Origin of the sequence: Pseudomonas sp. IT-P176, from assembly GCF_949767245.1 — a bacterium.
Lineage (GTDB): Bacteria > Pseudomonadota > Gammaproteobacteria > Pseudomonadales > Pseudomonadaceae > Aquipseudomonas.
In genome coordinates this window covers 1-46,877 of sequence record NZ_CATKPN010000054.1, presented here as the reverse complement: position 1 = coordinate 46,877, position 46,877 = coordinate 1, and the positions used below count along the sequence as shown (strand labels likewise).

The following is a 46,877-nucleotide window of genomic DNA, read 5'->3' as shown; positions in this document are numbered from 1 at the left end:
TGGCCGTTACCACAGAAATGGATATGTACTGGGCCCAATCCAACACCCCAGCGGCCGCCACGCAAGCAAGCTCCCTCGCCACAGGCCGCAACAACGTTGTGTCGATACCTATGCCAATCGCGGGCAAGCCTTGCTCCCGCAGAAGGAGGGGAGGCAAGGTGCGGATGGGCTATAGTGCCGCGGGGTTTTGCAACGGAGACGTCCCTTTGCGTATCGCTTTACTGTTTGGCGCCTGGCTGTTCAGTGCGGGCGTGCTTGCCGCGCCCAACGAACCGGCCACCCTCGATCGCAGCACCTGGCCAGAGCAACTGACCAGCCCGACCCTGTTCGATGTCGCCTCACGGGCGGAGATCCTCGCGTTCTCTCGGGCTCTGCTCGACAGTGAAGGGCTCGACGAGCCGGCCCTGAAGCAGCGCCTGGGCTTGCGCATGATCAATCTCGAGGCGATCAATGCCCTGCGCGAGCGGATGTGGGTGCGCTTGCTGGCCAACTACGGGTTCGCCGAGCAAAGCTGCGACCAGGATGCCTCCTTCTGTTTCCTGGTCGAGGACCGCGAGACATTGCGCCAGCAGGCCGCCAAGTTCGAACTTGGGCCGGACTCCTTTTATACCCGTTGGGCCGAGCCGAGCCGGGAGTTTCACCAGCGCTACCTGGACGAACAATTGCGCAAGGCCGCGTTGCTGCCCCAGACGAGCAGTGAAGTCGAGCTGTTTGGCGACTACGAGCGTAATGGCGAGCCCCTGCATGACCGGCTGTTTGTCCTGAGTTTCGACAGCGGCGCCAATCGGGTGCCGGATCACACTGCCTGGCTGACCGAGTACCTGCGCAAGGCCAATCTGTCCGGGCTGTTCTTTGTCTTGGGCAGTGATATCCAGGGCCGCCTGGCGCAACAGTCGGTCGCCCAGTTGCAAAGGCTTTACGCGGGCCAGTGCGTCGGGGTCCAGGGGTGGCAGTTCCGTTCCCACAGCCACTGGCAGGACTGGCAGTACTCGGTGACACGCAGCATCGAATTGGTGAAGAAGCGGCTGCCGGATAACTTCGTGCCGCTGTTCCGCCCACCCAATGGACAACGGCGCGCCGATGGCGCGGGGTTTTTCCAGGCCCAGGGGCTGCAGGTGGCGCTGTGGGACATCGATCCGGCCGACAGCACCCGGCAACTGACGGGGGAGCAGAGTGCACAGCGGGTCTTGACCCTGATGCTGCTATGGCGCCATGGGGTGATCAATTTCAACACCCGGCAGGATGGGGTGAAAACGGCGCTGCCTTGGCTGTTGGCGCGAACGGCGCAAAGCGGGATTGGCTGGGAGGAGTGTCGGCAGGCATTTCGTTGAAAAGGTAAAAGCCCGGAATCATTGGCTTTCGGCCGATTTTCAGGGGCAATTCGATGCAGGCGGACTTCCGACTTTAACGGTGCCGGTGCCATGCGCCAAGCGGTATTTATCGGGTAAAAAAATAAACTTCAAAAAAGCATCAAAGTGCTTTTTTCTGTCATGGGTTTTGGAGTATTACGAAGACAGACCGCCGAAACCTGCAACACAGGTGGCGTCTTCCAAGACCCCTTGTGTGCAGTTCACTTGAGTCGTGCCGTAGGCGCACGTCAAGTGGACTCGGTGGCCACTTCGAGGCGCAGAACTGTCACGGTATTGCGTCGACTGGCTCCCACAAAGGTGACCGAGTATGGATGATCACGGACGTAGTTCTTCTTCCAACCAGCCAATCCTTTATGTACTCGATACCAACGTATTGATTCACGATCCCAACGCGTTGCTGAACTTTGAAGAGCACCACGTTGCCATCCCGATGACCGTCCTTGAAGAGCTGGACAAGCTCAAGAGTGGCCATCACAGCGTTGCCGCCGAATGCCGCCAGGCCATTCGCCTGATCGACAAGACCCTGGGCGACGCATCCCCTGAAGACGTTGAACTGGGTGTGCCGATCCAGCGTGGAAAAAGCGGGCCCAAGGGGCTGCTGTCGATTCTGATGAGCAAGCGTACCGAACCGAACATCGTTCTGCCCGAGCACCTGAACGACAACATCATCATCAACCAGTTGATCGACCTGCACGCGCGCGAACCGGAGTTGCCGGTGGTGCTGGTCACCAAAGACATCAACATGCGCCTCAAGGCCCGGGCCTGCGGGATCGCGGCAGAGGACTACAGCACCGACCAACTGGTTGATGACGTGTCGTTGCTGCCCAACGGTTATCACAACATGACCGGCTCCTTCTGGGACCGCGTGAGCAAGGTCGAAACCCGTCAGGACCACGGCCGCACCTGGCACCAGGTGCAGTTGATCGACAACCTGCCGGCGGTGCACATCAACGAATTCATCATCGACGAGCAGGGATTTGTCGGCTGGATCAAGGAAATCCAGGTCGACAAGCTGCTGATCCTCGACCTGCATCAGGAACCCCTGTTGCACCAGGAAGCCTGGGGCCTGAAACCTCGCGACATCTACCAGAGCCTGGCGCTGTACGCCTTGCTGGACCCGGACATCCACCTGGTCAACCTGTCGGGCGCTGCCGGTTCCGGTAAAACCATCCTGGCCCTGGCCGCGGCTATCGAGCAGACCATGGTCAGCAAGCGCTACCGGCGCATTATCGCCACCCGCAGCGTGCAGGGGCTGGACCAGGAGATCGGCTTCCTGCCGGGTACCGAAGCGGAAAAAATGGAACCTTGGCTTGGCGCCATCACCGATAACCTCGAAGCCTTGCACATGGATGACGAAAGCACCCATGGCAGCGTCGACTACATCCTCAGCAAAGTGCCTTTGCAGTTCAAATCCCTCAACTACATCCGCGGTCGCAGCTTCCAGCAGAGCCTGATCCTGATCGACGAATGCCAGAACCTCACGCCGCACCAGATGAAAACCATCATCACCCGTGCCGGTGCCGGTTCCAAAGTGGTGTGCCTGGGTAACCTGGCGCAGATCGATACCCCTTACCTGTCCGCGACCAGCTCCGGGCTGACGTACCTGACCGAACGCTTCAAGGACTTCCCCAACGGTGTGCACATCACCCTGCAAGGGGTGCCACGTTCGATTCTGGCCGAATACGCCGAATCCCATCTGTAACATCCTCGGCAAACACGGGCGGCCCAACAGCCGCCCGTTTTTTATGGCCCGCCGCGTCCCTGATATTCAAGCGTGCGGAAAATTGACCCGCGGGTTTACAATCGGCGCTCCTGATCAGGAGTAACCCCGTGCTGACTCATCTCGATTCCCAAGGTCGCGCCAATATGGTCGACGTCACCGAAAAAGCCGTGACGTCCCGTGAGGCCACGGCCGAAGCGCTGGTGCGCATGCTTCCCGAAACCCTGCAAATGATTGTCAGCGGTGGCCATCCCAAGGGCGATGTGTTCGCCGTGGCCCGTATTGCCGGAATCCAGGCAGCGAAAAAAACCTCCGACCTGATCCCGCTGTGCCATCCGCTGATGCTGACCGGGGTCAAGGTCGAGCTCAGTGCCGAAGGGGTCGATGCTGTGCGCATCACCGCGCGTTGCAAGCTGGCCGGGCAGACCGGGGTGGAAATGGAAGCCCTGACCGCCGCCAGCATCGCGGCGCTGACCATCTATGACATGTGCAAGGCCGTGGACCGGGGCATGGTCATCGAGAGTGTGCGCCTGCTGGAGAAGCTGGGTGGCAAGAGCGGGCACTATCAGGTGGCCGGGCAATGAATCTCACCGTGAAGTTTTTTGCCCGTTACCGCGAAGCCCTGGGCGTGGATTCGGTGCAGGTAGAGGGCGATTTCGCCACGGTCGACGATGTCCGGGCGCTGCTGGCGCAACGTGACGGCGCCGAGGTGCTGAGCGAGCAGAACCTGATGTGTGCGCGTAACGAAGAGCTATGCCAACTGGATGAACCGGTCGGCGATGGCGATGAGCTGGCATTTTTTCCCACTGTGACCGGAGGCTGAGTCATGGCGATTCGCGTGCAGGCTTCGCCCTTCGATCCGGGCGCTGAAGTCAACGCGATGCATGCCGCCAATGTCGGCGTGGGCGCGGTGGTGAGTTTTGTCGGCTACGTGCGTGACTTCAACGACGGCCTCGATGTGGCCGGGATGTTCCTGGAACACTACCCGGGCATGACGCAGAAGGCGCTGGGCAAGATTGCCGAGGAGGCCGAGCAGCGTTGGCCGTTGCTCAAGCTAGAAGTGCTGCACCGCATCGGAGCATTGCAGCCGGGCGAGCCGATCGTGTTTGTCGGCGCCGCCAGCGCCCACCGCCAGGCGGCGTTCGACGCCTGCGCCTTTGTCATGGACTACCTGAAGACCCGCGCGCCGTTCTGGAAAAAAGAACTGACCAGTGACGGCCCGCGCTGGGTGGACGGGCGTGACAGCGATCACGCGGCGGCGGATCGCTGGAAACCGTAACCTCCAACGCTTGATATCCCCCACTCGACCAATGGCCGAGATACCTCTGTACGCCTGATTGACGACTAATACATAAAAGTCCAGTATGGAATTATAAGTATAAAAAACCGCTTGAGGCTTCAAGCCTTGAGCGTGCAATTGCTTCTCTTCCTCTTGCCAAACCAACAACAACTCGCGAGAAAATCAACATGAAGAAGCTTCCCCTCATCAGTGGTCTGGCCCTCAGTCTGTTGGCGTGCAGCCCGTTGTTCGCGGCTGAGAAAACCCTGCGCCTGGGCATTGAAGCGGCATACCCGCCGTTCGCCTCGAAAACCTCCGAAGGCACGATCACCGGTTTTGACTATGAAATTGGCAATGCGCTGTGCGCGCAGATGCAGGTCAAGTGCGAGTGGGTCGAGGGTGAATTCGATGGGCTGATTCCTTCCCTCAAGGTGAAGAAAATCGACGCGGCCCTGTCGTCCATGACCATCAACGAAGACCGCAAGAAGTCGGTGGATTTCAGCCACAAGTACTACTTCACCTCGTCGCGGTTTGTGATGAAGGACGGTGCCGTGGTGGATGACCAGTACGCCAGCCTCAAGGGCAAGACCCTGGGGGTTCAGCGCGCCACCACCACTGATCGTTTTGCCACTGAAGTGCTGGAGCCCAAGGGTGTGCTGGTCAAGCGCTACAGCAACAACGAAGAAATCTACATGGACCTGGCCGCCGGTCGTCTGGACGGTATTTTCGCCGACACCATTCCGTTGAGCGATTTCCTGTCGATGCCGCGTGGCAAGGGTTATGCGTTCGTCGGGCCAGAACTCAAGGATCCGAAATACGTCGGTGAGGGCGCCGGGATTGCGGTGCGCAAGGGCAACAGCGAACTGGTCGCCGAGTTGAACAAGGCCATCGACGGCATTCGCGCCAATGGCGAATACCAGCAGATTTCCCAGAAGTACTTCAAGTCGGACATCTACGGCGATTGATTAACTGCTATCGCGAGCAAGCGGAGCGCCGCCCGGCTCGCTCCCACAGGTTTGATCGGTGCATGCGGGGGTGTTTGTAGGAGCGAGCTTGCTCGCGATGGTCGTCAACGATGACGCGCCAAGCCTGATTCAACACGGCATCCTCGCGTGCTTCGCTGGCAAGCCGCCAGTGCCTGTCCGCGGTTCAGCCGTGCACGGCCTTCAATTCCTTCAGGTGCTTGTACACCGTCGCCCGTCCCATGTTCAGCACATTGGCCACATAGTTGGAGGCGCTTTTGCCCTTGAAGGCGCCTTCGGCATGCAGGGCCAGCACCAGTTCGCGCTTGTGCTCGCGGGTCAACACGCTCAGGCCCAGTTGTCGTTCCCGCAGCCAGTTGTGCAGGAAGGTGTTGATGCGCTCCTGCCAGTCATCGCGAAACAGTGAATCCGGCTGTGGGATCAGTTTGCTCGGTGACAGGAACAGGTCCAGTGCTGCCTTGGCGTTCTCGAACAGCGAAATGTTCAGATTGATGCACAGCACGGCCATCGGATGGCCGTTGCTGTCGCGCAGGACACTGCTCAGGCTGCGGATTTTCTGGCCATCCCAATTGAGCTTCTCGTAGGGGCCGATGTTGCGCTCGCTGATGTCCTCGCTGAGCATGTCTTCGAGCGCCGCATCGCCGCCGATTTCACGCTTGGACAGGTTGTTGGCGATGTAGTCGATTTTCTGTGTGCGCAGGTCGTGCAGCACCACCTCGGCGTGGGGGAAAAACAGCGTGGCAATGGCGTCGGCGATTGCCCGGAAGTTATCCAGTGCAGGGTCTTGTAGAGGTGGGGTCATCGGTGCTGCTCCAGGCAATCGGCGCCCCGTGAGCCGGGGCGCTGGAAGTTTGCCGCAATCGGGTTCGAACGTCACCCCGGCGCCGGCTCAACCCAGGCGCGAAGGGGAGAGCATGCTGGCGCTGAGGCCAAAGTGTTGCAGTGCCGGCGGCAGCGCCTCTCCGCGGACCAGCGCCGCGCTGGCCTGGCCCATGGCGGGCGAAGTCTGGATGCCGTAACCGCCCTGGGCGGCAACCCAGAACAGCCCGGGTACTTGCGGGTCGAAGCCGCTGACCAGGTCGCCATCGCTGACAAAGCTGCGCAGGCCGGCCCAAGTACGGGTCGGGCGGCGGATGGTCAGGGTGGTGGCCTCTTCGATCTGGTAGATGCCCATGGCGATGTCCAGTTCTTCCGGCTGCACGTCGTGGGGCTCTACCGGGTCGGCGTTGGCCGGCGAGCCGAGGAACATCCCGGCATCGGGTTTCATGTAGAAGGACTCGTCGAGGCTCACCAGCATCGGCCAGGCGTGGCAATCAAGGTCCTTGGGGCCTTCGAAAATAAACGCCGCGCGCCGTTTGGGAATCAGCCCCAGCGGCCGGGCGCCGGCCATTGCACCGAGATGGTCGGCCCAGGCGCCGGCGGCATTGATGATGATCGGCGCGCTGAACGTCTGGCCGGCGGTCTGCACGTGCCACAGCCCTTGGGGATCACGGTTCAGGCCCAGCACTTCGCAATCGGTGTGCACTTGTCCCTGGTTGCGGCGGATGCCCCGCAGGTAACCCTGGTGCAGGGCATCGGTGTCGATGTCGGTGGCGGTCGGGTCGTAGATTGCGCCAAAGACCTTGTCCCGGCGCAGGATCGGCAGGCGCGCCAGGGCCTCGTCGGCGCTGAGCAACTGCATCTGCGGCACGGTGGCCTTGGCACTGAGGTATTGGTTGCGCAGCTCATCCGGGTCGCCGGTGAAGTCCACGGTCATCTCGCCTCGAGGGGTGAGCAGCGGGTGTTCGCAGAAGCCTGCTGGCGGGGCATCGAAGAATTCCCGGCTGGCCTGGGTCAGCGCGCGTACTTGCGGGGTGCCATACGCGGCGGTGTACAGCGCCGCGGAACGCCCGGTGGAATGGTAGGCCGGGTGGGATTCGCGCTCGAGCACGATGACCCGGCCGTGGGGCGACAGCCAGAAACCGGTGGAAGCCCCGGCAATACCGCCGCCGATGATGATGAAGTCTGCCTGGGTCATGAACGTGTCCTTAAAGGCGTAAACACCTGTCCCTTGTAGGAGCGAGCAAGCTCGCTCCTACAGGGATTTGGGTCAGTTGAGCAGGTGGTAGATGGCATTGGCCAACGCGATGTCTTCCAGGCCCAGGCCGATGGAGCGGAAGAACACGTGGCGCTCGTACGTCGGGCGTGGTGTCTGGCCGCTGAGCAGTTGCGCCAGGTCGCCGACGATCGCCGCCGGGTTCCAGTCGTGTTGTTCGCGGGCGATCAACATTTCCCCGGCAGCGTCTGGAGTGGTCCGACGGTAGTCGCAATACACCTGCATCTGGCCGAGGCTGTGCGGCGGGACTTCGTGGGCGCGCACCGCGTTGGTACTGATGGAGGTGATCAAGGCGGGCTTGCGCAAGCTCAGTGGGTCGATCACCGGGCCGGCGGAGGAGGTGCAGAGCATGATCACATCGGCCTCCTCGAGCGCCGCCGCCAGGCTGTCCTGGATCTGCAGGCGCGAGTCCATGGCCATCCATTGCGCCAGAGCTGCTGGATCACGCGTCGCCAGGCTTGGCGAATAGAGACTGATGCTGTGCCATTCACGCAGTTGCCGGGCGTAGTGCAGGTGCGCTTGGGCTACTGGGCCGCTGCCGATGATCACCAGGCGAGTGGCATCCGGCCGGGCCAGGGCGTCCACTGCTACGGCCGTGGTGGCGGCGGTGCGCGCGGTGGTCAGTTCGCCGGCATCGCACAGCAGCAGAGGCTGGCCGGTGCGCATCGACATCAGCAGGGTCCAGGCGGTCACCAGCGCGCCGCCTTGCGCACGCACGATGTAGGGCGAGGTTTTCACCCCATAGACAGCATCTTCGGCCAACACCCCGAGGTAATTGATGAAGTCCCCGGCACCCTGGGGGAACTCCACCAGTTGCTGGGCCGGTTGCACGGCCTGGCCGGCTGCCAGGTCACGGAACAATTTGCGCAGGATCTGCGGCACGTCAACCTGCGCCAGCAGTTCGCGAGCCTGGGCTTGGTCGATCACAAAAGGGGAAGGGGGCATGCGCAGGCTCCGTGGATTTGCGTGTGAACTAATTTGTCCATTGTGGACTTATTGTTCTTGTTGGCAATATCCAGGCGTAAAAAAAGCGCAGTCCGTGATCGGCTGCGCTTGGGGTGTGGCGACCCGAACTTACGGGCGCTTACGCTCTACCGGGCGCAGCAGATGGGTCGACGGGGTTTCGCAACTGATCTTGCGGCCCAGCAGCGCCTCGATGGACGGTAGCTGGTAGGAGTCATCTTCACCGGCAAAGCTGATGGAGACGCCCTCGGCGCCTGCACGACCGGTCCGGCCAATGCGGTGCACGTAATCGTCCGGCACTTCCGGCAGGGTGAAGTTGATCACGTGGCTGATGCCGTCGATGTGAATCCCGCGGCCGGCGACATCGGTGGCCACCAGGACGCGGATCTTGCCCTCGCGAAAACCTTCCAGGGTCTTGATGCGCTTGTGCTGCGGCACGTCGCCCGACAGTTGGGCAGCGTTGACGCCGTCGCGGACCAGGCGTTCTTCGATGCGCCGCACTTCGTCCTTGCGGTTGGCGAAGACCATCACCCGCTCCCAGCCGTTGTCGGTCACCAGGTTGTAGAGCAGCTTGTACTTATCGGCACCGGCAACGGCGTAGATGTGCTGTTCGACGTTTTCGCTGGCAACGTTCTCGGCTTCGATCTCGACGATGGACGGGTCGGTGGTCCATTGCTTGGCCAGGTTCATCACGTCTTCGGTGAAGGTGGCCGAGAACAGCAGGGTTTGGCGTTCGCTTTTCGGTGGGGTCTGGCGAATGATCTGGCGCACTTGTGGGATGAAACCCATGTCGAGCATCCGGTCCGCTTCGTCCAGCACCATTACTTCGACCATGTCCAGGTGCACGTCGCCGCGCTGGTTGAAGTCCAGCAGGCGGCCTGGGGTGGCGACCAGGATGTCGCAGTGCCGGGCTTCGAGGTGCTTGAGCTGCTTGTCGAAGTCCATGCCGCCGACAAAGGTCATGACGTTGAGGCCGGTGTACTTGGTCAGGTCGGCGGCGTCCTTGGCGATCTGCACCACCAGTTCACGGGTCGGCGCGATGATCAGTGCCCGTGGCTCACCCATGTAGCGCTCTTTGGGCGGTGGGGTCTGCAGCAACTGGGTGATGATCGAGACCAGGAACGCGGCGGTCTTGCCGGTGCCGGTTTGTGCGCGGCCGATGGCGTCTTTGCCGGCCAGGGTGAAGCCCAATACCTGCGCCTGGATCGGCGTGCAGTACGGGAAGCCCAGGTCCTGGATGGCGTGCATCAGCTCCGGGGCTAGCTTGAAGTCGTGGAAACGGGTCTTGCCTTCCTGGGGTTCGACGACGAAGTCTTCGAGTTTCCAGGCCACGACCGGTGGTTTTGGCGCGCGTTCGCGACGCGGCTTCGGGGTTTCGCTGCGCGCTTTTGGCGGGGCAACGTCGGTGGCCGGTGTGTTCACTGGCTCGTTCTGCGGTGCCGCGACAGCTGCGGTCCGACCAGGCTGATGACCGTCGGTGCGGTGGCTGGTGGTTGGGGAGGGTGCGCTGGAGCTGGGCGCGAGCTGCTCAGCCTCGCTTTTACCGAACATTTTCTTGAGTGCTTTGAGCACGGTCATCTCATCAATTGGTTAAGGAATGTACGCCGGCCAGTGTAATGCAAGAATCGGGCGCGGCGTAGTGCGTTGGTCACACTGCTACATAGATGTGGGTGGATTAGCGCAAACGCTCGGCGAGCCAGGCGCCAATATCACGAATTTCTTCGGGTAACACTTCATGCCCCATTGGGTATTCCTGCCATGTCACGGTGACACCACGGGTCTTCAAGTACTCGTAGGCGCTGCGGCCCATGGCGTTTTGCACCACCTCATCGTACTGGCCGTGCAGGCACAGCACCGGAATACGTTGCTGGCTGGCGGATAGCTCGAGTTCGTCAGTGAAGGTGGGCGCATAAGTGGAGAGGGCAAGTACGCCACCCAGTGGACCCTGCCACTTGAGGAAGGTGCTGTGCAGGACCACCGCGCCACCCTGGGAAAAACCCGCGAGAAAAATCCGCGAAGGGTCTATTCCGCCCGCGCGCTGCTCTTCGATCAAATCGATGATGCGTTGCGCCGACGCTTCCAGTTGCTCGCGGTCGATTGCCCGGGCCGGACTCATGGCCAGAATGTCGTACCAGCTGGGCATCTCGTAACCACCGTTGATGGTCACTGCGCGGGTCGGCGCCTGGGGCAGGACGAAGCGCGTGGTCTGCAGGGTTTCCTGCAGGGCTTCGGCCACGGGCAGGAAGTCGTAGCGGTCGGCGCCCAGGCCGTGGAGCCAGATGACACAAGCATCTGCGGTCTTGACGGGTTCAAGAATCAAGGGATGGTTCATGGCTGCTCCATTGTTGTGCGTTCGCCCGCTTTGAGTGCGAGCTCAAAGTGCACGGCGGGTCGATCAGTTAAGAAGTTGTCGCAAGGTTGCAAGTTTTGCTCTTGACCTGCGGCTGAATCGCTTTAGCGCCCGGTGTGGTACGGGCCTTGCTATGGGAAAACCTGTACGTGCGATCCTACGCTTGGCGGTAACACTATCAGGCAACCGCCCGCCGCGGGAGAGCAAAAAATCCGGTGATGGACGTTCGCCAATGGCCGCTACGGGCTTGGCAGACAAGAAAGGGCTACAGCCCGTTCGGCCGATTGGTGAGCAGTGAGTTTTCCATGATGTGGATTTTCTCCTACTAGACTCATAGCTAAGGTCTTACGCCGCTTGACCCTAAAACAAGCCAACACGGGTCAACAGCGCCTCATAAGGGTGCGGCAGGACTCAAGCTCCGACACAACAAGAGCAAAACTGGAGGTTTGAATGAAGATGTTGAAATCCACCCTGGCAGTGATGACTGCGGCCGCAGTACTCGGTGTCAGCGGGTTCGCTCAGGCGGGTGCAACCCTGGATGCAGTGCAGAAGAAGGGTTTCGTACAGTGCGGCGTCAGTGACGGTCTGCCGGGTTTCTCGGTACCGGATTCCACCGGCAAGATCCTCGGTATTGATGCCGACTTCTGTCGCGCGGTGGCCGCCGCGGTATTCGGCGACGCAACCAAAGTGAAGTTCAGTCAGTTGAACGCCAAGGAACGCTTCACCGCGCTGCAGTCCGGTGAAATTGACATCCTGTCGCGCAACACCACCATGACCAGCTCCCGCGACGCGGGCATGGGCCTGAAGTTTCCTGGCTTCATCACCTACTACGACGGCATCGGCTTCCTGGTAAACAACAAGCTGGGCGTCAAGAGTGCCAAGGAACTGGACGGCGCGACCATCTGCATTCAAGCCGGTACCACGACCGAGCTGAACGTTTCCGATTACTTCCGCGGCAACGGCCTGAAATACACGCCGATCACCTTCGACACCTCCGACGAAAGCGCCAAGTCGCTGGAATCCGGTCGTTGCGACGTGCTGACCTCGGACAAGTCCCAGCTGTTCGCCCAGCGCAGCAAGCTGGCCGCACCGAAGGACTACGTGGTTCTGCCGGAAACCATTTCCAAGGAGCCACTGGGCCCTGTCGTGCGTAATGGCGATGACGAGTGGCTGGCCGTGATCCGCTGGACAGGCTACGCCATGCTCAACGCTGAAGAGGCCGGCATTACTTCGAAAAACGTCGAAGCCGAAGCCAAGTCCACCAAGAACCCGGATGTCGCTCGTATGCTCGGGGCGGACGGTGAATACGGTAAGGACCTGAAGCTGCCGAAAGACTGGGTCGTGCAGATCGTCAAGCAAGTCGGCAACTACGGTGAAGTGTTCGAGAAAAACCTCGGCAAGGGCACTCCACTGGAAATCGACCGCGGGCTGAACGCTCTGTGGAACAACGGCGGCATTCAATACGCACCACCAGTGCGCTGATGGTTCTATCACCCGGTGGGCCAACCACCGGGTGATGTTCTGTACCATTATTTCTGGGGCACTCCATGCAAAATTCTATCGGCGCACCAAAGCAGAGGCTCAGCCTCAGCGATCCAAAAGTGCGTGCGTGGCTATTCCAGATCATCACCATTGTGGCGGTGGTCTCGATGGGCTGGTATCTGTTCGACAACACGCAGACCAACCTGCAACACCGGGGTATTACCTCCGGCTTCGATTTTCTTGAGCGCAGTGCCGGTTTCGGTATCGCGCAAACCCTGATCGACTACACCGAATCGGACAGTTATGCCCGGGTGTTTGTCATCGGCCTGCTCAACACCTTGTTGGTGACCTTCATTGGCGTGATCCTGGCGACGATCCTGGGGTTTATCGTCGGCGTATCACGGCTTTCGAAGAACTGGATCATTGCCAAGCTGGCGACTGTGTACGTGGAAGTCTTCCGCAACATTCCGCCGTTGCTGCAGATCCTGTTCTGGTACTTCGCGGTGTTCCTGACCATGCCGGGGCCACGCAACAGCCATAACTTCGGCGACACCTTCTTCGTCAGCAGCCGCGGCTTGAACATGCCGGCCGCGTTGAAGGCGGACGGTTTCTGGCCGTTTGTCGCCAGCATCGGCGTAGCCATTGTGGCGATTGTGCTGATGAACCGCTGGGCGACCAAGCGCTTCGAGGCGACCGGTGTACCGTTTCATAAATTCTGGGTGGGCCTGGCGCTGTTCCTGCTGATCCCGGCGCTCTGTGCGGTGATCTTCGGCACACCGCTGCACTGGGAGTTGCCCAAGCTGCAAGGCTTCAACTTTGTCGGCGGCTGGGTGCTGATCCCGGAACTGCTGGCACTGACCCTGGCCCTGACCGTGTACACCGCGGCGTTTATCGCCGAGATCGTGCGTTCGGGCATCAAGTCGGTCAGCCACGGCCAGACCGAGGCGGCGCACTCCCTCGGTTTGCGCAACGGCCCGACCCTGCGCAAGGTGATCATTCCCCAGGCGTTGCGGGTGATCATTCCGCCGCTGACCAGCCAATACCTCAACCTGGCGAAGAACTCCTCGCTGGCGGCCGGTATCGGTTACCCGGAAATGGTCTCGCTGTTTGCCGGCACGGTGCTGAACCAGACCGGGCAGGCGATCGAGGTGATTGCCATCACCATGAGCGTGTACCTGGCGATCAGCATCAGCATTTCCTTGCTGATGAACTGGTACAACAAGCGCATTGCGCTGATCGAGCGGTAAGGAATAGCGCATGAGTACTCATACTTTCAAACCGGACATGCCACCGCCGAGCAGCAGCATCGGCGTGGTGGCGTGGATGCGCGCCAACATGTTCTCCAGCTGGCTCAACACCCTGCTGACGCTGTTCGCGTTCTACCTGATCTACCTGGTGGTGCCGCCGATCCTGCAGTGGGCGATCATCGACGCCAACTGGGTCGGTACCAGCCAGGCCGACTGCACCAAGGACGGCGCCTGCTGGGTGTTCATCCAGCAGCGCTTTGGCCAGTTCATGTATGGCTACTACCCGGTGGACATGCGCTGGCGCGTGGACCTGACCGTGTGGCTGGCGGTCATCGGCGTGGCACCGCTGTTCATCTCGCGCTTCCCGCGCAAAGCAGTGTATGGGCTGAGCTTCCTGGTGCTGTACCCGATCATTGCCTGGTGCCTGTTGCATGGCGGCGTTTTCGGCTTGAGCCAAGTGGCGACGAGCCAATGGGGCGGCCTGATGCTGACCCTGGTGATCGCCACGGTCGGGATTGCCGGAGCGCTGCCGCTGGGCATCATCCTGGCCCTGGGCCGGCGCTCGAACATGCCGGCGATTCGGGTGGTCTGCGTGACCTTCATCGAGTTCTGGCGCGGCGTGCCATTGATCACGGTGCTGTTCATGTCCTCGGTGATGTTGCCGTTGTTCCTGCCCGAGGGCATGAACTTCGACAAGCTGCTGCGGGCGCTGATCGGGGTGATCCTGTTCCAGTCGGCCTACGTCGCCGAAGTGGTGCGTGGCGGCCTGCAAGCGATTCCCAAGGGACAGTACGAAGCGGCTGCCGCGATGGGCCTGGGGTACTGGCGCAGCATGGGCCTGGTGATCCTGCCGCAAGCCTTGAAGCTGGTGATCCCCGGTATCGTCAACACTTTCATTGCGTTGTTCAAGGACACCAGCCTGGTGATCATCATCGGCCTGTTCGACTTGCTCAACAGCGTCAAGCAAGCCGCCGCCGACCCGAAATGGTTGGGCATGGCCACTGAGGGCTACGTGTTCGCGGCTCTGGTGTTCTGGATTTTCTGTTTTGGTATGTCGCGCTATTCCATGCACCTGGAACGCAAGCTCGACACTGGCCACAAGCGTTAGGAGTTCTGTAATGAGCGAAGCAAGCAAACAGCCGGTGAGCCCTGAAGGCATTATTCAGATGCAGGGCGTGAACAAGTGGTACGGCCAGTTCCATGTGTTGAAAGACATCAACCTCAACGTCAAGCAGGGCGAGCGGATTGTCCTGTGCGGGCCTTCGGGGTCCGGCAAGTCGACCACCATTCGCTGTCTCAACCGCCTGGAAGAGCATCAGCAAGGGCGGATCGTGGTCGATGGCGTGGAGTTGACCAATGACCTCAAGCAGATTGAAACGGTGCGCCGTGAAGTCGGCATGGTGTTCCAGCACTTCAATCTGTTTCCACACCTGACGATTTTACAGAACTGCACCCTGGCGCCGATGTGGGTGCGCAAGATGCCCAAGCGCAAGGCTGAGGAGATTGCCATGCACTATCTGGAGCGCGTACGCATTCCGGAGCAGGCGCACAAGTATCCAGGGCAACTGTCGGGTGGCCAGCAGCAGCGGGTAGCGATTGCCCGGGCGCTGTGCATGAAGCCGAAGATCATGCTGTTCGACGAACCGACGTCGGCGCTCGATCCGGAGATGGTCAAGGAAGTGCTCGATACCATGATCGGTTTGGCTGAAGACGGCATGACCATGCTCTGTGTGACCCATGAGATGGGTTTTGCGCGGACGGTGGCGAATCGGGTGATCTTTATGGACAAGGGGGAGATTGTTGAGCAGGCGGCGCCGAATGACTTTTTCGACAATCCGCAGAATGAGCGGACCAAGTTGTTCTTGAGTCAGATTTTGCATTGATTGGGGTTGCTGAGTGAGATGAACCCGGACTTGTTCCGGGTTTTTTTTCGCCCGAACGCCGCCCGACCCCAAGCAACCAAAGGCTTTACCCCTGACGTCCGGCCCCCCGCAACCAACATCCTCATTGCTCTACCCAGTCAAGCTGACTAACATGTCAAAAAAATTCATCCTATGATTGGATGAAAGGGCGAATTTAATGACAGACACTTCTCCACTGATCAAGCGTTCCCTGGTCGACCAGGCCTTGGAGCAACTGCGCCTGCGCATTAACACCGGCAGTTGGACGGTTGGCCAGCGCCTGCCCACCGAGCCTGAGTTGGCGGCTGAGTTGGGGATTAGCCGTAATACGGTGCGTGAGGCCATGCGGGTGCTGGCGTTTTCCGGGTTGATTGAGATTCGCCAGGGTGACGGCAGTTACCTGCGGGCGGTGGTCGATCCGTTGGATACGATGAAGGCCTTGTCCCGTTGCTCCCATGAACAGGCCCGGGAGACCCGGCATATTCTTGAAGTGGAGGCGATTGGCCTGACGGCGTTGCGGCGGACCGATGAGGACCTGGTGGCCCTGCGTGAGGCGCTGACAATCAGTGGTACCCACTATCACGGCGACCTTGATAGCTACATCGCCTGCGACATGGTGTTTCACCGCCGTTTGGTGGATGCCGCGCACAACCCGACCCTCAGTGAGCTGTACCGCTACTTCTCCAGCATTGTCGGCGCGCAGTTGCGCGAGACTTTGAACATCGTCCCCAGACGTCAAGCCGTGTTCGACTTGCATGTCGATTTGCTCGACGCCGTCGAACAGCGCGATCCAGAGCGGGCCAAGGCCCTTTGCCGGCAGTTGATCAATGAGCCTTGAAACCGAGAATTCCATGTCCAGCCAACCGGCCAACACCCGCGATACGGTCTCCCCCAAACGCTCGGCAGAGCTTGAAGAGCTGCTGATCGATGCCGAGGCTGATGACGAGCAAGTCCAGCAGAGCCAGCCGCTGTTGCTTCGTCCCTGGCTGTTGTTGCTGGGGCTGATCCTGGTGGCGTTGAACCTGCGTCCGGCGCTGTCGAGCATGGCGCCGCTGCTCAGTGAGGTGTCGAAGAGCCTTGGCTTGTCGGCGGCCCAGGCGGGGTTGCTGACTACCTTGCCCGTGTTGTGCCTGGGGTTGTTCGCGCCCTTGGCGCCGATCCTGGCGCGGCGTTTTGGTGCCGAGCGCGTGGTGCTGGGGATTCTCCTGACCCTGGCGGGCGGGATCATCCTGCGCAGTTCTTTCGGCGAGATCGGCCTGTTTGCCGGGAGCATCCTGGCCGGCGCCAGCATTGGGGTGATCGGCGTATTGCTGCCGGGGATCGTCAAGCGCGATTTTGCCAAGCACGCCGGCACCATGACGGGCGTCTACACCATGGCCTTGTGCCTGGGCGCCGCTATGGCCGCCGGGGCGTCGGTGCCCTTGAGCGAGCATTTTGGGCAGGACTGGACCGTGGGCCTGGGGTTCTGGGTGATTCCGGCACTGCTTGCTGCGGTTTTCTGGCTGCCGCAGGTGGGGCAAAAACACGGCGCCCACAACGTCGCGTATCGAGTGCGCGGGCTGCTGCGTGACCCGCTGGCCTGGCAAGTGACCTTCTACATGGGCCTGCAATCGTCGCTGGCTTATATCGTCTTTGGCTGGTTGCCGTCGATCCTGATCGGCCGCGGCCTGACGCCGACCCAGGCCGGGTTGGTGCTGTCGGGTTCGGTAATTGTGCAATTGGCCAGTTCCCTGGCCGCCCCCTGGCTGGCTACGCGGGGCAAGGACCAGCGCCTGGCGATCGTGGTGGTGATGCTGATGACCCTGGGCGGGCTGTTCGGTTGCCTGTACGCGCCGATTGACGGCTTGTGGGGCTGGGCGATCCTGCTGGGCCTGGGGCAGGGCGCAACCTTCGCCCTGGCGCTGACCCTGATTGTATTGCGCTCGCGTGATGCCCATGTGGCAGCCAACCTGTCGAGCATGGCCCAGGGGTTCGGCTACACCCTGGCGTCCATGGGCCCATTTGCGGTCGGCCTGGTGCACGACTGGACCGGAGGCTGGACCGCGCTGGGCTGGATTTTCGGGGTGATTGGCCTGGGCGCGATCATCGCGGGGCTGGGGGCCGGGCGCGCCCGGTACGTGCAGGTCGAAAGCGAACGGGTGTGACGGCGTCGCACTGGCGGTATTTGTGCTGCGAATGGCGGTAGTGTTGCCAAGGTTTGCAGACTATCGTGCAGGTATCTTTCGCAGCCATTTTTGACCATGCAGGGAGCCTGCCCATGAGTGACGCCAATCGCGCCGTGATCACTGAGTTCTATCGAGCCTTTCAGCGCCTGGATGCCGAAGCCATGAGCGCCTGCTACAGCGAGGATGTGCTGTTCAGTGATCCGGCTTTTGGCGTGCTGCGCGGGCGCGATGCCGCTGACATGTGGCGGATGCTCACCACCCGGGCCAAGGACTTTTCCCTGACCTTCGACAACGTGCAAGCCGATGAGCGCAGCGGCAGTGCGCACTGGGTTGCCCGCTACCTGTTCAGCCAGACCGGCAACACCGTGGTCAACGACATCCAGGCACGCTTCGTCCTGCGTGACGGCAAGATCTGCGAGCACCACGACACCTTTGATCTGTGGCGCTGGTCGCGCCAGGCCCTCGGTGTCAAAGGCCTGCTCCTGGGCTGGACGCCGCTGGTGGGCAATGCCGTGCGCAAACAGGCGCTCAAAGGCTTGAGGGCGTTCCAGGCCAGTCGCTGATAAGATCGGCAGCTGTTTTCCTTCAAGCCCTGAACGTCACGTGAACAGCCCCAGCCAATCCCCCGTCATACCCGTCGACCCCGTGGTGCCTGCCAGCAAGCCCTGGTTCGTCTACCTCGTTCGTGCGGCCAATGGCGCGTTGTATTGCGGCATCAGCGACGACCCGCAAAAGCGCTTCGCCAAGCACCAGAGCGGCAAGGGCGCGCGGTTTTTTCTCTCGAGCCCGGCGATGGCGTTGGTCTATACCGAGGCCTGCCGCGACAAGAGCGAAGCGTTGCGCCAGGAACGCCTGATCAAGAAGCTGCGCAAGAGCGCCAAGGAATGCCTGGTGGCGACTTATCACCCTGAGTGATCAGTTGTCATCAGGCAGATGGGTAGGCTGCTATTCGATTGCGCGCTAAGCTGCTGGCTTCTTACATCAGCGGCGGATTGTGTATGTCAGAGTTGATTCTTCACCATTACCCGACTTCTCCTTTCGCAGAAAAGGCGCGGCTGTTGCTGGGCTTCAAAGGGTTGTCCTGGCGCTCGGTGAACATCTCGCCGATGATGCCCAAGCCCGACCTCACGGCCTTGACTGGTGGCTACCGCCGTACGCCGGTGCTGCAGATCGGTGCCGATATCTATTGCGACACCGCGCTGATCGCCCGCCGACTGGAGCAGCAAAAAGCCCTGCCGGCGTTCTTCCCCGAAGGTCAGGAAATGGTCAGCGCCACGGTCGCCGCCTGGGCCGACTCGGTGGTGTTCCAGCATGCGGTCAGCCTGGTGTTCCAGCCAGAATCGATAGCGGTACGTTTTGCCAGGTTATCACCGGAGGCGGTGAAGGCCTTTGTCGCCGACCGCGCCGGACTGTTCAGTGGTGGTAGCGCCACCCGACTGTCGGCGGACCAGGCCCGTCATCAATGGCCGACGATCATGGCGCGCCTTGAGCAGCAACTGCAGCGTGATGGCGACTACCTGTTCGGCGAGCCTTCGATTGCCGACTTCGCCTTGGCCCATCCGCTGTGGTTCTTGAAGGGCACGCCCGTCACTGCGCCCCTGGTGGATGCCTATCCGACAGTCTCGGCCTGGCTGACCCGGGTACTGGGTTTCGGTCATGGTGCATTCAGTGAGATGAGCGCAGAAGAAGCCTTGCAGGTGGCGCGGGACTCAACCCCGGCGGCCCTGCCGGATGAACCGTTCAACGAACCGAATGGATTTACCGCAGGCCAGCAGGTGGTGATCGCGGCAACCGACTACGGGGTTGATCCGGTGGCCGGCGAGTTGCTGTTTGCCGGCAGTGAAGAGCTGATCCTGCGCCGCGAAGACCCGCGCGGTGGGGTGGTGCATGTGCACTTTCCGCGGTTTGGTTTTCGTATCGAGGCTTGCTAGCAGCGGTCAAGATCGCAGCCTGAGGTGAGCTGCTGCGATTTTTTGACCTGGTCTATTTCAAGGCAGCCAGAATCGCCTCGGGCTCATAGCCGCGAATCAGCGTGCCGTTCACGTCCAGCACCGGGATGCCGCGACCGCCCAGGGCCTCATAGACCTTGCGCGCCTCGGCATCCTTCTCGATGTCGTATTCCTTGAACGGTATGCCCTTCTGATCAAGGAAGCGCCGGGTCAGTTTGCAGTAGCCGCACCAGTCGGTGGCGTAGAGCACCACCCGGGCGTTGGCCCGGACCTGCTCGGCGACCACCTGCGAAGGGTTGAACAGCCGTTCGATCTTGCCCCAGTTCTGATAGACCACCAGCACCAGCACAATCAGCAGGACCTTCCTCAGTGCGCCTGCGAGCATCAGTTGCGACGCTTGAGCTGGTCGGTGAGGGAGGTCGGCAGGCCCTTGATGACCAGGGTGCCGGCTTCTTCGTCGTACTCGATCTTCGAGCCCAGCAGGTGCGCTTCGAAGCTGATGGACAGGCCCTCGGCGCGGCCGGTGAAACGGCGGAACTGGTTGAGGGTGCGTTTGTCGGCGGGGATTTCCGGCGACAGGCCATAGTCCTTGTTGCGGATATGATCGTAGAAGGCTTTTGGGCGTTCTTCGTCGATCAGTTCCGACAGCTCCTCCAGGCCCATGGGTTCACCCAGCTTGGCCTGGCTGCTGGCGTAGTCGACCAGGGTCTTGGTCTTCTCGCGGGCGGAGTCTTCCGGCAGGTCTTCGCTTTCGACGAAGTCGCTGAAGGCCTTGAGCAGGGTGCGGGTTTCACCCGGGCCGTCGACACCTTCCTGGCAGCCGATGAAGTCGCGGAAGTACTCCGAGACCTTTTTCCCGTTCTTGCCTTTGATGAACGAGATGTACTGCTTGGACTGCTTGTTGTTCTGCCACTCGGAGATGTTGATCCGTGCGGCCAGGTGCAACTGGCCCAGGTCCAGGTGCCGGGACGGGGTCACGTCGAGCTGGTCGGTCACGGCCACGCCTTCACTGTGGTGCAGCAGGGCAATGGCCAGGTAGTCGGTCATGCCTTGCTGGTAGTGGGCGAACAGGACGTGACCGCCGGTCGACAGGTTGGACTCCTCCATCAACTTTTGCAGGTGCTCCACGGCAATTCGGCTGAACGCGGTGAAGTCCTTGCCGCCGTCGAGGTACTCCTTCAGCCAGCCGCTGAACGGATGTGCACCGGACTCGGCGTGGAACAAGCCCCAGGCTTTGCCTTGTTTGGCGTTGTAGCTCTCGTTGAGGTCGGCGAGCATGTTCTCGATGGCGGCGGATTCGGCCAGTTCCGAGTCGCGGGCGTGCAGGACTGCGGGTGTGCCGTCGGGTTTTTTGTCGATCAGGTGGACGATGCAATGACGGATCGGCATGGGCTTCTCGGCTGTATGAATGGAGGAGGGCGTGCTCCCCCGAAAAAGTGCCCAGTGTACCGCACCTGTTGGTTTTGGCGGTGCTCGACGGGGTTGGGAGGCGGGTCATGCCGGGCTTATGCGCTTTTTTGCGGATTTAGAGCAATAAAGCTGACCAAATGGGTAGGTAGAGGCGGATATTTCCCCGTCTCTGTGCTAGTTTTGCCCGGTCTTACGCGAAGTCACTGCGTTAAGCGTGCATTCAGCATTTGTCAGGTCGAACCAAACCCTGATTTCGGTATCTATAACCCCGACCCGTCGGTGTTGTAGCCGAGGGTGCCAGATCCAGAAGATCGGGCTCGATGGCTGACACTGCACTCTGCAATCCATATGAATTTGATAGGGAAGGAACACTACATGGCTCTTACTAAAGACCAACTGATCGCCGATATCGCTGAAGCTATCGACGCGCCTAAAACCACCGCGCGTAACGCACTGGACCAACTGGGCCAAATCGTTGCTGATCAACTGGAAAACGGCGGTGAAATCACCCTGCCAGGTATCGGTAAGCTGAAAGTGACCGAGCGTCCTGCCCGTACCGGCCGCAACCCTTCGACTGGCGCTGCCATCGAAATCGCTGCCAAGAAAGTTATCAAGCTGGTTGTGGCTAAAGGCCTGACCGACGCTGTTAACAAGTAAGACGCATAAAAAAGAGCCGCGCCCCGGAGCAATCCGGGCGCGGCTTTTTTGTGCCTGGCGTTATGTGCCAGGCGAGACTCAGCTTTTGCGAACCCAGCGCTCGCGCCAGACTTGTTGCTCGGATTTGGTCTGGAAGGTCCAGGCGACAAAGCGGCTTTGCTTTTGTCCCTGAGACATCTCCACTACCTGGCTCTCCAGCACGCCGGCCTTTTTCAGCGCGGTCTGGATGACTGGCAGGTTTGACGCTTTCGAGACCAGGGTACTGAACCACAGCACCTTGTGTTGAAAGTGCGCGCTTTCGGCGATCAGTTGCGTCACGAACCGCGCTTCACCACCTTCACACCACAACTCGGCGGACTGTCCGCCAAAGTTCAGTACCGGCAGTTTGCGTTTCGGGTCGGCACGGCCCAGGGCGCGCCATTTACGTTCGCTGCCCTTGGTCGCCTCGTCCATGGATGCATGGAACGGCGGGTTGCACATGGTCAGGTCAAAACGTTCGCCCGGCTCCAGCAAGCCCAGCAGGATGTGCTTGGGATTGCTTTGCTGACGCAGCTGGATGGCTTTGTTGAGGCCGTTGGATTGCACGATGGCTTTGGCGGCGGCCACGGCGGTCGGATCGATTTCCGAGCCGAGGAAGTGCCAGCGGTAGTCGCTGTAGCCGATCAATGGATAAACGCAGTTGGCGCCCATGCCGATGTCGAGCACCTTGACCGGAGCGCCGCGAGGGATCTCACCGTCGTTGACGCTGGCCAGCAGGTCGGCAAGAAAGTGCACGTAATCGGCACGTCCCGGCACCGGTGGGCAGAGATAGTCGGCCGGGATGTCCCAATGGGCGATGCCATAGAACGACTTGAGCAATGCCCGGTTGAACACCCGCACCGCATCCGGGCTGGCGAAGTCGATGCTCTCTTTGCCATAGGGGTTGATGATCACGAACTGCGCCAGTTCCGGCGTGGTCTTGATCAGCGCCGGGAAGTCGTAACGGCCCTGGTGGCGGTTGCGCGGGTGCAGGCTGGCCTTTTCGCGGGGCTCCACGGCTTTGGCCGGGGTCGCGGAATCAGGCTTCTTGCGCGCAGGGCGGGGTGTGCGGGGGGTGGTCATGGGCGTAGTCGATTCGGGTGTGGCTGAAAGAGACGGGCATTGTCCCACATCCAGGCGCTGTGAATGCAATTGTGAAGATCAGCACGAATCCCTGTGGGAGCGGGCTTGCCCGCGATGGCGATCTGTCAGTCACATCAATGTTGAATGTGAGGGCCTCATCGCGGGAAGGCCCGCTCCCACAGGGTGTTGTGGTGTTTGTGGGGAAGGGGCGGGCACAAAAAAGGGAGGCCGTTGCGGGCCTCCCTTTTTTATAGCGGTATGCCGTTACAGGCTGGCAATCCGCGCGTGTTGCTCGGCCAGCTTGCCCAGAGCCTGTTCGGCTTCGGCCAGTTTGGCGCGTTCTTTCTCGATGACTTCGGCCGGGGCCTTGTCGACGAACCCGGCGTTGGACAGCTTGCCGCCGACACGCTGCACTTCACCTTGCAGGCGCTGGATTTCCTTGTCCAGACGGGCGAGTTCCGCACCCTTGTCGATCAGGCCGGCCATCGGCACCAGCACTTCCATCTCGCCAACCAGCGCGGTGGCCGACAATGGCGCTTCTTCGCCGGCTGCCAGCACGGTGATGGATTCCAGCTTGGCCAGCTTTTTCAGCAGGACTTCGTTCTCGCTGAGGCGACGCTGGTCTTCGGCGCTGACGTTCTTCAGGAAGATCGGCAGGGGTTTGCCCGGGCCGATGTTCATCTCGCCGCGAATGTTGCGCGTGCCCAGCATCAGGCCCTTGAGCCATTCGATGTCGTCTTCGGCCGCCTGGTCGATGCGTGCTTCATTGGCCACTGGCCAAGGTTGCAGCATGATGGTCTTACCGTCGATGCCGGCCAGCGGCGCGATGCGCTGCCAGATTTCTTCGGTGATGAACGGCATGAACGGGTGCGCCAGGCGCAGCGCCACTTCCAGCACGCGCACCAGGGTGCGACGGGTGCCGCGCTGGCGTTCGATCGGGCCGTTTTCGTCCCACAGCACTGGCTTGGACAGTTCCAGGTACCAGTCGCAATACTGGTTCCAGATGAACTCGTACAGGGCCTGTGCAGCCAGGTCGAAGCGGAACTGCTCGAGTTGGCGGGTTACTTCTGCTTCGGTGCGTTGCAACTGGGAGATGATCCAGCGATCGGCCAGCGACAGCTCGTAGGCTTCGCCGTTCTGGCCGCAGTCCTCGCCCTTGTCCAGCACGTAGCGCGCAGCGTTCCAGATCTTGTTGCAGAAGTTGCGATAGCCTTCGACGCGGCCCATATCGAACTTGATGTCGCGACCGGTGGACGCCAGCGAGCAGAAGGTGAAGCGCAGGGCGTCGGTGCCGTAGCTGGCGATGCCGTCGGCGAACTCGTCGCGGGTCTGCTTCTCGATCTTTTTCGCCAATTTTGGCTGCATCAGGCCGCTGGTGCGTTTTTGCACCAGGGTTTCCAGGTCGATGCCGTCGATGATGTCCAGCGGATCAAGGACGTTGCCCTTGGACTTGGACATCTTCTGGCCCTGGCCGTCGCGCACCAGGCCATGTACGTACACGGTCTTGAACGGCACCTGCGGCGTGCCATCCTCGTTCTTCACCAAGTGCATGGTGAGCATGATCATCCGGGCAACCCAGAAGAAAATGATGTCGAAGCCAGTCACCAGTACGTCGGTGGAGTGGAACTTCTTGAGGAACTCGGTCTGTTGCGGCCAGCCGAGGGTGGAGAAGGTCCACAGGCCCGAGCTGAACCAGGTGTCGAGGACGTCGTTGTCCTGCTGCAGGGCAACATCTGGCCCCAGGTTGTGCTTGGCGCGCACTTCGGCTTCGTCGCGACCGACGTAGACCTTGCCCGACTCGTCGTACCAGGCCGGAATCCGGTGGCCCCACCACAGCTGACGGCTGATGCACCAGTCCTGGATGTCGCGCATCCACGAGAAGTACATGTTTTCGTACTGTTTCGGTACGAACTGGATGCGGCCGTCTTCCACGGCGGCAATCGCAGGCTCGGCCAGTGGCTTGGTGGAAACGTACCACTGGTCGGTCAGCCACGGTTCGATGATGGTGCCGGAGCGGTCGCCCTTGGGCACTTTCAGGGCGTGATCGTCAACGCTGACCAGCAGGCCGGCGGCGTCGAACGCTGCGACGATCTGCTTGCGCGCTTCAAAACGGTCGAGGCCGGCGTATTCGGCCGGGATCTTGCCGTCGATGCTGTCGTTGAGCGTACCGTCGAGGTTGAACACCTGGCAGGCAGGCAGCACCGCGGCGTTCTTGTCGAAGATGTTGAGCAGCGGCAGGTTGTGGCGTTTGCCGACTTCGTAGTCGTTGAAATCGTGGGCCGGGGTGATTTTCACGCAGCCGGTGCCGAACTCAGGATCACAGTAATCGTCAGCAATGATCGGGATGCGGCGGCCAACCAGCGGCAGCTCGACGAATTGGCCGATCAGGGCCTTGTAGCGTTCATCGTTCGGGTTCACGGCCACGGCGGAGTCGCCGAGCATGGTTTCCGGGCGAGTGGTCGCGACGATCAGGTAATCGTTGCCTTCAGCGGTCTTGGCGCCGTCGGCCAGCGGGTACTTGAGGTTCCACAGGAAACCTTTCTCGTCGTGGTTTTCCACTTCGAGGTCGGAAATCGCCGTGTGCAGCTTGGTGTCCCAGTTGACCAGGCGCTTGCCGCGGTAGATCAGGCCGTCTTCGTGCAGGCGCACGAACGCTTCCTTGACCGCTTCCGAGAGACCGTCGTCCATGGTGAAGCGCTCGCGGCTCCAATCCACCGACGAGCCGAGACGGCGGATCTGCCGGCTGATGTTGCCGCCGGACTCATCTTTCCATTCCCAGATCTTTTCCAGGAATTTCTCACGGCCCAGGTCGTGGCGGCTCTGGCCCTTGGCTTCGAGCTGACGCTCCACCAGCATCTGGGTGGCGATACCGGCGTGGTCGGTACCCGGTTGCCACAGGGTGTTGCGACCCTGCATGCGGCGGAAACGGATCAGGGCGTCCATGATCGCGTTATTGAAACCGTGACCCATGTGCAGGCTGCCGGTGACGTTCGGCGGCGGGATCATGATGGTGTAGGAATCGCCCGCGCCTTGCGGGGCGAAGTAGTTCTCGGACTCCCAGGTGTTGTACCAGGAAGTTTCAATGGCGTGCGGCTGGTAGGTCTTATCCATGCGCGGCGGGACCCTATTGGCATTTATTCAGGAAAAGCCGGCAAGTATAGCGGGGATGTCGCCTGGGGCGTAGAGCGAGCTGATGGCAGGAGGGAGAAATCTGCTGTTTTTTCCAGGAGCGGCGGTCGCGGTGCTCCAGGCTCGTGTGGGAATTGCATTGGGCTGATGGGGGAGGGGCAGGTGGGGAGCTAATTAGCGCGATAGTTTCCTTGGCATATAAGGAATTTGCCTACAAGTTTGCTTGTTTGAGTAAGTGCTGTGTGTGCGTAGTATTCAAGGAGGTGTGTGCAAGTTGAATGTGTTGCACGCTGCCTGCAGGGAAATATAGTGTTTTAAATAATGGCATGGAGCATGTATGTATATTAAACAAGTTGCGTTGTTGATTCCTCTCCTGATGTCGGCGAATGCCTGGGCAGGAACCGTGGAATATTGCCCGAAAGTTGCGGATATCAAGGAGGTCGGTACCACCGCCAGTTATGTCGCAGCTACCGTCAGCGGCCAGGGTCAATGGAATGGCACTTCACAGACTGGGCGCGGCCCGGTCGGTGGGTTCGATGAGGCTATATTCAAGGCCCATGGCGATGCAGTCGAAGGTGTGGTGATCGGTGAAATCCTGCACTGCGGATACAGCCTGCGCGACGGCGGTAAGTTGGACATGCGCTTCAAGCGCGAAGGCACGGTTGTCAGTATTCAGGCAGGGGGAGCCTGGGAGCCGTATTATAGCCAGTATTATTGCGATGATAAAACCGAGGGTGCCTGCACCTTCAAGGAATTACCTCGTCCAGGTAAGGGCTAGTTGATGTTGTGCACTATTCAGTTAAGTATTAGTTGCTGAATGTAATGCCATTGAATAGTGGGTTGGTATTTGAAGTGTAAGGTCGCCAATTTCACTGGCGACCTATCCCTCGTACAAGGGGGGGGCTTCAAAAGCACAGGGTCAGTTGTCGTACTGGCTCAATAACCGTTCCATTCGTGCATCGAGGCGACGCTTGATTTCCGTCTCGATGTGCGGGGCAAAGTCATCGATCACGTCTTGCATGATCAACTGCGCGGCCGCGCGCAACTCACCATCCAGATGCAGCATGACGTCGGCAGCTTGCTGGGCGGTGGTCGTGGCGGCTGGTGCTGGTGCTGGTGCTGGAGTTGGAGCTGGAGCTGGAGCTGGAGCAGGTTGTTCGACGGCTTCGGCCAGTGGTTTGCCGCTGACTTGGTCGAACAGCAGGGGAATCTGGCCTTCATCACTTGCGGTCTCGACGGTGTCGGTCAGCAGTGGTGGTTGCAGGTTGTCATCGCCGAGCAACTGGCGGATCGACTCGAGGTCATCCAGCAGGTGAGCGGCCTTTTGCAGTGGTTTTGGCGTGTCCATCTTGTACTCAGAGTCGCTGTAGACGGTGATCTTGCAGAGGATAGCCCTGTTCGCGGTAGAGGCGGAAACTCTCCCGCGCGGCCTGACGAATAGCGGGATCTTCGACCACCACTTCTGCCACTCGGGCAAACCGTTGGGCAAATGGTGGGACCTTGAGGTCGAGGTTGACCAGCAGGTCCTGGTGCTCGCCCGGATCATCGCCCAGGCCCAGCACAATCAAGCCGTCCGGTTCGCTCTCGGCTGGGCCGTGGGGTACGAAGCTTTCGCCCTTGAACGCCCACAGGCGAGCATCCAGGTCGTCGCGTTGGGCGGCGTCGCTGCAGTGCAGGTAGATGCGGAGCCCCATGCGCCAGGCCTTTTCGCTGAGCTTGCAGGCGAAATCCAGTCGCGCCTGAGGATCGGCGCTGGGCAGGATGTAAAAGTCGACTTTGGTCATTGCGGTTCCTGAGCCTGAAGCGGCGCCCCCGAGGGTGACGCCGCTTCAGGTCATCGGTTTCAGGCCTTGGCGCGATCCAGCAGGTATTGGGTCAGCAATGGTACCGGGCGGCCAGTGGCGCCCTTGTCCTTGCCACCGCTGGTCCAGGCGGTACCCGCGATGTCCAGGTGCGCCCAGTTGAGGTTCTTGGTGAAGCGCGACAGGAAGCACGCTGCCGTGATGGTGCCGGCTTTCGGACCACCAATGTTGGCAATGTCGGCGAACGGGCTGTCCAGTTGTTCCTGGTACTCATCGAACAGCGGCAGTTGCCAGGCACGGTCGTCGGCAGCCTTGCCGGCGCTCAGCAATTGTTCGATCAATTCGTCGTTGTTGCCCAGCAGGCCGGAGGTGTGGGAGCCCAGGGCGACGATGCAGGCGCCGGTCAGGGTGGCGATATCGATCACTGCCTGTGGCTTGAAGCGCTCGGCGTAGGTCAGGGCGTCACACAGCACCAGGCGGCCTTCGGCGTCGGTGTTGAGGATTTCCACGGTCTGGCCGCTCATGGTGGTGACGATATCGCCTGGGCGGGCAGCGCCGCCGCTCGGCATGTTCTCGGCACAGGCCAGGATGCACACCAGGTTGATCGGCAGCTTCAGCTCGAGCACGGCACGCAGGGTACCAAACACGCTGGCGGCGCCGCCCATGTCGTACTTCATTTCATCCATGCCGGCGCCCGGCTTGAGGCTGATACCGCCGGTGTCGAAGGTGATGCCCTTGCCCACCAGGGCGTACGGCTTCTCGGACTTCTTGCCGCCGTTGTATTGCATGACGATCAGGCGTGGCGGCTGGTCGCTGCCCTGGCCCACGGCGTAGAACGAGCCCATGCCCAGTTCCTTGATCTTTTTCTCGTCCAGCACTTCGACTTTCAGGCTCTTGAACTCTTTACCCAGTGCCTTGGCTTGCTCGCCCAGGAAGGTTGGGTGACAGATGTTCGGCGGCAGGTTGCCCAGGTCGCGGGTGAACGCCATACCGTTGGCAATCGCGCTGGCGTGAGTCACGGCGCGTTGTACTTCGGCCTGTGCAGCCTTGATGGTCAGCAGGGTGATTTTCTTCAGGGCGCGTGGTTCGGCCTTCTGGCTCTTGAACTGGTCGAAGCTGTATTCGCCGTCCAGCAGGGTTTCGGCCAGCAGGCGGGTCTTGCCATAGCTGTCACGACCCTTGACCACCACTTCGTCCAGCGCGAGTGCGGCATCGCTGCCACCCAGGCCCTTGAGGGTGTTGAGGATGCCAGCGACGATTTTGCGCAATGGACGATCGCCCAATTCTGCGTCCTTGCCCACACCTACCAGCAGCACACGTTCGGCCTTGAGGTTCGGTAGGCTGTGCAGCAACAGGCTCTGGCCAACTTTGCCGGCCAGGTCGCCACGCTTGAGGATGGCGCTGATGGCGCCGCCGCTGAGCTCATCGACCTGTTTGGCGACGTTGCCGAGTGTCCGGCCTTCGCCGACTGCGATGACCAGCGTGGCGGTTTTCAAGGTTTCTGGGCTAACGCTTTTTACAACCAGTTCCATGTCCGGGTCCCTGAATAAATGGTCAAAGTGCAGCGTGCCGCAGCCTGTGCGCACACGTTTGCCTTCTATATAGAAAGGTGCGGGTAAGGCCCGCGACAAAGGCCGCAGTTTGAACCTCGCTGACTGCGCCTGACAACCCTTGCGCAAGTGATCTTTAATGCATTGCATGCCGGCGTGAGCGTGCGCAGTGACAGGCGCGGTCAATCACAGGATAATGCCGCATCTTTTGCGGTGGCTCATGGTTTCACGAGCCGCCCGACCTGTTTGCTTGTTTGGCCGCCTTAGCCTGACAACCCTGGAGTGTCTGGTTTGATTGTCTTCCGTTATCTTTCCCGTGAAGTCCTGGTGACCCTGAGCGCCGTCAGTGCCGTGCTGCTGGTCATCATCATGAGTGGGCGCTTCATCAAGTACCTCGCCCAAGCCGCTGCCGGCCTGCTGGATCCGGGTTCCCTGTTCCTGATCATGGGCTTTCGCCTGCCGGGCTTCTTGCAGTTGATCCTGCCACTGGGGTTGTTCCTGGGGATTCTGCTGGCTTATGGCCGGCTGTATCTCGAGAGCGAAATGACCGTGCTGTCGGCCACCGGCATGAGCCAGCAACGCCTGTTCGCCTACACCTTGTTCCCGGCCACGCTGGTCGCATTGCTGGTGGCCTGGTTGAGCCTGGGCCTGGCCCCGCAAGGTGCCAACCAGTTCCAGTTGCTGCTGAACAAGCAGGATGCCCTGACCGAGTTCGATACCCTGGAGCCAGGACGCTTCCAGTCGTTACGCGACGGCACGCGGGTGACCTATACCGAAAAACTCTCGGATGATCGCGTCAACCTGGCAGGCGTGTTCATCTCGCAAAAGAACGAAGCCTCAGGCAACAAGGATCGCGGCATCTCTGTACTGGTGGCCGAGAAGGGCCGTCAGGAGATCAAGCCGGACGGCAACCGCTACCTGATTCTGGACAACGGCTATCGTTATGACGGCAATCCGGGGCAGGCCAATTACCGGATCATCAAGTACGACACCTATGGCGTACTGTTGCCCAAGCCTGACGTCAGCGACGAAGTAACCGACCGCGACGCCATCAGTACCGCCAACCTGCTGGGCAGCGATGACGTGCGCTCCCATGCCGAATTGCAATGGCGCCTGTCCCTGCCGTTGCTGGTGTTCATCGTGACCCTGATGGCTGTGCCACTGTCGCGGGTCAATCCGCGTCAGGGCCGGTTCCTCAAGCTGTTGCCGGCGATCCTGCTGTACATGGCCTACCTGACCATCCTGATCGCTGCCCGCGGCGCATTGGAGAAGGGCAAGTTGCCGCCGGCGCTGGGGTTGTGGTGGGTCCACGGGATTTTCCTGGTCATTGGCCTGGGGTTGCTCTACTGGGAGCCGTTGCGCTTGAAGATGGCGAGTCGCCGCTATGCGTTGGAGGTGACCCGTGGTTAAGCTCGATCGCTACATTGGTAGCAGTGTATTCATGGCGATCCTGGCCGTGCTGGGGATCATCCTCGGCCTGGCGACCCTGTTCGCCTTCATTGATGAAATGGGCGATGCCAGCGATACCTACACGGTGATGGACGTTCTGGGCTACGTGCTCCTGACCGCGCCGCGCCGGCTGTACGACATGTTGCCCATGGCTGCCCTGATCGGTTGCCTGATCGGCCTTGGCAGCCTGGCCAGTAACAGCGAATTGACCATCATGCGTGCGGCCGGCGTATCCATTGGGCGGATCGTCTGGGCAGTGATGAAGCCGATGCTGTTCCTGATGGTCGCCGGCGTGCTGATTGGCGAGTATGTAGCGCCCGCCACGGAAAATATCGCCCAGGCCAACCGTTCGCTGGCCCAGGGCAGTGGCGATTCGCAAAGCGCCAAGCACGGTTTGTGGCACCGCCAGGGGGACGAGTTCATTCACGTCAACTCGGTGCAGCCCAATGGCCGCCTGTATGGCGTGACCCGTTATCGTTTCGATAATGACCACCACCTGCTGTCCGCAAGCTTCGCTAAACGCGCCGAGTTCGACACCGATCACTGGCAGTTGAGTGACGTCACCACCACCCTGTTCCACGGCAAGAGCACTGAAGTGGTGAGCGCTGCGGTCGAGCGTTGGGATGTGGCCCTCAGCCCGCAACTGCTGAGCACCGTGGTGATGGCCCCGGAATCGCTGTCGATCAGCGGCCTGTGGGGTTATATCCATTACCTGGCTGACCAGGGCCTGAACAACGGCCGCTACTGGCTGGCATTTTGGGTCAAGGTGTTGCAGCCGCTGGTCACCGCAGCCCTGGTGCTGATGGCGATCTCCTTCATCTTTGGTCCACTGCGTTCGGTAACCCTCGGTCAGCGGGTCTTCACCGGTGTGCTGGTGGGCTTCACCTTCCGCATCGTCCAGGATTTGCTCGGTCCGTCGAGCCTGGTGTTCGGTTTCTCGCCGCTGTTTGCGGTGTTGATCCCAGCTGCGGTGTGTGCGCTGGCAGGCCTCTGGCTGATGCGTCGAGCCGGCTGATCAGCGGTATTTGAACCGAAGTTTGTCTGCAAAAACGCCCCGTTCGCCAGAGCGGGGCGTTTTTGCAAGTGATGCCTTCACCTGCAAACGTGACGCTTGCCTGGTGTTTCAGGTACAATTCCCGGCTATTTTTCGGCGGGCTATGCCTGCAGCCTTTTTGAGTGTTGATCCGTGAGTGATTTGAGTCATATCCGCAATTTCTCCATCATCGCCCACATTGACCATGGCAAGTCGACGCTGGCCGATCGCTTCATCCAGATGTGCGGCGGCCTGGCCGAGCGTGAAATGGAAGCCCAGGTTCTGGACTCCATGGACCTTGAGCGCGAACGCGGGATCACCATCAAGGCCCACAGCGTTACCTTGTATTACACCGCCAAAGACGGCATCAAGTACCAGCTGAACTTCATCGACACCCCCGGCCACGTTGACTTCACCTATGAAGTCAGCCGCTCGTTGGCGGCCTGTGAAGGTGCGTTGCTGGTGGTCGATGCTGGCCAGGGCGTGGAAGCGCAGTCGGTTGCCAACTGCTACACGGCAATCGAGCAGGGCCTGGAAGTCATGCCGGTGCTGAACAAGATCGACCTGCCACAGGCCGATCCGGACCGCGTGAAAGAAGAAATCGAAAAAATCATCGGCATCGACGCCACCGATGCCGTCGAGTGCAGTGCCAAGACTGGCCTGGGCGTCGATGAGGTGCTCGAGCGCCTGGTCAAGACCATTCCCGCGCCTACCGGCAACATCGAAGATCCGCTGCAAGCGTTGATCATCGACTCCTGGTTCGACAACTATCTGGGCGTTGTTTCCCTGGTTCGCGTACGCCACGGCCGCGTGAAGAAGGGCGACAAGATCCTGGTCAAATCCACCGGCAAGATCCACCTGGTGGACAGCGTCGGTGTGTTCAACCCGAAACACACTGCCACCGTCGACCTGAAAGCCGGTGAAGTAGGCTTCATCATCGCCGGTATCAAGGATATTCACGGTGCGCCAGTGGGCGATACCCTGACCTTGAGTTCGACCCCTGACGTCGACGTGCTGCCAGGCTTCAAGCGCATCCAGCCGCAGGTGTACGCCGGTCTGTTCCCGGTCAGCTCCGACGACTTCGAAGACTTCCGTGAAGCCCTGCAAAAGCTCACCCTCAACGACTCGTCCCTGCAGTACACCCCGGAAAGCTCCGACGCCCTGGGCTTCGGCTTCCGTTGCGGGTTCCTTGGCATGCTGCACATGGAAATCATCCAGGAGCGCCTGGAGCGCGAGTACGACCTGGACCTGATCACCACGGCACCAACGGTAATTTTCGAGCTGTTGCTGAAAACCGGTGAAACGATTTACGTCGATAACCCGTCCAAGCTCCCAGACCTGTCTTCGATCGAAGACATGCGTGAGCCGATCGTGCGGGCCAATATTCTTGTGCCGCAGGAGCACCTGGGCAACGTCATTACCCTGTGTATCGAAAAACGTGGCGTGCAGCACGACATGTTGTTCCTGGGTACCCAGGTCCAGGTGACCTACGATTTGCCGATGAACGAAGTGGTCCTGGACTTCTTCGATCGCCTGAAGTCCACCAGTCGCGGCTATGCTTCGCTGGATTACCACTTCGATCGCTACCAGTCGGCTAATCTGGTCAAGCTGGACGTGCTGATCAACGGCGACAAGGTCGATGCCCTGGCGCTGATCGTGCACAAGGACAACGCGCACTACAAAGGTCGCCAGTTGACCGAGAAGATGAAGGAACTGATTCCGCGCCAGATGTTCGACGTTGCGATCCAGGCCGCCATTGGCGGGCAGATCATCGCGCGGACCTCCGTCAAGGCACTCAGAAAGAACGTATTGGCCAAATGCTACGGTGGTGACGTTAGCCGTAAGCGCAAGCTGTTGGAAAAGCAGAAGGCCGGTAAAAAACGCATGAAGCAGGTCGGTAACGTGGAAATTCCACAAGAAGCCTTCCTTGCTGTGCTCAGGTTGGATAGTTAGGTCCTATGTCACTAAATTTCCCGCTGTTGCTGGTCATCGCTGTCTTCGTCTGCGGTTTGCTGGCGTTGCTCGATCTGGTGTTTCTGGCGCCGCGTCGGCGTGCTGCCATTGCCTCGTATCAGGGCACTGTCAGCCAACCCGACATGGTCGTCGTGGAGAAACTGAACAAAGAACCGTTGCTGGTGGAATACGGCAAATCGTTCTTTCCGGTGCTGTTCATCGTACTGGTGCTGCGTTCGTTTCTGGTGGAGCCGTTCCAGATTCCGTCTGGTTCGATGAAACCGACCCTGGACGTCGGCGACTTCATTCTGGTGAACAAGTTTTCCTACGGGATCCGCTTGCCAGTACTCGACAAGAAAGTCATCGAGGTGGGTGATCCGCAGCGCGGCGATGTGATGGTGTTCCGCTACCCAAGCGACCCGAACGTCAACTACATCAAGCGTGTGGTTGGCCTGCCGGGCGACCAGATCCGCTACACCGCCGACAAGCGCCTGTTCGTCAACGGTGAGTCGATTGCCGAGCAACTGGTGGGCACTGAGCCGGGCACTTTGGGCAGCGCCGAGCTGTACAAGGAAAAACTCGGTGTTGCCGAGCACATGATCCGCAAGGAAATGAGCCGCTACCGGGCCACTCCGGACCGTCAATGGACGGTGCCCGCGGGGCACTATTTCATGATGGGCGACAACCGCGACAACTCCAACGACAGTCGCTACTGGGATGACCCAAGCATTCCCAAGAACCTGCTGGGCATGGTTCCCGACCAGAACATCGTCGGCAAGGCCTTTGCGGTCTGGATGAGCTGGCCTGAACCGAAACTCAGCCACCTGCCGAATTTCTCGCGGGTTGGCCTGATCAAGTAATCCCACACGGCGCTGTTGAACACAGCGCCGAATGCTTTTCTGGAACCTGCAGAAGGTTGCCGCACTGCATTGAAGCCAACGATATTCAGGAAGTAATTTTTGAACACAGCGTTATTTGTCCCAGGCCTTCGCAGCGATGCTGCGGGGGAAGTCGACCACGAACTCAGCGTGGGTAAACCGTGAGCGTCTCCTTAAGCCGTCTCGAGCGTCAGCTCGGCTACACCTTCAAGGATCAGGAACTGATGGTCCTGGCCCTGACTCACCGCAGCTTTGCCGGGCGCAACAACGAACGCCTGGAATTCCTCGGTGATGCCATCCTCAACTTCGTGGCCGGTGAAGCGCTGTTCGACCGCTTTCCGCTGGCCCGCGAAGGCCAGCTGTCGCGTTTGCGCGCACGCCTGGTCAAGGGCGAGACATTGGCAGTACTGGCCCGTGGCTTTGATCTGGGTGACTACCTGCGCCTGGGCTCCGGTGAGTTGAAGAGCGGCGGTTTCCGGCGCGAGTCGATCCTGGCCGATGCCCTGGAAGCGCTGATCGGCGCGATCTACCTGGATGCCGGCATGGACATGGCGCGCGAACGCGTGCTGGCCTGGCTGGCTTCCGAGTTCGAGAGCCTGACGCTGGTCGATACCAATAAAGATCCAAAGACCCGCCTGCAGGAATTCCTGCAGTCGCGTGCCTGTGAGCTGCCGCGTTACGAAGTGGTGGATATCCAGGGTGAGCCCCATTGCCGAACGTTCTTCGTCGAATGTGAAATCACCTTATTGAATGAAAAAAGCCGAGGTCAGGGTGTGAGTCGTCGTATTGCCGAACAGGTAGCGGCCGCCGCAGCACTGATAGCCCTGGGCGTGGAGAATGGCCATGACTGATTCAACTGCAACTCGCTGTGGCTATGTCGCCATCGTCGGCCGCCCGAACGTGGGCAAATCCACGTTGCTGAACCACATCCTGGGTCAGAAGCTGGCAATTACCTCGCGTAAACCGCAGACCACCCGCCACAACATGCTCGGGATCAAGACCGAGGGCGCGGTGCAAGCGATCTACGTCGACACTCCCGGCATGCACAAGGGCGGCGAGAAGGCCCTGAACCGCTACATGAACAAGACCGCCTCGGCGGCGTTGAAAGACGTCGACGTGGTGATCTTCGTGGTCGATCGCACCAAGTGGACCGACGAAGATCAGATGGTCCTCGAGCGTGTGCAGTACGTGACTGGCCCTTTGATCGTGGCGCTGAACAAGACCGACCGCATCGAAGACAAAGCCGAGCTGATGCCGCACCTGACCTGGCTGCAAGAGCAGCTGCCGAACGCGCAGATCATGCCGATCTCGGCCCAGCATGGGCATAACCTCGAAGCGCTGGAGCGGGTGATCGCCGGTTACCTGCCGGAAAACGATCACTTCTTCCCGGAAGATCAGATCACCGACCGCAGCAGCCGCTTCCTCGCCGCTGAGCTGGTGCGCGAGAAGATCATGCGCCAGATGGGTGCGGAGCTGCCGTACCAGATCACCGTGGAAATCGAAGAGTTCAAGCAGCAGGGCAAGACCCTGCACATCCACGCCCTGATCCTCGTCGAGCGTGACGGTCAGAAGAAGATCATCATTGGCGACAAGGGCGAGCGGATCAAACGTATCGGCACCGAGGCGCGCAAGGATATGGAGCTGCTGTTCGACTCCAAGATCATGCTCAACCTGTGGGTGAAGGTCAAAGGTGGCTGGTCCGACGACGAGCGCGCCCTGCGTTCGCTGGGTTACGGCGACCTGTAAACCCGGTTAGCGCTGTACCGTAGAACCCTGTGGGAGCGGGCTTGCCCGCGATGAGGATGGAACATTCAGCAGCGATGTTGACTGTAAGTCCGCCATCGCGGGCAAGCCCGCTCCCACATTTGGTTTGTGTTGATTTCAAAACAGCACTCCTTCAGTGAGACGCCCATGTCCTCTCCGCCACCCAGCCAACCCGCCTACGTCCTGCATTCGCGCGCCTACCGCGAGAACAGTGCATTGGTCGACTTCCTCACGCCGCAAGGGCGGCTGCGGGCGGTGTTGCGCAGCGCGCGGGGCAAGGCCGGGACTCTGGCGCGGCCATTCGTGCCGCTGGAAGTGGAGTTTCGTGGGCGCGGCGAGCTGAAAAACGTCGGGCGCATGGAAAGTGCCGGCGTCTCGACCTGGCTCAGCGGCGAGGCGCTGTTCAGTGGCCTGTACCTCAATGAGTTGCTGATCCGCCTGTTGCCTGCCGAAGATCCCCATCCCGCGGTATTCGAGCACTATGCCGCGACCTTGCTGGCCCTCGCTGAAGGTCGCGCGCTGGAACCGTTGTTGCGCTCCTTCGAATGGCGCTTGCTCGATGACCTGGGCTATGGCTTTGCACTGACCCAGGATGTCCACGCCGAGCCGATTGCCGCCGACGGTCTGTACCGCCTGCAGGTGGATGCCGGGTTGGAGCGGGTGTACCTGTTGCAGCCGGGGCTGTTCAATGGCTGTGAACTGTTGGCCATGGCCGAAGCGGACTGGAGCGCTCCCGGTGCGCTGTCGGCTGCCAAGCGCCTGATGCGCCAGGCGCTGGCCGTTCACCTGGGCGGTCGTCCCCTGGTCAGTCGCGAGCTGTTTCGCAAGCCCTGATCACCCCGTATGCTGTGCACCGAACTTTCTCTTCTTCTGGAGCGCTTTCCGTGACCACCAGCACCCGCATTCTTCTTGGCGTGAACATCGACCACGTAGCCACTCTGCGTCAGGCCCGGGGCACCCGATACCCTGACCCCGTCAAGGCTGCGCTCGACGCTGAAGAGGCGGGCGCCGATGGCATCACCGTGCATTTGCGCGAAGATCGCCGGCACATCCAGGAGCGCGACGTACTGATTCTCAAGGACGTGCTGCAGACCCGGATGAATTTCGAGATGGGCGTGACCGAGGAAATGATGGCGTTCGCCGAACGCATTCGCCCGGCGCACATCTGCCTGGTTCCGGAAACCCGTCAGGAGCTGACCACCGAAGGCGGTCTGGATGTTGCGGGGCAGGAGGCCCGGATCAAGGCCGCAGTAGAGCGCTTGGCCAAAATCGGCTGTGAAGTGTCGTTATTTATCGATGCCGATGAGCGGCAGATCGAGGCTTCCAAGCGCGTGGGTGCCCCGGCCATCGAATTGCACACCGGCCGTTATGCCGATGCCCAGACTCCTACCGAAGTCGCCGAAGAGCTGCAGCGCGTGGCCGACGGCGTGGCCTGCGGCCTGGCTCAGGGGCTGATCGTCAATGCCGGTCATGGCCTGCATTACCACAACGTCGAAGCCGTTGCGGCGATCAAGGGCATCAACGAACTGAACATTGGCCACGCACTGGTCGCGCATGCCTTGTTTGTCGGATTCAAGTCGGCGGTGTCGGAGATGAAGGCACTGATCCTGGCGGCTGCGGCGAAGGCCTAAGCAACCATACAAAACCAGCGTGGGAGCCAGCAGGCTGGCTCCCACATGTGGTTCAAGGCGTTTGTCAGAGCGGGGCTGGCTCTTGGGCCGGTTTTGATTTGTCGATGCCGGGTACATGCAAGTTACCCTCGGCCACCTGGTCGCCTTCCAGTTGTGGCTGCGTGACCCAGGTCAGGATGTCGTAGTAACGACGGATGTTCGCCACGAAGTGCACAGGCTCGCCACCACGGGCGTAGCCGTAGCGGGTCTTGCTGTACCACTGTTTCTGCGACAGGCGGGGCAGGATCTTCTTCACATCCAGCCACTTGTCCGGATTCAGTCCTTCCTTGGCCGCCAGCTTGCGGGCGTCATCCAGGTGACCGCTGCCGACGTTGTAGGCGGCGAGGGCGAACCAGGTGCGATCCGGCTCCTGGATCGAACTGTCCAGTTGGTCCTTCATGTACGCCAGGTACTTGGCGCCGCCCATGATGCTCTGGCGGGCGTCCAGGCGGTTGGACACACCCATGGCCTGGGCGGTGTTCTGGGTCAGCATCATCAACCCGCGCACACCGGTCTTGGAGGTGACTGTCGGCTGCCACAGTGACTCTTGATAGCCAATCGCCGCCAGCAGGCGCCAATCGACTTTTTCTTTCTTCGCGTAGGTCTTGAAGTGCTGTTCGTATTTGGGCAGGCGCTGCTGCAGGTGCTGGGCAAAGGTGTAGGCACCGACATAACCGAGCACGTCGACGTGCCCGTAGTAGCGGTCCTTGAGGCGCTGCAAGGTGCCGTTTTTCTCGACCTTGTCGAGGAAGTCATTGATCTCGTTGAGCAGGCTGTTGTCTTCACCGGCGGCCACCGCCCAGCTCTGGTTGCTGGCGTCACCGAGGTCGAAGGCCACCCGGACGTTGGGGAAGTACACCTGGTTCATGGCGACTTCATTGGAGTCGACCAGGGTCAGGTCAATTTGCCCTTCGTCGACCATGCGCAGCAGGTCGACCACCTCTACCGCGTCAGACTCTTCGTATTCGATACGCGGATTTTTCTGTTTCAGGACGGCCAATTGCTCGGCATGGGTGCTGCCCTTGAGCACCATGATCTTCTTGCCCACCAGGTCCGCCGCGTTGGTTGGGCGCGACTGGCCATTGCGGTAGATGATTTGCGGGGTGACTTCCAGGTAGGAGTGGGAGAACCGGACCTGCGCCTTGCGTTTCTCGCTGCTGACCAGACCGGCAGCAGCCAGCACGGGGCCGTTGGGCTTGCCCACCTGTTCAAAGAGGTCGTCGAGGTTGTCCGCGGTTTCGATCTTCAGTTCCACCCCCAGATCGTCGGCAAAGCGCTTCACCAGCTCGTATTCGAAGCCGGTTTCACCGTTGCGATCCTGGAAGTAGGTGGCTGGGCTGTTACGCGTGACCACGCGCAGCACGCCATCCTCCTTTACGCGCTCCAGGGTGTTGGGTTTATCAACACAGCCGCTGAGCACCAGGAAGAGTCCGGTGGCGAGAAGCCATTTGGCCACTCGCGGACGCAATACCATTGGGGAAAACATCTGCGCAGTATACGCAAAGGACCACGGCCGCCATATCTCGACAGTGAAGGGCTTGTCTGCTAGATGTTTGAAAATTGGCGCCAAGCCCTTAGGAATAGGCGTTTGGTGGCGTTTATCCGGCGCAAAATAACCGCCGGCACTTACCTTGATGAGCATTGGTTATAGGCCTGCCAGCCCTGGCCGACGTTCGGGTGATACCGGGTGTAGCGTTTCGGGTGCTGTCGCGGGCGGTTTAGGCTAGAATGCACGGCCTCAAAGCACACCCCCTTCCGAGGCTGTCCCGAAGATGTTGATCCTGCGCGGCGCTCCTGCCCTTTCTGCCTTTCGCCACAGCAAACTCCTTGAGCAACTGAGCCAGAAGGTTCCAGCTGTTACTGGCCTGTATGCTGAATTCGCTCACTTCGCCGAAGTCACCGGCGTCCTGACCGGCGACGAACAGCAGGTGCTTGCGCGCCTTCTGAAGTACGGTCCTAGCGTTCCGGTACAAGAGCCGACCGGTCGTCTGTTCCTGGTGTTGCCGCGGTTTGGCACCATTTCGCCCTGGTCGAGCAAGGCCAGCGACATTGCCCGTAACTGCGGCCTGGCGAAAATCCAGCGCCTGGAGCGCGGTATCGCGTTCTATGTCGCCGGTGAGTTCACCGACGCCCAGGCCCAGCTGATTGCCGACGGCCTGCACGACCGCATGACCCAGATCGTCCTGGAGAACCTTGAACAGGCTGGCGGTCTGTTCAGTCACTCCGAGCCTAAGCCGCTGACGGCAATCGACGTCCTGGGTGGCGGTCGCGCCGCGTTGGAAACCGCCAACGTCGAGCTGGGCCTGGCCCTGGCCGAAGACGAGATCGACTACCTGGTCAACGCCTTCATCGGCCTCAAGCGCAACCCGCACGACATCGAACTGATGATGTTCGCCCAGGCGAACTCCGAGCACTGTCGCCACAAGATCTTCAACGCCAGTTGGGATATTGACGGTGAAAGCCAGGAAAAAAGCCTGTTCGGCATGATCAAGAACACCTACGTGATGCACAGCGAAGGTGTCCTGTCGGCCTACAAGGACAACGCCTCGGTGATCGTCGGCTCCGTTGCCGGACGTTTTTTTCCGGACCCTGAAACCCGCCAGTACGGTGCGGTGCAGGAGCCAGTGCACATCCTGATGAAAGTCGAGACGCACAACCACCCGACGGCGATTGCCCCGTTCCCGGGCGCGTCCACCGGCTCCGGTGGCGAGATCCGCGACGAAGGCGCAACCGGTCGCGGCGCCAAGCCGAAGGCTGGCCTGACGGGCTTCACCGTATCCAACCTGCAGATCCCGGGCTTCGAACAGCCGTGGGAAGTGCCGTACGGCAAGCCTGAGCGCATCGTCACCGCCCTCGACATCATGATCGAAGGCCCATTGGGCGGCGCAGCGTTCAACAACGAATTCGGTCGTCCGGCACTGACCGGTTACTTCCGTACCTTCGAGCAATCCATCACCACGCCGCACGGTGATGAAGTGCGCGGGTACCACAAGCCGATCATGTTGGCCGGCGGCATGGGCAACATTCGTGAAGAGCACGTGCAAAAAGGCGAGATCCTCGTCGGCTCCAAGCTGATCGTGCTGGGTGGCCCGGCGATGCTGATCGGCCTGGGCGGCGGCGCCGCTTCCTCGATGGCCACCGGCACCAGTTCGGCAGACCTGGACTTCGCTTCGGTACAACGCGAAAACCCGGAAATGGAACGCCGTTGCCAGGAAGTCATCGACCGTTGCTGGCAGTTGGGTGAACACAACCCGATCAGCTTCATCCACGACGTGGGTGCGGGCGGCCTGTCCAACGCCTTCCCGGAGCTGGTCAACGACGGTGACCGCGGTGGCCGTTTCGAATTGCGCAATATTCCAAACGACGAGCCGGGCATGGCCCCGCACGAAATCTGGAGCAACGAATCCCAGGAGCGTTACGTCCTGGCAGTCGGCCCGGCCGACTTCGAGCGCTTCAAGGCTATCTGCGAACGTGAGCGCTGCCCGTTTGCCGTGGTCGGTGAAGCCACTGCCGAACCACAGCTGACCGTGACTGACAGCCACTTCGGCAACAGCCCGGTGGACATGCCATTGGAAGTGCTGCTGGGCAAGGCTCCGCGCATGCACCGTTCGGTGGTTCGGGAAAACGAACTGGGTGACGATTTCGATCCGTCGACCCTGAACATCGCCGACTGTGTCGAGCGCGTCCTGCATCACCCGGCCGTGGCCAGCAAGAGCTTCCTGATCACCATTGGCGACCGCACCATCACCGGGCTCGTGGCCCGTGACCAAATGGTTGGCCCATGGCAGGTACCCGTGGCTGACGTGGCCGTGACCGCCACCAGCTTCGACGTCTACACCGGTGAAGCCATGGCGATGGGCGAGCGCACTCCGCTGGCCCTGCTGGACGCTCCGGCGTCGGGCCGCATGGCCATCGGCGAAACCCTGACCAACATCGCCGCTTCGCGCATCGCCAAGCTCTCCGACATCAAGTTGTCGGCGAACTGGATGTCGGCTGCCGGTCACCCGGGCGAAGACGCGCGTCTGTACGACACCGTAAAAGCGGTCGGTATGGAGCTGTGCCCTGAGTTGGGCATCACCATTCCAGTGGGCAAGGACTCGATGTCCATGGCCACTCGCTGGAACGACGAGGGCGTCGACAAGACCGTGACCTCGCCGATGTCGCTGATCGTCACCGGCTTTGCCCCAGTGACCGACATCCGCCAGACCCTGACCCCGCAACTGCGCATGGACAAGGGCACCACCGACCTGATCCTGATCGACCTGGGCCGTGGCCAGAACCGCATGGGCGCCTCGATCCTGGCCCAGGTGCACGGCAAGCTCGGCAGCCAGGCTCCGGACGTCGACGACGCCGAAGACCTGAAAGCCTTCTTCGCGGTGATCCAGGGCCTCAACGCCGACGGTCACTTGCTGGCTTACCACGACCGTTCCGACGGTGGCCTGTTGACCAGCACCGTGGAAATGGCGTTTGCCGGCCACTGCGGCCTGAGCCTCAACCTCGACGGTTTGGCGGAAACCTCGGCCGACATCGCCGCGATCCTGTTCAACGAAGAGCTGGGCGCGGTAATCCAGGTACGCCAGGACGCTACCCCGGACATCCTCGCGCAGTTCAGCGCTGCCGGCCTGGGCGACTGCGTGTCGGTGATCGGCCAGCCAATGAACAACGGCGAGATCAACATCACCTTCAACGGTGACACCGTGTTCGAAGGCCAGCGTCGACTGCTGCAACGCCAGTGGGCCGAGACCAGCTACCAGATCCAGCGCCTGCGTGACAACGCCGACTGCGCCGAACAAGAGTTCGACGTGCTGCTGGAGGAAGACAACCCGGGCCTGAGCGTCAAGCTCAGCTTCGACGTCAACCAGGACATCGCCGCGCCTTACATCAAGAAAGGCATTCGCCCACAAGTTGCCGTACTGCGTGAGCAGGGCGTCAACGGCCAGGTGGAAATGGCGGCAGCGTTCGACCGTGCCGGTTTCAGCGCGATCGACGTGCACATGAGCGACATTCTGGCCGGCCGCGTCGACCTGAACGAGTTCAAGGGCCTGGTGGCTTGCGGTGGTTTCTCCTACGGCGACGTTCTGGGTGCCGGTGAAGGCTGGGCCAAGTCGGCCCTGTTCAACAGCCGCGCCCGCGATGCGTTCCAGGGCTTCTTCGAGCGTAACGACAGCTTCACCCTCGGGGTGTGCAACGGTTGCCAGATGATGTCCAACCTGCACGAGCTGATCCCGGGCAGCGAATTCTGGCCGCACTTCGTGCGTAACCGTTCCGAGCAGTTCGAAGCCCGTGTGGCCATGGTCCAGGTCCAGGAGTCGAACTCGATCTTCCTGCAAGGCATGGCCGGTTCGCGCATGCCGATCGCCATTGCCCACGGCGAAGGTCATGCCGAGTTCTCCAGCGAAGAGGCGTTGCTGGAAGCGGATCTGTCGGGTTGCGTGGCGATGCGTTTCGTCGACAACCACGGCAAGGTTACCGAGAGCTACCCGGCCAACCCGAACGGTTCGCCGCGTGGGATCACCGGTTTGACCAGCCGTGACGGTCGCGTGACCATCATGATGCCGCACCCGGAGCGGGTATTCCGCGCTGTGCAGAACTCGTGGCGCTCGGAAGAGTGGAACGAAGATGCACCGTGGATGCGCATGTTCCGTAATGCTCGCGTGTGGGTGAACTAACAGCTGTGTACAAGCTCAGCTTTTTTGTTCCGGCCAGTCACGTCGAGGTGGTCAAGAGTGCGGTGTTCGCTGCCGGTGGCGGGCGGATCGGCGCTTATGACCAGTGTTCGTGGCAGGTGCTTGGCCTGGGTCAGTTTCGCCCGTTGGACGGCAGCCAGCCGTTCCTCGGGCAGACTGGTCAGGTGGAGCAGGTCGAGGAATGGAAGGTTGAGCTGGTAGTGGCTGATGAGTTGATTCGTTCGGTGGTGATGGCCCTGAAGCAGAGCCATCCCTATGAGACGCCGGCTTATGAGGTGTGGCGGTTGGAGGCGTTCTAAACTTCCCGCCGCTCAAACAAAAAACCCGCTGAAAGCGATTTCAGCGGGTTTTTTGTTGCCCAGCAGGAGATGCCGTAGGCGGCGATCTTTTGATCTTGGCTTTGTGGGCATATAGGCCCTTCAGGGCCGGATTTCGATCATCGTGCCATCGGGCACCAGGCCCCAGACTTCGCGCATATCGACGTTACGCATGGCGACGCAGCCGTCGGTCCAGTCCAGGGTGTGGAACAGGTCTTCGGGGTTTTCTTCGGTGTCCGGGGTGCCGTGAATCATGATCATGCCGCCTGGGGCCACGCCCTCGCGGCGTGAGCGCGCAGCGTCGCTGATATTCGGGTAGGAGATGTGCATGGCCAGGTTGAAGCGCTCGCTGACTTTGCGCCAGTCCAGCCAGTACAGGCCTTCGGGGGTGCGTCGGTCGCCTTCCATGAGCTTTTGGCCCTTGGGGTTGCGGCCCAATGAGATGCGGTAGGTCTTGATGGGCTTACCGTCATTGATCAGTTGCAACTGACGGGCGGATTTGAGCACCAGGACTTTTTCGACGATTTTGCCGTCCAGGGTTTCCACGCTGGAAGCCTGGGAAACGACAGCGAACGACAGGCAGAGGAACGCGAGCAACCAGCGCATTAAAACGATATCCCTGAGAGTACGGCGTACTTTTTGTTGTTTAAGTGATCGCAGGCTGAGCAAGCGGAGGAATGGACTCGCTGCGCACCGGGTAATCCCCCCGCAAGCGGTCAGCGAAGTAGCATTCTAGGGTACGGCCCACCGTGCGGAAAGCCAGCTCTGACCAAGGGATGTCCGCTTCCTCGAAAAGCTGCACTTCCAGGCTTTCCTGGCCTGCGGAAAAGTCCAGGTCGACCAGTTCGGCGCGGAAGAATACGTGGACCTGGCTGATGTGCGGTACATCGATCAGCGTGTAGATGTTCAGGTTGCGCACCCTTGCGCAGGCTTCCTCGGCAGTTTCACGCACGGCCGCCTGTTCGACGGTCTCACCGTTCTCCATGAAACCGGCGGGCAGGGTCCAGTAACCCCGGCGTGGTTCGATGGCGCGACGGCACAGCAGTACCTGGGTGCCCCAGGTTGGCAGGCAGCCGGCGACGATGTTGGGGTTCTGGTAGTGAATGGTCTGACAGCTGTCGCAGACAAAACGCAGGCGCGAATCGCCTTCGGGGATACGTTGCGTTACTGGGTTACCGCACTGGCTGCAGAATTTCATGCTGGGTCTTCCGAATAGGCCGCGCCTATCTTGGCGTGCCACAGTGTCTGTCGGCAAGTTGTCGTTTAGCGACATGCTGCAGCCCGGGGGTTGGGCGGCCTGTAGGTTTGGTGCATGATGCAAGGTAGCCAACAGATCGAGAGCACTCATGCTGGACGAGCTACTGCACCGGGTAAGCAATCACACGCCACGTACGCTGGAAACCGACCGACGTTTCCCTGAAGCCGCGGTGCTCGTGCCCATAACCCGCAGTGACGAACCGGAACTGGTTCTGACCCTGCGCGCCAGCGGGCTCTCGACCCATGGCGGTGAAGTGGCCTTCCCTGGCGGGCGGCGCGATCCCGAAGACCCGGACCTGGTGTTCACCGCCCTGCGCGAAGCCGAAGAGGAAATCGGCCTGCCGCCGGGGCTGGTGGAAGTGATCGGGCCCCTGAGTCCGCTGATCTCGCTGCACGGAATCAAGGTCACGCCCTATGTGGCGGTGATTCCGGACTTCGTCGAGTACCGCGCCAACGATGCGGAAATTGCCGCAGTGTTCAGTGTGCCGCTGGAGTTCTTTCGCACGGACCCGCGTGAACACACGCACCGCATCGATTATCAGGGGCGCAGTTGGTATGTGCCGAGTTACCGTTATGGCGAATACAAGATCTGGGGCCTGACCGCGATCATGATTGTCGAGTTGATCAATCTGCTCTATGACGCGAAGATCAGCCTGCATCAACCTCCCAAGAGCTTTATCAATACCTGACGCCATCCGGCATTTACCCGCGGCTGCCTGAGCCATGAGGATAACAACGATGAAATACCGCCTGGGCGACGCCCGTGTCGAGACCCACCCGCAGAGCTGGGTTGCACCGAACGCCGTGCTGATTGGCAAGGTCAAGTTGGAAGAGGGCGCCAGTGTCTGGTTCAACGCGGTCTTGCGCGGGGATAATGAGCTGATCCTGATCGGCAAGAACAGCAATGTGCAGGACGGTACCGTAATGCACACCGACATGGGCTACCCGCTGACCCTCGGTACCGGGGTTACCATCGGCCACAACGCCATGCTCCACGGCTGCACGGTGGGCGACAACAGCCTGATCGGGATTAACGCGGTGATCCTCAATGGGGCGAAGATCGGCAAGAACTGCATCATCGGCGCCAACTCGCTGATTGGCGAAAACAAGCAGATCCCTGATGGTTCTCTGGTCATGGGTTCGCCCGGCAAAGTGGTGCGCGAGCTGACCGAGCCGCAGATCAATATGCTCCAAGCCTCTGCCGCACACTATGTGCATCGCTCCCAGCGGTACGCCGTGGACTTGGTCGAGCAGGAACCATGACTCTCCCTGAAAGACCCGTGATGTCGCCCTGCGTGAATATTTGCGCGCTGGACGAGCAGGACATCTGCACCGGTTGCCAGCGTACTGTCGGCGAAATTACCCGCTGGAGCCGGATGGACAACGACGAGCGCCGCCAGGTGCTGGGGTTGTGCCATGAACGCGCCAAGGCCAGCGGGCTGGTGTGGATGCTAGGCAAAACCCCGGCGCCTTGAGCGACCCTTTTCGGTAGGAGCAAGGCTTGTCCGCGATGGACTACGCGTTTAGACCCATCGCGGCATAGGTATCTACACAACGTTGTAGCGGCCTGTGGCGAGGGAGCTTGCTCGCGTGGCGGCCTCTGGGGTGTTGGATTAGACCGGGTACATATCCATTTCTGCGGTAACGGCCACCTATGGCTCCGCTCTTACAGCGGCTCACTTTTGAGGAGCGCAAAAGTAAGCAAAACGCTACATG

Annotated in this window: 45 protein-coding genes; 30 read left to right on the top strand and 15 right to left on the bottom strand. The window is 60.7% G+C overall.

Annotated features, from left to right (window positions below; all coding sequences use genetic code 11):
* The first annotated feature begins 206 nt into the window (after positions 1 to 206).
* The 6 genes from ACM6IP_RS16110 to ACM6IP_RS16085 all read left to right on the top strand — a co-directional run bounded on the left by ACM6IP_RS16110 (position 207) and on the right by ACM6IP_RS16085 (position 5,334).
* A complete protein-coding gene (locus ACM6IP_RS16110; RefSeq protein WP_414861855.1) occupies positions 207 to 1,331 on the top strand; it encodes a polysaccharide deacetylase family protein in 1,125 nt (374 codons plus the stop codon).
* A 346-nt stretch (positions 1,332 to 1,677) separates the two neighbouring features.
* Positions 1,678 to 3,072 carry a PhoH family protein gene (locus ACM6IP_RS16105; protein ID WP_095171240.1) on the top strand — a complete coding sequence of 465 codons (1,395 nt, stop codon included), beginning with the start codon at positions 1,678 to 1,680 and terminating at the stop codon, positions 3,070 to 3,072.
* Positions 3,073 to 3,200: 128 nt separating this feature from the next.
* Positions 3,201 to 3,674 carry a cyclic pyranopterin monophosphate synthase MoaC gene (gene moaC, locus ACM6IP_RS16100; protein WP_095171238.1) on the top strand — a complete coding sequence of 158 codons (474 nt, stop codon included), beginning with the start codon at positions 3,201 to 3,203 and terminating at the stop codon, positions 3,672 to 3,674.
* Entirely contained in the window at positions 3,671 to 3,913 is a 243-nt protein-coding gene (locus ACM6IP_RS16095) for a MoaD/ThiS family protein (protein WP_095171236.1), read from the top strand. The genes moaC and ACM6IP_RS16095 overlap by 4 nt, the downstream gene beginning before the upstream one ends.
* Before the next feature lie 3 nt (positions 3,914 to 3,916).
* Positions 3,917 to 4,369: a molybdopterin synthase catalytic subunit MoaE gene (moaE, locus tag ACM6IP_RS16090; RefSeq protein WP_095171234.1), complete on the top strand. Its 453-nt coding sequence runs from the start codon at positions 3,917 to 3,919 to the stop codon at positions 4,367 to 4,369.
* Between the two features lie 188 nt (positions 4,370 to 4,557).
* Positions 4,558 to 5,334, top strand: a complete 777-nt coding sequence (locus tag ACM6IP_RS16085; RefSeq protein ID WP_414861854.1) for an ABC transporter substrate-binding protein — start codon at positions 4,558 to 4,560, stop codon at positions 5,332 to 5,334.
* A 184-nt stretch (positions 5,335 to 5,518) separates the two neighbouring features.
* Here ACM6IP_RS16085 and ACM6IP_RS16080 read toward each other — a convergent pair whose 3' ends face one another.
* The 5 genes from ACM6IP_RS16080 to ACM6IP_RS16060 form a co-directional block, all read right to left on the bottom strand.
* Entirely contained in the window at positions 5,519 to 6,154 is a 636-nt protein-coding gene (locus ACM6IP_RS16080) for a transcriptional regulator (protein WP_095171231.1), read from the bottom strand.
* A gap of 87 nt (positions 6,155 to 6,241) precedes the next feature.
* Positions 6,242 to 7,369 (bottom strand): NAD(P)/FAD-dependent oxidoreductase, encoded by a 1,128-nt coding sequence (locus ACM6IP_RS16075; RefSeq protein WP_414861853.1) that lies wholly within the window; start codon positions 7,367 to 7,369, stop codon positions 6,242 to 6,244.
* Between the two features lie 72 nt (positions 7,370 to 7,441).
* The gene (locus tag ACM6IP_RS16070; protein WP_414861852.1) at positions 7,442 to 8,392 is read right to left on the bottom strand and encodes an ornithine cyclodeaminase family protein; all 951 of its coding nucleotides are present in this window, start codon (positions 8,390 to 8,392) and stop codon (positions 7,442 to 7,444) included.
* Positions 8,393 to 8,521: 129 nt separating this feature from the next.
* On the bottom strand, positions 8,522 to 9,988 hold the full coding sequence (gene rhlB, locus ACM6IP_RS16065) for an ATP-dependent RNA helicase RhlB (protein WP_095171225.1): 1,467 nt from the start codon (positions 9,986 to 9,988) through the stop codon (positions 8,522 to 8,524).
* A gap of 97 nt (positions 9,989 to 10,085) precedes the next feature.
* The gene (locus ACM6IP_RS16060; protein ID WP_159993909.1) at positions 10,086 to 10,742 is read right to left on the bottom strand and encodes an alpha/beta hydrolase; all 657 of its coding nucleotides are present in this window, start codon (positions 10,740 to 10,742) and stop codon (positions 10,086 to 10,088) included.
* 468 nt (positions 10,743 to 11,210) lie between these two features.
* Here ACM6IP_RS16060 and ACM6IP_RS16055 point away from each other — a divergent pair, with 468 nt between their 5' ends.
* From ACM6IP_RS16055 to ACM6IP_RS16015, 9 genes are all read left to right on the top strand, one after another.
* On the top strand, positions 11,211 to 12,242 hold the full coding sequence (locus ACM6IP_RS16055; RefSeq protein ID WP_095171222.1) for an amino acid ABC transporter substrate-binding protein: 1,032 nt from the start codon (positions 11,211 to 11,213) through the stop codon (positions 12,240 to 12,242).
* Positions 12,243 to 12,307: 65 nt separating this feature from the next.
* Positions 12,308 to 13,489, top strand: a complete 1,182-nt coding sequence (locus tag ACM6IP_RS16050) for an amino acid ABC transporter permease (RefSeq protein ID WP_414861851.1) — start codon at positions 12,308 to 12,310, stop codon at positions 13,487 to 13,489.
* Between the two features lie 10 nt (positions 13,490 to 13,499).
* The gene (locus tag ACM6IP_RS16045) at positions 13,500 to 14,597 is read left to right on the top strand and encodes an amino acid ABC transporter permease (RefSeq protein ID WP_095171219.1); all 1,098 of its coding nucleotides are present in this window, start codon (positions 13,500 to 13,502) and stop codon (positions 14,595 to 14,597) included.
* A gap of 10 nt (positions 14,598 to 14,607) precedes the next feature.
* Positions 14,608 to 15,372, top strand: a complete 765-nt coding sequence (locus ACM6IP_RS16040; protein ID WP_095171217.1) for an amino acid ABC transporter ATP-binding protein — start codon at positions 14,608 to 14,610, stop codon at positions 15,370 to 15,372.
* Positions 15,373 to 15,568: 196 nt separating this feature from the next.
* Positions 15,569 to 16,228, top strand: a complete 660-nt coding sequence (locus tag ACM6IP_RS16035) for a FadR/GntR family transcriptional regulator (RefSeq protein ID WP_414861850.1) — start codon at positions 15,569 to 15,571, stop codon at positions 16,226 to 16,228.
* Complete coding sequence (locus ACM6IP_RS16030) at positions 16,218 to 17,534, top strand: CynX/NimT family MFS transporter (protein WP_414861849.1); 1,317 nt, start codon at positions 16,218 to 16,220, stop codon at positions 17,532 to 17,534. The genes ACM6IP_RS16035 and ACM6IP_RS16030 overlap by 11 nt, the downstream gene beginning before the upstream one ends.
* Positions 17,535 to 17,647: 113 nt before the next feature.
* The gene (locus tag ACM6IP_RS16025; RefSeq protein ID WP_414861848.1) at positions 17,648 to 18,118 is read left to right on the top strand and encodes a nuclear transport factor 2 family protein; all 471 of its coding nucleotides are present in this window, start codon (positions 17,648 to 17,650) and stop codon (positions 18,116 to 18,118) included.
* 40 nt (positions 18,119 to 18,158) lie between these two features.
* Positions 18,159 to 18,470, top strand: a complete 312-nt coding sequence (locus tag ACM6IP_RS16020) for a GIY-YIG nuclease family protein (RefSeq protein WP_095171210.1) — start codon at positions 18,159 to 18,161, stop codon at positions 18,468 to 18,470.
* Between the two features lie 83 nt (positions 18,471 to 18,553).
* Positions 18,554 to 19,486: a glutathione S-transferase family protein gene (locus ACM6IP_RS16015; protein ID WP_095171208.1), complete on the top strand. Its 933-nt coding sequence runs from the start codon at positions 18,554 to 18,556 to the stop codon at positions 19,484 to 19,486.
* A 52-nt stretch (positions 19,487 to 19,538) separates the two neighbouring features.
* Here the strand turns inward: ACM6IP_RS16015 and ACM6IP_RS16010 are convergent, their stop codons facing one another.
* Entirely contained in the window at positions 19,539 to 19,889 is a 351-nt protein-coding gene (locus ACM6IP_RS16010) for a glutaredoxin family protein (RefSeq protein WP_159993921.1), read from the bottom strand.
* Positions 19,889 to 20,893: a nucleoid-associated protein YejK gene (gene yejK / locus ACM6IP_RS16005; protein ID WP_095171205.1), complete on the bottom strand. Its 1,005-nt coding sequence runs from the start codon at positions 20,891 to 20,893 to the stop codon at positions 19,889 to 19,891. The genes ACM6IP_RS16010 and yejK overlap by 1 nt, the downstream gene beginning before the upstream one ends.
* Positions 20,894 to 21,289: 396 nt before the next feature.
* On the opposite strand from yejK, the gene ACM6IP_RS16000 reads away from it, so the two are divergent.
* A complete protein-coding gene (locus ACM6IP_RS16000) occupies positions 21,290 to 21,571 on the top strand; it encodes an HU family DNA-binding protein (RefSeq protein WP_007905514.1) in 282 nt (93 codons plus the stop codon).
* 78 nt (positions 21,572 to 21,649) lie between these two features.
* On the opposite strand, the gene rlmF is transcribed toward ACM6IP_RS16000, so the two are convergent.
* Positions 21,650 to 22,672, bottom strand: a complete 1,023-nt coding sequence (rlmF, locus tag ACM6IP_RS15995) for a 23S rRNA (adenine(1618)-N(6))-methyltransferase RlmF (protein WP_095171203.1) — start codon at positions 22,670 to 22,672, stop codon at positions 21,650 to 21,652.
* Between the two features lie 264 nt (positions 22,673 to 22,936).
* Complete coding sequence (locus ACM6IP_RS15990) at positions 22,937 to 25,783, bottom strand: valine--tRNA ligase (RefSeq protein ID WP_414861847.1); 2,847 nt, start codon at positions 25,781 to 25,783, stop codon at positions 22,937 to 22,939.
* A gap of 355 nt (positions 25,784 to 26,138) precedes the next feature.
* Here ACM6IP_RS15990 and ACM6IP_RS15985 point away from each other — a divergent pair, with 355 nt between their 5' ends.
* Positions 26,139 to 26,579, top strand: a complete 441-nt coding sequence (locus ACM6IP_RS15985; protein ID WP_414861846.1) for a DUF3757 domain-containing protein — start codon at positions 26,139 to 26,141, stop codon at positions 26,577 to 26,579.
* 141 nt (positions 26,580 to 26,720) lie between these two features.
* Here the strand turns inward: ACM6IP_RS15985 and ACM6IP_RS15980 are convergent, their stop codons facing one another.
* From ACM6IP_RS15980 to ACM6IP_RS15970, 3 genes are read right to left on the bottom strand one after another with little or no spacing between them, the layout of a single operon-like run.
* A complete protein-coding gene (locus ACM6IP_RS15980) occupies positions 26,721 to 27,149 on the bottom strand; it encodes a DNA polymerase III subunit chi (RefSeq protein WP_414861845.1) in 429 nt (142 codons plus the stop codon).
* A 7-nt stretch (positions 27,150 to 27,156) separates the two neighbouring features.
* Entirely contained in the window at positions 27,157 to 27,585 is a 429-nt protein-coding gene (locus ACM6IP_RS15975; RefSeq protein WP_414861844.1) for a DNA polymerase III subunit chi, read from the bottom strand.
* A gap of 59 nt (positions 27,586 to 27,644) precedes the next feature.
* Complete coding sequence (locus ACM6IP_RS15970; protein ID WP_159993929.1) at positions 27,645 to 29,135, bottom strand: leucyl aminopeptidase; 1,491 nt, start codon at positions 29,133 to 29,135, stop codon at positions 27,645 to 27,647.
* A gap of 309 nt (positions 29,136 to 29,444) precedes the next feature.
* Between ACM6IP_RS15970 and lptF the strand changes: the two genes are divergently transcribed.
* The 8 genes from lptF (at position 29,445) to pdxJ (ending at position 37,861) form a co-directional block, all read left to right on the top strand.
* Positions 29,445 to 30,563, top strand: coding sequence for an LPS export ABC transporter permease LptF (gene lptF, locus ACM6IP_RS15965; protein ID WP_095171192.1), 1,119 nt, complete (start codon positions 29,445 to 29,447; stop codon positions 30,561 to 30,563).
* Positions 30,556 to 31,617, top strand: coding sequence for an LPS export ABC transporter permease LptG (gene lptG / locus ACM6IP_RS15960; RefSeq protein WP_095171191.1), 1,062 nt, complete (start codon positions 30,556 to 30,558; stop codon positions 31,615 to 31,617). The genes lptF and lptG overlap by 8 nt, the downstream gene beginning before the upstream one ends.
* Positions 31,618 to 31,788: 171 nt before the next feature.
* Complete coding sequence (gene lepA, locus ACM6IP_RS15955; protein WP_095171189.1) at positions 31,789 to 33,588, top strand: translation elongation factor 4; 1,800 nt, start codon at positions 31,789 to 31,791, stop codon at positions 33,586 to 33,588.
* A 5-nt stretch (positions 33,589 to 33,593) separates the two neighbouring features.
* Positions 33,594 to 34,448: a signal peptidase I gene (lepB, locus tag ACM6IP_RS15950; protein ID WP_095171187.1), complete on the top strand. Its 855-nt coding sequence runs from the start codon at positions 33,594 to 33,596 to the stop codon at positions 34,446 to 34,448.
* A 179-nt stretch (positions 34,449 to 34,627) separates the two neighbouring features.
* Positions 34,628 to 35,317: a ribonuclease III gene (gene rnc, locus ACM6IP_RS15945; protein WP_095171185.1), complete on the top strand. Its 690-nt coding sequence runs from the start codon at positions 34,628 to 34,630 to the stop codon at positions 35,315 to 35,317.
* On the top strand, positions 35,310 to 36,212 hold the full coding sequence (era, locus tag ACM6IP_RS15940; protein WP_007944847.1) for a GTPase Era: 903 nt from the start codon (positions 35,310 to 35,312) through the stop codon (positions 36,210 to 36,212). Before rnc ends, era begins: the two co-directional genes overlap by 8 nt.
* A gap of 165 nt (positions 36,213 to 36,377) precedes the next feature.
* On the top strand, positions 36,378 to 37,064 hold the full coding sequence (recO, locus tag ACM6IP_RS15935; protein ID WP_159993933.1) for a DNA repair protein RecO: 687 nt from the start codon (positions 36,378 to 36,380) through the stop codon (positions 37,062 to 37,064).
* Between the two features lie 50 nt (positions 37,065 to 37,114).
* The gene (gene pdxJ, locus ACM6IP_RS15930) at positions 37,115 to 37,861 is read left to right on the top strand and encodes a pyridoxine 5'-phosphate synthase (protein WP_095171182.1); all 747 of its coding nucleotides are present in this window, start codon (positions 37,115 to 37,117) and stop codon (positions 37,859 to 37,861) included.
* Between the two features lie 64 nt (positions 37,862 to 37,925).
* Here the strand turns inward: pdxJ and mltF are convergent, their stop codons facing one another.
* Positions 37,926 to 39,386 (bottom strand): membrane-bound lytic murein transglycosylase MltF, encoded by a 1,461-nt coding sequence (gene mltF, locus ACM6IP_RS15925; protein WP_414861843.1) that lies wholly within the window; start codon positions 39,384 to 39,386, stop codon positions 37,926 to 37,928.
* A 286-nt stretch (positions 39,387 to 39,672) separates the two neighbouring features.
* Between mltF and purL the strand changes: the two genes are divergently transcribed.
* Entirely contained in the window at positions 39,673 to 43,569 is a 3,897-nt protein-coding gene (purL, locus tag ACM6IP_RS15920) for a phosphoribosylformylglycinamidine synthase (protein ID WP_159993935.1), read from the top strand.
* A gap of 5 nt (positions 43,570 to 43,574) precedes the next feature.
* A complete protein-coding gene (locus ACM6IP_RS15915; RefSeq protein ID WP_095171176.1) occupies positions 43,575 to 43,886 on the top strand; it encodes a YqfO family protein in 312 nt (103 codons plus the stop codon).
* Between the two features lie 120 nt (positions 43,887 to 44,006).
* Here the strand turns inward: ACM6IP_RS15915 and ACM6IP_RS15910 are convergent, their stop codons facing one another.
* The gene (locus ACM6IP_RS15910; protein ID WP_095171174.1) at positions 44,007 to 44,510 is read right to left on the bottom strand and encodes a L,D-transpeptidase family protein; all 504 of its coding nucleotides are present in this window, start codon (positions 44,508 to 44,510) and stop codon (positions 44,007 to 44,009) included.
* Between the two features lie 40 nt (positions 44,511 to 44,550).
* A complete protein-coding gene (locus ACM6IP_RS15905; RefSeq protein WP_159993951.1) occupies positions 44,551 to 45,102 on the bottom strand; it encodes an NUDIX hydrolase in 552 nt (183 codons plus the stop codon).
* Positions 45,103 to 45,250: 148 nt separating this feature from the next.
* On the opposite strand from ACM6IP_RS15905, the gene ACM6IP_RS15900 reads away from it, so the two are divergent.
* The 3 genes from ACM6IP_RS15900 to ACM6IP_RS15890 are packed head-to-tail and all read left to right on the top strand — an operon-like array spanning position 45,251 to position 46,636.
* A complete protein-coding gene (locus ACM6IP_RS15900) occupies positions 45,251 to 45,850 on the top strand; it encodes a CoA pyrophosphatase (RefSeq protein ID WP_095171171.1) in 600 nt (199 codons plus the stop codon).
* A 49-nt stretch (positions 45,851 to 45,899) separates the two neighbouring features.
* The gene (locus ACM6IP_RS15895) at positions 45,900 to 46,424 is read left to right on the top strand and encodes a gamma carbonic anhydrase family protein (RefSeq protein WP_414861842.1); all 525 of its coding nucleotides are present in this window, start codon (positions 45,900 to 45,902) and stop codon (positions 46,422 to 46,424) included.
* Positions 46,421 to 46,636 carry a DUF1289 domain-containing protein gene (locus ACM6IP_RS15890; RefSeq protein ID WP_320333718.1) on the top strand — a complete coding sequence of 72 codons (216 nt, stop codon included), beginning with the start codon at positions 46,421 to 46,423 and terminating at the stop codon, positions 46,634 to 46,636. The genes ACM6IP_RS15895 and ACM6IP_RS15890 overlap by 4 nt, the downstream gene beginning before the upstream one ends.
* Positions 46,637 to 46,877 lie beyond the last annotated feature (241 nt).

What these genes read in the sequence shown, in the direction of transcription:
- ACM6IP_RS16105 (WP_095171240.1), top strand. Translation starts at nt 1,678, where the DNA reads ATGGATGATCACGGACGTAGTTCTTCTTCCAACCAGCCAATCCTTTAT.
- ACM6IP_RS16095 (WP_095171236.1), top strand. Translation starts at nt 3,671, where the DNA reads ATGAATCTCACCGTGAAGTTTTTTGCCCGTTACCGCGAAGCCCTGGGC.
- moaE (WP_095171234.1), top strand. Translation starts at nt 3,917, where the DNA reads ATGGCGATTCGCGTGCAGGCTTCGCCCTTCGATCCGGGCGCTGAAGTC.
- ACM6IP_RS16085 (WP_414861854.1), top strand. Translation starts at nt 4,558, where the DNA reads ATGAAGAAGCTTCCCCTCATCAGTGGTCTGGCCCTCAGTCTGTTGGCG.
- ACM6IP_RS16080 (WP_095171231.1), bottom strand. Translation starts at nt 6,154, where the DNA reads ATGACCCCACCTCTACAAGACCCTGCACTGGATAACTTCCGGGCAATC.
- ACM6IP_RS16075 (WP_414861853.1), bottom strand. Translation starts at nt 7,369, where the DNA reads ATGACCCAGGCAGACTTCATCATCATCGGCGGCGGTATTGCCGGGGCT.
- ACM6IP_RS16070 (WP_414861852.1), bottom strand. Translation starts at nt 8,392, where the DNA reads ATGCCCCCTTCCCCTTTTGTGATCGACCAAGCCCAGGCTCGCGAACTG.
- rhlB (WP_095171225.1), bottom strand. Translation starts at nt 9,988, where the DNA reads ATGACCGTGCTCAAAGCACTCAAGAAAATGTTCGGTAAAAGCGAGGCT.
- ACM6IP_RS16060 (WP_159993909.1), bottom strand. Translation starts at nt 10,742, where the DNA reads ATGAACCATCCCTTGATTCTTGAACCCGTCAAGACCGCAGATGCTTGT.
- ACM6IP_RS16055 (WP_095171222.1), top strand. Translation starts at nt 11,211, where the DNA reads ATGAAGATGTTGAAATCCACCCTGGCAGTGATGACTGCGGCCGCAGTA.
- ACM6IP_RS16050 (WP_414861851.1), top strand. Translation starts at nt 12,308, where the DNA reads ATGCAAAATTCTATCGGCGCACCAAAGCAGAGGCTCAGCCTCAGCGAT.
- ACM6IP_RS16045 (WP_095171219.1), top strand. Translation starts at nt 13,500, where the DNA reads ATGAGTACTCATACTTTCAAACCGGACATGCCACCGCCGAGCAGCAGC.
- ACM6IP_RS16040 (WP_095171217.1), top strand. Translation starts at nt 14,608, where the DNA reads ATGAGCGAAGCAAGCAAACAGCCGGTGAGCCCTGAAGGCATTATTCAG.
- ACM6IP_RS16035 (WP_414861850.1), top strand. Translation starts at nt 15,569, where the DNA reads ATGACAGACACTTCTCCACTGATCAAGCGTTCCCTGGTCGACCAGGCC.
- ACM6IP_RS16030 (WP_414861849.1), top strand. Translation starts at nt 16,218, where the DNA reads ATGAGCCTTGAAACCGAGAATTCCATGTCCAGCCAACCGGCCAACACC.
- ACM6IP_RS16025 (WP_414861848.1), top strand. Translation starts at nt 17,648, where the DNA reads ATGAGTGACGCCAATCGCGCCGTGATCACTGAGTTCTATCGAGCCTTT.
- ACM6IP_RS16015 (WP_095171208.1), top strand. Translation starts at nt 18,554, where the DNA reads ATGTCAGAGTTGATTCTTCACCATTACCCGACTTCTCCTTTCGCAGAA.
- ACM6IP_RS16010 (WP_159993921.1), bottom strand. Translation starts at nt 19,889, where the DNA reads ATGCTCGCAGGCGCACTGAGGAAGGTCCTGCTGATTGTGCTGGTGCTG.
- yejK (WP_095171205.1), bottom strand. Translation starts at nt 20,893, where the DNA reads ATGCCGATCCGTCATTGCATCGTCCACCTGATCGACAAAAAACCCGAC.
- ACM6IP_RS16000 (WP_007905514.1), top strand. Translation starts at nt 21,290, where the DNA reads ATGGCTCTTACTAAAGACCAACTGATCGCCGATATCGCTGAAGCTATC.
- rlmF (WP_095171203.1), bottom strand. Translation starts at nt 22,672, where the DNA reads ATGACCACCCCCCGCACACCCCGCCCTGCGCGCAAGAAGCCTGATTCC.
- ACM6IP_RS15990 (WP_414861847.1), bottom strand. Translation starts at nt 25,783, where the DNA reads ATGGATAAGACCTACCAGCCGCACGCCATTGAAACTTCCTGGTACAAC.
- ACM6IP_RS15985 (WP_414861846.1), top strand. Translation starts at nt 26,139, where the DNA reads ATGTATATTAAACAAGTTGCGTTGTTGATTCCTCTCCTGATGTCGGCG.
- ACM6IP_RS15980 (WP_414861845.1), bottom strand. Translation starts at nt 27,149, where the DNA reads ATGGACACGCCAAAACCACTGCAAAAGGCCGCTCACCTGCTGGATGAC.
- ACM6IP_RS15975 (WP_414861844.1), bottom strand. Translation starts at nt 27,585, where the DNA reads ATGACCAAAGTCGACTTTTACATCCTGCCCAGCGCCGATCCTCAGGCG.
- ACM6IP_RS15970 (WP_159993929.1), bottom strand. Translation starts at nt 29,135, where the DNA reads ATGGAACTGGTTGTAAAAAGCGTTAGCCCAGAAACCTTGAAAACCGCC.
- lepB (WP_095171187.1), top strand. Translation starts at nt 33,594, where the DNA reads ATGTCACTAAATTTCCCGCTGTTGCTGGTCATCGCTGTCTTCGTCTGC.
- era (WP_007944847.1), top strand. Translation starts at nt 35,310, where the DNA reads ATGACTGATTCAACTGCAACTCGCTGTGGCTATGTCGCCATCGTCGGC.
- recO (WP_159993933.1), top strand. Translation starts at nt 36,378, where the DNA reads ATGTCCTCTCCGCCACCCAGCCAACCCGCCTACGTCCTGCATTCGCGC.
- mltF (WP_414861843.1), bottom strand. Translation starts at nt 39,386, where the DNA reads ATGTTTTCCCCAATGGTATTGCGTCCGCGAGTGGCCAAATGGCTTCTC.
- purL (WP_159993935.1), top strand. Translation starts at nt 39,673, where the DNA reads ATGTTGATCCTGCGCGGCGCTCCTGCCCTTTCTGCCTTTCGCCACAGC.
- ACM6IP_RS15910 (WP_095171174.1), bottom strand. Translation starts at nt 44,510, where the DNA reads ATGCGCTGGTTGCTCGCGTTCCTCTGCCTGTCGTTCGCTGTCGTTTCC.
- ACM6IP_RS15905 (WP_159993951.1), bottom strand. Translation starts at nt 45,102, where the DNA reads ATGAAATTCTGCAGCCAGTGCGGTAACCCAGTAACGCAACGTATCCCC.
- ACM6IP_RS15900 (WP_095171171.1), top strand. Translation starts at nt 45,251, where the DNA reads ATGCTGGACGAGCTACTGCACCGGGTAAGCAATCACACGCCACGTACG.
- ACM6IP_RS15895 (WP_414861842.1), top strand. Translation starts at nt 45,900, where the DNA reads ATGAAATACCGCCTGGGCGACGCCCGTGTCGAGACCCACCCGCAGAGC.
- ACM6IP_RS15890 (WP_320333718.1), top strand. Translation starts at nt 46,421, where the DNA reads ATGACTCTCCCTGAAAGACCCGTGATGTCGCCCTGCGTGAATATTTGC.